This is a genomic window from Trinickia dinghuensis (genome assembly GCF_003367175.1).
GTDB lineage: Bacteria > Pseudomonadota > Gammaproteobacteria > Burkholderiales > Burkholderiaceae > Trinickia > Trinickia dinghuensis.
In genome coordinates this window covers 1-57,671 of record NZ_QRGA01000011.1, presented here as the reverse complement: position 1 = coordinate 57,671, position 57,671 = coordinate 1, and the positions used below count along the sequence as shown (strand labels likewise).

General features: G+C 64.1%; 49 protein-coding genes (1 of these 49 running past the window's edge). 33 read left to right on the top strand and 16 right to left on the bottom strand.

All coding sequences use genetic code 11. From position 1 onward, the window contains the following. The 4 genes from DWV00_RS19975 to DWV00_RS19965 all read right to left on the bottom strand — a co-directional run. Positions 1–201, bottom strand: the beginning of a protein-coding gene (locus DWV00_RS19975; protein WP_115535344.1) for an FHA domain-containing protein. Its footprint begins 546 nt before the window's first position; 201 of the gene's 747 nt are visible here — the first part of the coding sequence; its start codon is at positions 199–201; the stop codon falls past the left edge of the window. A gap of 26 nt (positions 202–227) precedes the next feature. After that, positions 228–1,730, bottom strand: coding sequence for a secretin N-terminal domain-containing protein (locus tag DWV00_RS19970; RefSeq protein WP_181885534.1), 1,503 nt, complete (start codon positions 1,728–1,730; stop codon positions 228–230). After that, complete coding sequence (locus DWV00_RS34125) at positions 1,727–1,933, bottom strand: hypothetical protein (protein WP_181885533.1); 207 nt, start codon at positions 1,931–1,933, stop codon at positions 1,727–1,729. The genes DWV00_RS19970 and DWV00_RS34125 overlap by 4 nt, the downstream gene beginning before the upstream one ends. Positions 1,934–2,008: 75 nt before the next feature. After that, positions 2,009–2,566 carry an RNA polymerase sigma factor gene (locus tag DWV00_RS19965; RefSeq protein WP_181885532.1) on the bottom strand — a complete coding sequence of 186 codons (558 nt, stop codon included), beginning with the start codon at positions 2,564–2,566 and terminating at the stop codon, positions 2,009–2,011. A gap of 258 nt (positions 2,567–2,824) precedes the next feature. Here DWV00_RS19965 and DWV00_RS19960 point away from each other — a divergent pair, with 258 nt between their 5' ends. The 12 genes from DWV00_RS19960 to DWV00_RS19905 all read left to right on the top strand — a co-directional run bounded on the left by DWV00_RS19960 (position 2,825) and on the right by DWV00_RS19905 (position 15,976). Further along, positions 2,825–3,133, top strand: a complete 309-nt coding sequence (locus DWV00_RS19960; RefSeq protein ID WP_115535341.1) for a type III secretion system major pilin HrpA — start codon at positions 2,825–2,827, stop codon at positions 3,131–3,133. Positions 3,134–3,199: 66 nt separating this feature from the next. After that, positions 3,200–3,400: a hypothetical protein gene (locus tag DWV00_RS19955; protein ID WP_115535340.1), complete on the top strand. Its 201-nt coding sequence runs from the start codon at positions 3,200–3,202 to the stop codon at positions 3,398–3,400. After that, entirely contained in the window at positions 3,397–3,813 is a 417-nt protein-coding gene (locus tag DWV00_RS19950) for a hypothetical protein (RefSeq protein WP_115535339.1), read from the top strand. The genes DWV00_RS19955 and DWV00_RS19950 overlap by 4 nt, the downstream gene beginning before the upstream one ends. 10 nt (positions 3,814–3,823) lie before the next feature. Beyond that, positions 3,824–4,630, top strand: coding sequence for a hypothetical protein (locus DWV00_RS19945; RefSeq protein WP_115535338.1), 807 nt, complete (start codon positions 3,824–3,826; stop codon positions 4,628–4,630). Continuing rightward, positions 4,614–5,246, top strand: coding sequence for a hypothetical protein (locus DWV00_RS19940; protein WP_147297942.1), 633 nt, complete (start codon positions 4,614–4,616; stop codon positions 5,244–5,246). The genes DWV00_RS19945 and DWV00_RS19940 overlap by 17 nt, the downstream gene beginning before the upstream one ends. Continuing rightward, positions 5,243–5,734: an HrpE/YscL family type III secretion apparatus protein gene (locus tag DWV00_RS19935; protein WP_181885531.1), complete on the top strand. Its 492-nt coding sequence runs from the start codon at positions 5,243–5,245 to the stop codon at positions 5,732–5,734. The genes DWV00_RS19940 and DWV00_RS19935 overlap by 4 nt, the downstream gene beginning before the upstream one ends. Before the next feature lie 224 nt (positions 5,735–5,958). After that, positions 5,959–6,615, top strand: coding sequence for a response regulator (locus DWV00_RS19930; RefSeq protein ID WP_115535335.1), 657 nt, complete (start codon positions 5,959–5,961; stop codon positions 6,613–6,615). Next, positions 6,612–9,140 carry an ATP-binding protein gene (locus DWV00_RS19925; RefSeq protein ID WP_147297941.1) on the top strand — a complete coding sequence of 843 codons (2,529 nt, stop codon included), beginning with the start codon at positions 6,612–6,614 and terminating at the stop codon, positions 9,138–9,140. Before DWV00_RS19930 ends, DWV00_RS19925 begins: the two co-directional genes overlap by 4 nt. Before the next feature lie 361 nt (positions 9,141–9,501). Further along, entirely contained in the window at positions 9,502–11,055 is a 1,554-nt protein-coding gene (locus DWV00_RS19920) for a hypothetical protein (RefSeq protein ID WP_115535333.1), read from the top strand. Positions 11,056–11,142: 87 nt separating this feature from the next. Continuing rightward, entirely contained in the window at positions 11,143–13,047 is a 1,905-nt protein-coding gene (locus DWV00_RS19915) for a hypothetical protein (RefSeq protein ID WP_115535332.1), read from the top strand. Between the two features lie 213 nt (positions 13,048–13,260). Further along, positions 13,261–15,309 (top strand): putative Ig domain-containing protein, encoded by a 2,049-nt coding sequence (locus DWV00_RS19910; protein WP_147297940.1) that lies wholly within the window; start codon positions 13,261–13,263, stop codon positions 15,307–15,309. 217 nt (positions 15,310–15,526) lie between these two features. Then, a complete protein-coding gene (locus tag DWV00_RS19905; RefSeq protein WP_115535330.1) occupies positions 15,527–15,976 on the top strand; it encodes an NUDIX hydrolase in 450 nt (149 codons plus the stop codon). 82 nt (positions 15,977–16,058) lie between these two features. On the opposite strand, the gene DWV00_RS19900 is transcribed toward DWV00_RS19905, so the two are convergent. Further along, positions 16,059–17,777, bottom strand: a complete 1,719-nt coding sequence (locus DWV00_RS19900) for a glutamine--tRNA ligase/YqeY domain fusion protein (RefSeq protein WP_115535558.1) — start codon at positions 17,775–17,777, stop codon at positions 16,059–16,061. Positions 17,778–17,924: 147 nt separating this feature from the next. On the opposite strand from DWV00_RS19900, the gene DWV00_RS19895 reads away from it, so the two are divergent. From DWV00_RS19895 to DWV00_RS19865, 7 genes are all read left to right on the top strand, one after another. Next, positions 17,925–18,485: an RBBP9/YdeN family alpha/beta hydrolase gene (locus DWV00_RS19895; RefSeq protein WP_115535329.1), complete on the top strand. Its 561-nt coding sequence runs from the start codon at positions 17,925–17,927 to the stop codon at positions 18,483–18,485. Between the two features lie 278 nt (positions 18,486–18,763). Continuing rightward, complete coding sequence (locus DWV00_RS19890; RefSeq protein WP_115535557.1) at positions 18,764–19,018, top strand: GlsB/YeaQ/YmgE family stress response membrane protein; 255 nt, start codon at positions 18,764–18,766, stop codon at positions 19,016–19,018. A 177-nt stretch (positions 19,019–19,195) separates the two neighbouring features. Next, positions 19,196–21,820, top strand: a complete 2,625-nt coding sequence (gene alaS, locus DWV00_RS19885; RefSeq protein WP_115535328.1) for an alanine--tRNA ligase — start codon at positions 19,196–19,198, stop codon at positions 21,818–21,820. 395 nt (positions 21,821–22,215) lie between these two features. After that, a complete protein-coding gene (locus DWV00_RS19880) occupies positions 22,216–24,606 on the top strand; it encodes an ATP-binding protein (protein WP_115535556.1) in 2,391 nt (796 codons plus the stop codon). Between the two features lie 61 nt (positions 24,607–24,667). Further along, entirely contained in the window at positions 24,668–25,402 is a 735-nt protein-coding gene (locus DWV00_RS19875) for a methyl-accepting chemotaxis protein (RefSeq protein ID WP_245964956.1), read from the top strand. Positions 25,403–25,415: 13 nt separating this feature from the next. Continuing rightward, complete coding sequence (locus DWV00_RS19870) at positions 25,416–25,958, top strand: hypothetical protein (protein WP_115535555.1); 543 nt, start codon at positions 25,416–25,418, stop codon at positions 25,956–25,958. Positions 25,959–26,003: 45 nt separating this feature from the next. After that, complete coding sequence (locus DWV00_RS19865; RefSeq protein WP_115535326.1) at positions 26,004–26,369, top strand: response regulator; 366 nt, start codon at positions 26,004–26,006, stop codon at positions 26,367–26,369. Positions 26,370–26,454: 85 nt separating this feature from the next. On the opposite strand, the gene DWV00_RS19860 is transcribed toward DWV00_RS19865, so the two are convergent. Next, a complete protein-coding gene (locus tag DWV00_RS19860; RefSeq protein ID WP_115535325.1) occupies positions 26,455–27,384 on the bottom strand; it encodes a LysR substrate-binding domain-containing protein in 930 nt (309 codons plus the stop codon). Positions 27,385–27,560: 176 nt separating this feature from the next. Here DWV00_RS19860 and DWV00_RS19855 point away from each other — a divergent pair, with 176 nt between their 5' ends. The 7 genes from DWV00_RS19855 to DWV00_RS19825 all read left to right on the top strand — a co-directional run bounded on the left by DWV00_RS19855 (position 27,561) and on the right by DWV00_RS19825 (position 33,813). Then, complete coding sequence (locus DWV00_RS19855; RefSeq protein WP_425452807.1) at positions 27,561–28,841, top strand: YbfB/YjiJ family MFS transporter; 1,281 nt, start codon at positions 27,561–27,563, stop codon at positions 28,839–28,841. 161 nt (positions 28,842–29,002) lie between these two features. Continuing rightward, the gene (locus tag DWV00_RS19850) at positions 29,003–29,533 is read left to right on the top strand and encodes an NUDIX domain-containing protein (protein ID WP_115535324.1); all 531 of its coding nucleotides are present in this window, start codon (positions 29,003–29,005) and stop codon (positions 29,531–29,533) included. Between the two features lie 83 nt (positions 29,534–29,616). After that, positions 29,617–30,096: an acyl-CoA thioesterase gene (locus tag DWV00_RS19845; RefSeq protein ID WP_115535323.1), complete on the top strand. Its 480-nt coding sequence runs from the start codon at positions 29,617–29,619 to the stop codon at positions 30,094–30,096. Positions 30,097–30,154: 58 nt separating this feature from the next. After that, entirely contained in the window at positions 30,155–31,036 is an 882-nt protein-coding gene (locus DWV00_RS19840; RefSeq protein ID WP_425452811.1) for a branched-chain amino acid ABC transporter permease, read from the top strand. An 85-nt stretch (positions 31,037–31,121) separates the two neighbouring features. After that, complete coding sequence (locus tag DWV00_RS19835; protein WP_425452806.1) at positions 31,122–32,303, top strand: branched-chain amino acid ABC transporter permease; 1,182 nt, start codon at positions 31,122–31,124, stop codon at positions 32,301–32,303. Then, positions 32,300–33,097 (top strand): ABC transporter ATP-binding protein, encoded by a 798-nt coding sequence (locus DWV00_RS19830; protein WP_115535320.1) that lies wholly within the window; start codon positions 32,300–32,302, stop codon positions 33,095–33,097. Before DWV00_RS19835 ends, DWV00_RS19830 begins: the two co-directional genes overlap by 4 nt. Continuing rightward, on the top strand, positions 33,094–33,813 hold the full coding sequence (locus tag DWV00_RS19825) for an ABC transporter ATP-binding protein (protein ID WP_115535319.1): 720 nt from the start codon (positions 33,094–33,096) through the stop codon (positions 33,811–33,813). Before DWV00_RS19830 ends, DWV00_RS19825 begins: the two co-directional genes overlap by 4 nt. A gap of 80 nt (positions 33,814–33,893) precedes the next feature. Here the strand turns inward: DWV00_RS19825 and iolB are convergent, their stop codons facing one another. The 7 genes from iolB to DWV00_RS19790 form a co-directional block, all read right to left on the bottom strand. Further along, entirely contained in the window at positions 33,894–34,697 is an 804-nt protein-coding gene (gene iolB, locus DWV00_RS19820) for a 5-deoxy-glucuronate isomerase (protein WP_115535318.1), read from the bottom strand. Further along, positions 34,694–35,614 (bottom strand): myo-inosose-2 dehydratase, encoded by a 921-nt coding sequence (gene iolE / locus DWV00_RS19815; RefSeq protein ID WP_115535317.1) that lies wholly within the window; start codon positions 35,612–35,614, stop codon positions 34,694–34,696. Before iolE ends, iolB begins: the two co-directional genes overlap by 4 nt. Before the next feature lie 114 nt (positions 35,615–35,728). Further along, the gene (gene iolD / locus DWV00_RS19810) at positions 35,729–37,678 is read right to left on the bottom strand and encodes a 3D-(3,5/4)-trihydroxycyclohexane-1,2-dione acylhydrolase (decyclizing) (protein ID WP_181885544.1); all 1,950 of its coding nucleotides are present in this window, start codon (positions 37,676–37,678) and stop codon (positions 35,729–35,731) included. Positions 37,679–37,704: 26 nt separating this feature from the next. Further along, positions 37,705–39,720 carry a bifunctional 5-dehydro-2-deoxygluconokinase/5-dehydro-2-deoxyphosphogluconate aldolase gene (locus tag DWV00_RS19805; protein WP_115535315.1) on the bottom strand — a complete coding sequence of 672 codons (2,016 nt, stop codon included), beginning with the start codon at positions 39,718–39,720 and terminating at the stop codon, positions 37,705–37,707. A 55-nt stretch (positions 39,721–39,775) separates the two neighbouring features. Beyond that, positions 39,776–40,597 carry an ATP-binding cassette domain-containing protein gene (locus tag DWV00_RS19800; RefSeq protein ID WP_115535314.1) on the bottom strand — a complete coding sequence of 274 codons (822 nt, stop codon included), beginning with the start codon at positions 40,595–40,597 and terminating at the stop codon, positions 39,776–39,778. 15 nt (positions 40,598–40,612) lie between these two features. Next, on the bottom strand, positions 40,613–41,773 hold the full coding sequence (locus DWV00_RS19795) for an ABC transporter permease (protein ID WP_115535313.1): 1,161 nt from the start codon (positions 41,771–41,773) through the stop codon (positions 40,613–40,615). A gap of 126 nt (positions 41,774–41,899) precedes the next feature. Next, positions 41,900–42,958, bottom strand: coding sequence for a sugar ABC transporter substrate-binding protein (locus tag DWV00_RS19790; RefSeq protein ID WP_115535312.1), 1,059 nt, complete (start codon positions 42,956–42,958; stop codon positions 41,900–41,902). Between the two features lie 273 nt (positions 42,959–43,231). Here DWV00_RS19790 and DWV00_RS19785 point away from each other — a divergent pair, with 273 nt between their 5' ends. The 4 genes from DWV00_RS19785 (at position 43,232) to DWV00_RS19770 (ending at position 46,561) form a co-directional block, all read left to right on the top strand. Next, positions 43,232–44,116 (top strand): MurR/RpiR family transcriptional regulator, encoded by an 885-nt coding sequence (locus tag DWV00_RS19785; protein WP_115535311.1) that lies wholly within the window; start codon positions 43,232–43,234, stop codon positions 44,114–44,116. Next, on the top strand, positions 44,106–45,128 hold the full coding sequence (iolG, locus tag DWV00_RS19780) for an inositol 2-dehydrogenase (protein WP_115535310.1): 1,023 nt from the start codon (positions 44,106–44,108) through the stop codon (positions 45,126–45,128). Before DWV00_RS19785 ends, iolG begins: the two co-directional genes overlap by 11 nt. Before the next feature lie 24 nt (positions 45,129–45,152). Continuing rightward, complete coding sequence (locus DWV00_RS19775; RefSeq protein WP_115535309.1) at positions 45,153–46,199, top strand: Gfo/Idh/MocA family oxidoreductase; 1,047 nt, start codon at positions 45,153–45,155, stop codon at positions 46,197–46,199. Between the two features lie 134 nt (positions 46,200–46,333). After that, positions 46,334–46,561 carry a sulfurtransferase TusA family protein gene (locus DWV00_RS19770; RefSeq protein ID WP_115535308.1) on the top strand — a complete coding sequence of 76 codons (228 nt, stop codon included), beginning with the start codon at positions 46,334–46,336 and terminating at the stop codon, positions 46,559–46,561. 90 nt (positions 46,562–46,651) lie between these two features. Here the strand turns inward: DWV00_RS19770 and galU are convergent, their stop codons facing one another. Both galU and DWV00_RS19760 read right to left on the bottom strand, forming a co-directional pair. Continuing rightward, on the bottom strand, positions 46,652–47,533 hold the full coding sequence (galU, locus tag DWV00_RS19765; RefSeq protein ID WP_115535307.1) for a UTP--glucose-1-phosphate uridylyltransferase GalU: 882 nt from the start codon (positions 47,531–47,533) through the stop codon (positions 46,652–46,654). A 54-nt stretch (positions 47,534–47,587) separates the two neighbouring features. Then, the gene (locus tag DWV00_RS19760) at positions 47,588–50,470 is read right to left on the bottom strand and encodes a valine--tRNA ligase (RefSeq protein WP_115535306.1); all 2,883 of its coding nucleotides are present in this window, start codon (positions 50,468–50,470) and stop codon (positions 47,588–47,590) included. A 216-nt stretch (positions 50,471–50,686) separates the two neighbouring features. Here DWV00_RS19760 and DWV00_RS19755 point away from each other — a divergent pair, with 216 nt between their 5' ends. Both DWV00_RS19755 and DWV00_RS19750 read left to right on the top strand, forming a co-directional pair. Then, positions 50,687–53,044: a UvrD-helicase domain-containing protein gene (locus tag DWV00_RS19755; RefSeq protein ID WP_115535305.1), complete on the top strand. Its 2,358-nt coding sequence runs from the start codon at positions 50,687–50,689 to the stop codon at positions 53,042–53,044. Positions 53,045–53,111: 67 nt separating this feature from the next. Then, positions 53,112–53,933 (top strand): 5'-methylthioadenosine/adenosylhomocysteine nucleosidase, encoded by an 822-nt coding sequence (locus DWV00_RS19750; RefSeq protein ID WP_115535304.1) that lies wholly within the window; start codon positions 53,112–53,114, stop codon positions 53,931–53,933. Positions 53,934–53,991: 58 nt separating this feature from the next. Here DWV00_RS19750 and DWV00_RS19745 read toward each other — a convergent pair whose 3' ends face one another. Then, positions 53,992–55,254: an MFS transporter gene (locus DWV00_RS19745; protein WP_115535553.1), complete on the bottom strand. Its 1,263-nt coding sequence runs from the start codon at positions 55,252–55,254 to the stop codon at positions 53,992–53,994. Positions 55,255–55,591: 337 nt separating this feature from the next. On the opposite strand from DWV00_RS19745, the gene DWV00_RS19740 reads away from it, so the two are divergent. Further along, complete coding sequence (locus DWV00_RS19740) at positions 55,592–57,268, top strand: methyl-accepting chemotaxis protein (RefSeq protein WP_115535303.1); 1,677 nt, start codon at positions 55,592–55,594, stop codon at positions 57,266–57,268. Positions 57,269–57,671: the final 403 nt, after the last annotated feature.

Below are 57,671 nucleotides of genomic sequence, written 5' to 3'. Positions count from 1 at the left end.
GCCGCTTTGCTGAATCGACCGGTACGAACGATATTGCCAAGCGCCCTCTTGCGACCGGTAGATCACACTCGCGGCAGGCGGCATGCCGGGATCGAGCAGAACGATATCGTTCTCGGATCCGCCTCCGATACGGATCGTGTCCTCTTCGAGCGGGAGTGCGGCTCCTCGGTGCAGGCCAGTCAGGATGCGAAGTTCGAGCATGGCGGTGTGATCGGTCCGGTCTGGTCCTACAACGTTTTGGCGCTGATGAAGATGGCGCGTTGTTCCGCGCGTGCCGCGGCAACGGGGTAGCTCGCGATCAAATGTGGGGGCGCGCCGCTTTCGAGCGTGATCGCGGTGTCGAGCTTGACGCTGGTCGTGTTCGACCAGGCTTGCCCCGGAAGGCCGGTCGGCTGTGCCATCAGCAACGCGACCTCGACGGCGATGGAGGGTGCGGCGCCGCTGTCCGACGGCACGATTCGGGCGGACAAATCGAGGCGGTCGCCGCGATTGCCGCTCCTGCCATTGGCTTGCTCGCCGGCTGTCGGTTCAGGCGCGTTGCCATCGTGTGCGGCTTCGCCGCCGATCGCCAGCGTGGTGCGGGCATTCATGCGGCCGATCAGCGTTTGGCGACTGAGGAGGCGAACGCGGTGCGCGGCGATCGCCGCGGCGATTCGGTCGTCGACGACAGCCGAATGCCGTGCGAATCCGGCGTATGCGCTTTCGCTCGCGATGTTCAACTCGCCGACGGCGGCGACGTCGCCCTCGACGACGAGCACGTCGAAGGAAACGAGCGACGTCGGCCGATCGAGGGCATCGACGAGTTGTTGCAGGCGGCTTCGCCAGCGGCGATCCGCCCAGACGACAACCGAATTCGTTCTGTCGTCCGCGACGATGCTGGCCTCGCTCGCTTCCGATGCGGCGCCTTTCGCGGCGCGAGGGCGAGGCACCGCGGGCGCGGGCGAGGCGCCGGGAACTCCGATCCACGGAGCAAGGGGCGGCGCCGCGGCGGGCAGCGGCGGAAAATCGGCTTGCGCGGGCAGGGTGAACGCCGGTTGCGCGGCCGGCGCTTCACGCACGAGCAACTGCCGCAGCAAGGCCGCGACCCCGGGGCGAGCCGGGGCTCCCGCTTCGGTGGGCGGCATGTCCGCGGCTTGTGCGAACCGCAGCGGAAAGATCATCGGCTCGAGTTCGGCTTGCCCGTCGCTCGAGGCGCCATGGCCGGCGAGGAAACGGCTCACCAGCGCCCGATACGCACGCGGGCCGCCCACCAGCACCGCATCTTGGCCCGAAAGTTCGCCCCAGCCGAAGCGGGCGTCGTAGAGGCCCACGGCTTCGAGCGCTGCCTGGGCGCTGTCGGCGCGCATGCCGCCGAGTGCGATGCGCTCGACAGCGGAATCGCGTGCCGCTCCGACGTACAGCGTTTGCTCGGCGACGAACCACGTAAAGTGGTGCGCGTGAGCGAGCTGCTCGAGAAATGCCCTGCCCGTTGGCGCTCGTACCCATCCGTCGAGTTTGGCCGTTTGCCAACCGCGCGCCGCATCGTTGGCGACGCGCAGCGTCAAGCCGTGATCGGCTGCGAATCGATCGAGCACCTCGACGACCGTTTGCTTGGATGCCTCGGCCGCATAGGGTGCCGCGAGGCCGGCATTCACGTCCTTGGCGGCGTGTGCATTGCCCGGCGGCATGAGGAAGGAAAGCGCTGCCAGTAGGGACAAGCGCACGCAAGCACGCTCGAACATGCCTTTCATCGGATTTCGTTGATGACCGTGCGCAGCAGCGCGAATTTCATCTGGAGATCCGTGGTGGCGCTCCAGTTGGCCAGCGATACGCCGCGTAGCGATTCGACGTAGCGCCGCCAATCGTCCGGCTGATCGGGCGACATCGTCCGGCGCAGCCGTTCGGCGTGGTGCAGCGCGTTGCGCAGTTGGGTTTCGGCGATGGGGAGCGTCATGGGAGAGTTCCGCGAATCGATGAACGAAAGAGAAAGGCGGTATACGTGGACGGGCACCGGCGCGCGCGGAGGGCATCAAAGCCCGCCTACTGGCTCGAAGTGTCGTTCGAGCTTCGAACGCAGACGCGACAGGCGTGAACGCACGGTGCCGACCGGGATGCCGAGCGTGGCCGCGACTTCGACGTAGCTGACGTTGTCGATGAACAGCAGCTCGAGCATGCGCTGCTGATCGGCCGAGAGCGACTGCGCGAACTCGAGAAAGCGCGAGAACGTCTGCTTGACGGACGCGCAGCGATCGGGTGCGCGCAGGTCGAGGAGCTCGCTTTCGTGATCGTCGATCGGTTCGATCACGAAGCGGTAATCGGACGTGCGGCTGACGTGATTGCGCACGACGTTGAGCGCGATCGCGATCAGCCATGTCTTGGGCTGCGCCGTGCCGCGATACGACGCGCGGTTTTCCCAGGCGCCGAGATACGTGGCTTGCAGGATATCCGCGGCATCCTCCGCGCTTCGAACCCGGCGGGCGATGAAGCGGTAAATCGAACGGCCGTGTGCGCGGTACCAGTCGTCGAATTGGAGCGATTGATCCGCGCAGGCAGGCGACGATGCGGGATTCGGGTGCGTCGTGATCATCTTCGGATCGAAAGGCTCTTGGCGTAGCGATTCGCACATGATTGGGGTTGCAATGCTCGATTGCGCATCTTGAGGCGGAAAATCGGACGACATAACCGTTGAACCCGTTCGGGTGGTTGCGGAACGCGTCGTGAATGGAACTGGTTGCAAGTCTCTGTTACTAACCCCGCAATTCCGGCCCGCATTGGATCGATCCCCGGAAGAGCGGAGTTCCGGAGTTCGAATATCAGGTAAGGAATCAGGTAAGGAGAGCAAATCATGACCTTCGCAGCAGTAGTTCCCATCCTTCAAACGGTAGGTGCGGTCGCACAGGTGGTCTCGTCGCTCCTGAGCGGGGCGAACGGGTCGGCCGACGGTATGGTGTCGACCGGGGACATGGGCAACAAGATGCAGGGCTATCTGAAACAGCAGCAGGAGATGCAGGTGAAGACGATGGAAATGCAGACCGCGGCCAGCATGCAAAAAATGATGGCCGACACGATGAACAGCATTTCGAACGGCGAACTCGATTCGGGATCGAAAGTGCAGAACGCCAGCGCCAAGGCGGCACAAGGCATCCAATTTTAATTTGAGCGCATAGGGAGGAAGGCGCGGCGCGTGCGGCGGCGCGCCTTCCGGCGGGAGTGACGGAAGATGACCAAAGTCTTGGAGCAATACGCCGCCTATACGGCAGCGCAAGGGCGAGCAGCGCAGTGGGCCGCGCAAGCCGGTGTCGCATTCGCGTTCGAGAAGCGCAAGATCGACGCGGAACATGCGCTGAGCCACGTCGAAGGGCACGTGAGGACGGAACTCATCAATGCCTTGCGCAACCTCGGCCAGCAGTTGCGCCCATGAATTTCACAGCGACGGAAGTGACGGCCGCAAGCCCCGCGGTTTGGAAAGCGATCGAGGGCGATTCTTTCGCGGCGGCGATGGCAGCGGCAGATGTCGAGCGTGTGTTGCCTATCGGCTCCGCGGAAGCGGAGGCACGCGCGAGGGTATCCGCGTCCGGTTTCGGGCAATCGGAGTCTGCGTTGGCGGCGCTGGCGCGGCAGCTCGACGAAGTCGGGCGTCATCGGATGGAGGCTCGGACGCTATCCGCCGGCTTGGCGGGAGCATGGGCGACGGGCGTCGACGCACCGACATTGGCGGTTTCGATGCATCGCCAGGCGCACGCCATGGCGTCCTATAACTTGAATGTCATGTGGGGCGCCAAGCTGGTCGGCGTGACGGCGGGTGCGCTTCGGCAATTGGTCTCGGCCACGTGAATTCACGAATATGAGCATCGAGGCAAGGGGGGCGGCGCGCCATGCCGCGCTGGCCGGCTTGCCGTTGATCGCCGCGGTCCTCGCGTTGTCGGGGTGCGAGCGGAAAGTCGAATTGCAATTGGCGCCCGACGCTCGCCGCGCCAGCGAGATCGCGGCGGCACTCAGCGGTCAGGGGATCGCTGTCGAGCGAAAGCCGGAGAAATCGGGGTTCATGCTTTTCGTGGCGGATTCGGATCTTCCGCAGGCGATGAACGCGTTGCGTGAGGCGGGCTTGTTGCGTGCCGTTCGTCCGAGCGTCGACGAAGCCCTCGGAAAAAGAGGGATTGCGCCTACGCCACTCGAAGAGCGCGCTCGTCATATCCATGCGATCGAACGCGAGTTGGAAGCGACGCTGATGGAGATCGACGGCGTGCTCGCTGCACGCGTGAGCGTCGTACTGCCCGAGCGTCCGGCTCTCGGGGCACCGCTCGCGCCCGCGTCCGCCTCGGTCCTCGTCAAGCATCGCGCCGATGTCGATCTGTCGGCGCTCATGCCGGGAATCGCCCGCCTCGTCAAGAACGGCGTCCCCGGGCTGGCCGAGCAAGACGACCGGCACGTTACCGTGATGTTCTTGCCCGAGCAGCGGATCGCAGCGTCGCATACTGCACCGGTGGCAGCCGAGACGGCCGGCATTGCCGCGACCGCGCCTCGATTGATACTGCTCGTCTGCGGTTCAGCAGCCATGGGTTATTTTGCGGAGCGGTTGCTGCATCTTTTCCGGCAGCGAAGCGCGAAACGAAGCGTGCGGAACGGAGGCGATGATGTCGGCGCCGGTTGAAGGCATACCGCCATTCTGGACCGAGCCGTGGCGATGGGCTGCACCGGCGTGGCATGGCCGCTATGGGGCCTCCGTCGGCGATTTCGATTCCCATGCCGAACGACTGGTCTATAGCGGATGGATTGCCTGCTTCGGCTTGCCTCGGCGGTGGCGTCCGCCCGCGGATCCGCGCTGGGTGCATGTGGTGCAGGCATCCCCGAGCTTGCTTCACGGCGTGGCGACGGCACTCGGGCATCTCGCCTTGCTGCGCGGGGGCATGCCCGTCGCGCTCGGATGCCGTCCGTCCGTCGATCCGTGGTTCGCCCTCGCGTTGAAATATCGCGCCGTCAATTGCTTACGCGTGGGGGGCGTGGTGACGCATTCCGATTCGTCTGCCCCGCGTGACGCCGGTGTCGGTGTGTTGCGCGCCATGGCGCGGCAAGGCTGGCCGGATATCGACTCGCGGGTTGCGATGCTCGTCGCGCCGGACGCATCGGATGCTTGCCATACTTGGGAAGAGCCGAAGCAAGCGCAACCGTGGGCGATCGAGTGGATCGACGTCGGTCGATGCCTTTCGCTGTGCGGCGCCATGATGCGCGGTGCGGCTTCGAATACGAGTTCGAGAGGCACCCGATGAGCTTTACGGCAAGGCGTATCTCGACGGGGGATGGCCAAGACGCGATGCCGGGCAAGGTCGTCTACCTACGCGAAGATGCCGCGCGTTTGCGCGATGCCGACGCCGCCTTCGTTACGCGAGCGGCGGCACTGGAGGAAGCGTATCGGCTCGCGCAACGATCCTTGACGGCACAATTGGAGGTGACGCTCGATCAGGTGCTCGCCGCGGCATTGGCGCGTGTCGGCGCCGAACTGCCCGCGGCTCAGCGGCTACGCATCGTTTGCGAACAACTGGCCGAAACAATTGGGCCGGTGTCCGGCGCACGTCTTCGCATCGGTACCGCTGGCGAATCGTCCTGTTCCGCTGCAGGCATCCGTTGCCCATGGCCGATCGACGTCGACGACGCGTTGGCGCCGGGGTCTTGCAGGCTCGTGACCGAATGCGGCGAATGGGGGCTCGAGTTCGACGCGCTCATCGCCTCTCTTCAAACAAGAGGCTTCATTATTTGAGAAATTTCTCGCCCGGCAATGTCCACGGTGTCCCTACAATCTCATCCTCGTCAGTCGTGGCTACGGTTTCTTAGTAAGCTCATAGGAAGCGATCCCGTCGCGTTTGTCCGGAGCGACGCGTGCGCGAGCACCGAGCGCAGCCCAAACTGCCGGGCCCGGCGCGACGATTAGCCGAAGCCGCTGCCCGGCAGTGCTTCGTCGAGCGATAGAGGCATGGAAGCGTCGTGAATAAACCATTGCAGATCATATTGGCGGAAGACCACGGCATCGTTCGCCATGGCATTCGTTTGGCTATCGAGGAAGCTCGCGTCGGGCATGTCGTTGCCGAGGCCTCGAATTCGGACGAATTGATCGCGGCCGTGAATGCGTGGGAGTGCGATGTCATCGTGACGGACTTGTCGATGCCCGGTACGCGCACGCGGGACGGCATCCCGTTGATCGATCGTCTGAATCGGATGCGTCCCGGCGTGTCGATCGTCGTCGTGACTGCGATGCGCAACGCCGCGATATTGAACAAGCTGCTCGCGAAAGGCGTGAGCGCCATCGTCGAAAAGGCGGGGGGAATCGGCGAACTGCACAGTGCGTTGGTGGCGGCGGCCCAAGGGCGCAGCTATATGAGCCCCGGCGTGGAAGCGTTGCTCGCGCGCATGAGTTTGGTCGGCGCGCGCATGGGTAAGGAGGCGGCGCTCACCGCGGCCGAGCTCGACGTCGTTCGGCTGTTCGCCCATGAAAAGTTGTCGGCGGGGCAGATCGCCGAGCGGCTCAATCGTAGTGTCAAGACGATCAGTGCGCATAAGATGCGGGCACAGCACAAGCTCGGACTCTCAACCAGTCAAGAGTTGCTCGAGTACTGGCAGACGCACGATCATTCCTCGTCGTGAAAGCAGTCTCACGCCCTCGCGCGTGGCGGGTGGCGCGTATTCTCGCGGCATGCTTGTTGATCGGCTCCACACTGGCGGCATGCCGGAGCCGCGATGGCGACCATGGTCCGCCGCGTGTCGCGTGGGATCTGCGGTTGCCGTTGTCCAAGGCCGATAACGCCTATCTTGATTCGTTGCCGGTATTGCGCGTGGGAGTCGACCCGCAATGGGCTCCGATGGCATTCGTCGATCAGCGTGGGCGGATAGACGGCATCTCAGCCGATTACCTCGATTTCCTGCAGGATACGCTGCATCTTCGCTTTCGCCTGGTGCCGACGCGCTCGTGGGGCGAAACCCTCCAACTGGCGAGCGAAGGCCGCATCGATATCGTCGTCGCCGCCTCGAGCACCGGCGAGCTGGCGCCGGGCTTCGGCCTGTCCACGCCGTACGTGCGCTACCCGCTCGTGATCGTTACGCGCGAAACGGCACCGTTCATCGCCGGGCTCGACGACCTCGAAGGCGCACAAGTGGCCGTCGTCGGCGATTCGCGCTTCGCGCGCGTGAGGACCGCGAACCTGACCGGCCTTCATAAGGTGATGGTGGACTCGGCCGAGGATGGGCTCAAGGCAGTGGCGGGAGGGCGTGCGTTCGCCTATATCGGCAATCTCGGCGTCGTCGACCGTATCGTGCGGGAACGTTACGCGGGTACGCTGCGTGTGGCGGCGCCGGTGGATCGCATCCAAGATCTATCGTTCGGCATCGCGCCGCGGTACGCGCCGCTCCTACCGCTCATCGATCGCGTGCTGGCGGCTGTTCCCGAGACCGAACGCGAGCACATCCAAAACAGCTGGCTCTCTTCGCGCTTCACGTTTGGGGTCGCGCCGCGCACGCTGTGGCTCGTCCTGTCTCCCGTCGGCACGTTGACGCTCGTTTTTCTCGGCGTGCTTGGGTTCAACACGGCGCGCTTGCGCAAGGAGGTTCGCGAGCGGCGGCGGACGGAGCACGAGCTGGTTATCGAGCAGGCCGCGCTGATCTTGGCTAAACACGACGCCGAAGCGGCGACGAGGGCACGAGAGTCGTTCATCGCGACGATCAGCCACGAGATCCGAACACCGATGAGCGGCGTCGTCGGCATGTTGCAATTGCTCGATCACGATGGGCTGGCGGCCGACGATCGCCAACTCGTCGAGATGGCCGGCAACGCGGCCGAACTGTCGCTGCGCATTCTCAACGACATTCTCGATTACGCCAAGAGCGAGAACGGCGAGTTGTCGCTCGAATCGGCGCCGATGAGCCTCGAGGAGATCGTGCGGCGCAGCGTGGCGGTCGTCGAGCCCGATATCGGACGCAAAGGGTTGCTTCTGAACGTCGATGTATCGAAGAACGTCGCGCCGAATCACGTCGGTGATGCGCAGCGGCTCGGACAGGTGTTGCTCAATCTGCTCGGCAATGCCGTCAAGTTCACCGACGCCGGTTCCGTGTCGGTGACGGCCGGCGTGCTGGCCGATCGCGCCGAGGAGCAAGTAGTCTCGATCAGCGTGGCCGATACGGGAATCGGTATTGCGCCCGAGGAGCAGGCGGGCCTGTTCACGCCGTTTTCGCAGGCGCAAAGCTTACCCGCGAGCCGATATGGTGGTACAGGGTTGGGGCTCGCGATCTGCAAGCGCTTGATCGAACAGATGGGCGGACAGATCACGCTGAGAAGCGACCTAGGGCGCGGTACGGAGGTCAAGATCGCGCTGACGCTCCGCATGGCTCGAGACGCCTTGCGCGCGCGATGCACGCATGAGCAGCACGATCAGTGCGATCTGCGAGATCCGCTCGATGTGCCGTCGACCGAAGCCGCCGCGCCCGCGACTTCGGCGCCGCGCATCTTGCTCGTCGAAGATCAATCGATCAATCGCGAGGTGTTGCGGCGCCAGCTTGCTGGTTTGAATGTGACGAATTGCGATATTGCCGTCGACGGTGCCGAAGCATTGAGCGCCTATGAGCGCAACACCTACGCGGCGGTCATCACCGACTGCACGATGCCTGGGCTCAGCGGCGTCGAACTCATGTCGTGCATTCGGCAGCGTGAGCGCGGCTCCAACCGGCACACTGTGCTCATCGCGGTGACGGCCGATGCCACGCAACGTCAACGCAACGCTTGCTTGGATGCGGGCGCCGACGAGTTCTGTATCAAACCGTTGGCGCTTGAGCGACTGCGCGAACTGCTGGATCGCTACGGCCTAGTCGACGTACCGTTTCCGGCACTGGAAAAAACCGATGTTCCGGTCGAGGAGCATGACGCGCTTCGGCTGGAACTGCGTTGGACACTCACAAGCGAAATGAAGGCGCTCCTTGGCTTGTCGCTTACCGAGGACCGCGAACAGGCTCGTGACATCGCGCATTCGATAGCCGGTACCGCTGCATGGTTCCAGCTTCGCGACGTGGCCGAGGAAGCGACCCGGCTCGAGCGTAGTCTCGAGGCGGGCGAGGTGCGGGAGGAGGCGCTGCCGGCGCTGAAATCGGCGATCGAGCGCGCAGTCGGCGGCACGGCTTTCTAAGCGATGGAGATTTCGCGGTCGTAATCCAAAATTGACGGCGCATTTTCAGATCATGGGACTCCCGATAAATACTCGGAGGGTTACGCCATGGGGCGGAGATTCAATGCTGCGCTTCTCTTGAGTTCGGATTTACGCTTGCCTATCATTCGAATGGGTTGGGGCGAGAAAAGATCAAACGATTTATTTTAAATTTGCCGTGACTTTGAAAATTGTCGACCGAGGGCCGCCGGATTTCGCGCGAGTATTTCGGTTTAAAAATAGGCGAAAAATACGTATTTCGATTTTGCATCGCGTGTTTCGGTGCTTGTGGCTCCATTGAGTAAATCAATTTTATTATGACTTTGATAGAGCGAGGAATTAAATGTCCAGCGAACAACGGCAATTGGCGGCGGGCAGCGTTACGTTCGATCCGCCGGATGGAGCGCAAATCCCGGAGGGCGTGGTAAGAAACTGTACGATCACCACCACCGATCCGGTCGAGCAGAATGCGAAAATCATATTGAAGCAAGCTACACCCGATCCTCGTTTCAGGATCAACGGCTTGGCGCAAGCAGAAGTGACCCTCAGCAAGGGACGTGGGGCGTTCACAGTATCGCGTACTTATCCGGCTTCAGTGGAGATTCGGCCGGATACGACGCACGAGATTGTCGCGCAGTATGAAGGGGCGAATATCGGGAACGTGACGTACACCATGATCGTGCGCGATGCGTTGACGATCGTGCCGCCCACGCAGCCGGAATTCGCGGTTTTTGCCGGAGATAATCTATCGATGCAGTTGCACGGTATCGACGGGGAAGATCAACCTGTCGGCGGGCTGAAAATTCGAATGCAGTGCTACCAGAGCAACGTGCAATTCTTTGATGCAAACGGCGACGAGATCACGGGCACGATGTACGATCCTGGTGGCCAGCGCGCTTTGTACGGCGATTACGTGACGGATAACACAAACGGCTTGGATTTGGGGATCGCGGGAGGCGAGCTTGGCGCGAAAAATACAGGTATTTTCGATATCGCGTACGACGTAATCGGGTTCAACAACCCGAAAAATTTCACGTTGGTGGTAGCCGATGATCAGATCATGGGGGGTAGCTTGTCTGCTCCGATTTTATCGGCTGCGTCTCCTTCGCTTAATCTTGGGGGCGCCGCGACGACATTCGTGCGGCTCCTGAAAGCACCGATTGGCGTGCGTCCCGATGCGAAAGTCGTGTTCATCGTGAACGGCCTCCCCGTCAGCCCGTATTCCTTGACGGTGCAAGAGGCCGTGGAGATGGGCTACGAGCTACCCAAGCTGTGGTTCACCAAGGAGTCGATCGAAGGTGTCGATCCGAAGAATAAAGCGCAGATTTATTACATGATTCAATCGGAAAGTTCCGATATCACCGAAACACGCAGTGGCGTGAAGAAATTCGACACGTTCGGCACGGTTGTGAATGCACCCGATCCGAATCTTGGCCCGCGGAAATTGCCGATGCCGACGCTTGGCAATGTGAACACCGTCAATTCATCCGTGATCCAAGGGGGTGTTTTGCCGGTGGAAATTGATTTCACTGACGGCGGAGTCAGCGCGGGGAGCGATGGTTTTATCACGCTCTATGCGAATGGCTATTTATCAAACACTAGCACAATACTCGATCATGCTGAAACTATTACGCAGTCTTTTAAAACGAAGGCGGGTAAGAATGTGATCGACGTTGATGCCGGTAAGTTGTGGGGGTTCACGGATTCGGCAACTTTCAAGCCCAGTAATTTGAAAATGGATTACTACGTTACTCCAGGCGCGCCGCCAGCCGAGGCGGCGCAAGGCGATGTGTCAAAGGACGACGAGTTTTGGAAGCAGCGCGACGCGAGCAAACAATATTCAAAATTCGATCCGAACGGATGGACCTTGGCGACGCCGCTGCCTCCTACTCCGTGAGTTTGTGTGATGGGAAATCGCGCTTCTCGCCGTAAAGAAGCGGTCTGCTCTAGGTGGGAATCAAGGCCCAAGCTAACTGGACGCATCATGGCGATCGTATTGGAAACAAAGGTTCTATGGGCGCGCTACTATCGCGAGGGCTATGTCGTGGCGAAGTGGGAGACGATGACATCGCCCGGCGGCTTTTGGTTGTGGATCAGGCCGCCGAATGAGGATTGGCCGAATCCGCCCGGGTGGGTTCAGTGGATGGAAGATAGTCAGGCACGCGTCGGGAGCTTTCCCTTCAAATGCGTCGTCGGTCATGAATACGTGTTTAGCGTGTGGCCGCAAGGGGGCCTATCCGGCCCGGAGTCACCGCGTATTCCGGTCGAGGGAGGTTCTACCGGCGGGATCGTAGGCATCGAGCCGCCGTTTGGCTCAACCGTGCTCGATTCAGCCGGCACCCCTAACTTGCCCGAGGGCTACCGGCTGGAATTCGTCGAGCGCATGCCCTATACGCCACTCTTTCTTGGGGCGGGCTTCAACGTCATCAAAGCGCAATTGCTTGATCCCGACGGTCGGCCGCTCCCCAAGCGGCAGATCGGATGGGGCGCGTTTCCCGGAGGCTTTCCGGGATTGCGATGGGAGACGGACGAGCCGACCATCACGAACGAGGACGGAATCGCGGCCAACCGTGTCTATATTCCTTCTTCGAACCTCACGGGGCCGGGCGGCACCTTCACCATTTCGGTCTGGGTCCAGCCGCCGGCGAGCGGGGTACCTGACCACCACGTGAGCACGGTGTTTCCGATTCGCCGCGCTCGCGTGTATTGCAGCTTCGCGAGAAATTGGTCTCATGCGTGGCGGGCCGGGGACAGGCTCTCCCTCCACGTCCCTCCGAAGGCGCCTTGCGCCGACCAACTCGTCGCCGCAACCGTCTCGGTGATCGACGATACGAACGAGCCGGTGCGGGGGTTGCGCATGTCGTGGCGCACGACCCCGAATCCCACCTCGGGGGCGTGGAAGCCTATCGGGGGCGGTGCGGGGCAGCCTATCGATGGGGGGCCGTCGCGGTGGTTGGACTGGCAGGCGTTGCCCTTCTACGAGAGCGGATTTCCGGCCGTCACCGACGATCATGGCCAGTCGACGGTTTGGTTCGCCAACGACGCTGCGCAGATCACCGGTGTGGCGCCGACCGTCAACGGCGAGGAGTATCCGAATTTCATGGTCTTTACCGACGTCGACCTCGGCACCGGCACCGACCCCGCGGTGAAATTGCCGCTGGATAAGGACGGTAACGTGGAAGTCGGCACGGACCCGGTGCCCGTTACGTTGCCGGGGAACATCGCTGCCTTCAGCGATGCCGCCATCTGGCTCAACGGCAACATCGTGTCGATGCTCCACTTGGCCGCGAATCCGGCGCCGGCCGTCGCGCCCGTGCCGCCCGAATACTTCAAGCTGAGCGACGAGAAGGACAACGCAATCGGCTATGTCAAAAGCGATCGGTATGGCAACGGCGTGGATTCCAAGCTCTCATGGTTCAGGGCGACCGGACAGTCGCGGGGGGCACGCACGTTCGAGGGCGGTACGCTGGGTGCGCCGCGCTTGCAAGCCGGCGACGCGGCTACCGTGGACGATTCGCTCGTTGCGGGCGGTCTCGCGTTGAATCTGCCTGCGTTCGAGTGGCGCGAGCTGAACGACGAGATGCAGCTTTACATCTATCTCGAAGGTTATGAGCCCGGTACGGATACCAAGAAGTACGGCACCTTCGAAGCGACCTATCCTGCTCGAGACGCTGGCGGCAGCAACGGATTCGTCGTCGTCGTCGATGAATCCGCGCTGCGGGGCTATTGCGCGTCGTCGACCGGCGAGAAAGGGCGCTTCATTGCGCAATACAGCATATCCAAGCCGCGGAGTCAGGGAGACAAGCAGTATTCCGTGATTTTATCGCGCGACCTCGATACCACCGCGGTCGATCTTCCAGCCTGGCGCGCGCACGGCCCGGGGGCTTGAGCGCGGTCGTGGCATCAATGCGGTGAAGTGCGCGACGCCCGTCGGACCGGGTGTCCTCTCTGGTTCCAGTCGCAAAAGAAATAAGAATTTTCGCGTCGCGCATCGCGAGCCCGCGGTCGACGATATCGGATGTTCGGCGATGGGAACGGCGCGTCGCATTCGCACGTCACGCGTCGGCGCCTCTTGACGCTGGCACCTCACGAGGAAAACATCATGCTTCGAAGATTTGCGTGCTTATTATTAGCGGTGCTGATGGCCGCTTTGGTGGCCGGTTGCCACGGCGGGGGCGGGGGCGGTGGCGGCGGTGGCGCGATTGGCGACCCGAGCTCGGATTTGCCGAGCGGGTTGCAGTACGAACGGCAGAACGTCGGCTACACGGTGGGTCAAGAGATCGAGCCGAATCATCCGACCAGCACCGGTGCCGCGATTACGCACTACGCCGTATCGCCGCCGCTGCCCGCCGGTTTGTCGCTGGCGACCGACACCGGCATCATCACGGGCACGCCGACCGCCGCGAGTCTCCAGACCACCTACACGGTGACGGGTTCGAACGCGTATGGGTCGACCGAAACGCCCGTGACGATCACGGTGACTTCGGCGGACGTGCAAGAGAAGCCGGTCAGTCTCAACTACGACGTGCAGAACGCCGATTATCAGGCCGGCGTGGAGATACCCCCGAATTCGCCGCATCCTATGGGCGGGGATATCTCGGAGTATTCGGTCAATCCGTCACTGCCCGCCGGCTTGACGATGTCGACGACTACGGGTGTCATCAGCGGCACGCCCGACGCGGCCGATGCGCAGACGACCGGCACCTTCGTCGTCACCGGGTCGAACAGCGCCGGCTCGGCTCAGGAGAATTTGCAGATCGCGATCGAGCCTGCGAACGTACCCCCTCCGTCCCTCCCGCCGCCTGAGAATCTCCATTACAGCGCGTCGTGGGCAGCGTACGCGAAGGGCGAGGCGATCGCGCTCAACGTGGCATATCACGACGGTGGCGAGATCGTCGGCTATGCCGTATCGCCACCGTTGCCGGCAGGCATGAGCCTCGATTCCACTACCGGTGACATCTCCGGTGTGCCGACCGCGACAAGCCCCTCGACGCAATACACGATAACGGGCGAAGGGGTAGCCGGCAGCGGTGCCGCGGCAACGACGATCACGCTCGAGGTGGTGCCGCCGGGGACGTGGGTGCCGACGGCAGAACCCATGCACGAAGTTCGCTATGGCGCGATTCAGGTCACGCTGCCGGACGGCCGCGTGCTCGTCGCGGGCGGGCAAAATGCTCAGGGCCAAGTGCTTGCGAGCGCGGAGCTCTACGATCCCAACACGGGTGAATGGACCGAGGCCGCCCCGATGACATCGGCTCGCTACGGAGCCATGGGCATCTTGCTGCCGAGCGGCGACGTGCTCGTGGCCGGTGGCAGCGGCGCCGGCGGCGTGCTGACGTCGGCGGAGATCTTCGATCCGAGCAATCCGAACAGCCTTGCCGCCTGGCAGAGCACCGGCCCGATGACCAGCGCGCACAACGGAAGCAGTCTCGCGATGATGGCGGGTGGCAATGTGGTCGTGGCCGGCGGTTCGAGCAGCACGGCGGCCGTCCGCACGGTCGAGGTTTACAACGTGGGCACGGGTACGTGGACGCTGTCCAAGGCACTCAATACGGCGGCGACGGGCGTATCGTTGTTGTCGATGCAAGGGGGTGCGCAAATAGTCGTTGCGGGCGGTCTGGATAGTCTTTCCAGGGCGGTCGCCTTCGGACAGGTATCGTCCGCACCGGCCTTGTCTTCCTGGTCGAATCGGAACGTGGCCGGTCCGGCGCGCGCGCAGTATGGCTCGATCGCCATGAACGACAATTCCGCCTTGATTTTCGGCGGGGTCAACGGGCCGGCGCAGACTGCGGTCGACCTGTATGACGCTTCGACGTCGTCGTTCACCGGCGCAACGCCGCTCTCGACCCCGCGCGCCGCACCGCTTGTCGCTCCGCTGGACGCCACGCACGTGCTTGTCGCGGGCGGCACGGCCGGCCTTGCGGGCGGTGTGGGCATCAAGACCGCCGAGGTGTATGGGTTCGATCCGAGCCAGGCTCCTGCGTCGTCGACCGCCGACACCGCGACCTCGCCGATGAGCAGCGTACGGATCGGCGGCGGTATCTCCACGCTGAAGGACGGCCATGTTCTGGTCTCGGGCGGATGGGACAATACCCCGACCGCGCCGAGCGTGCCGAGCTATTGGAGCACCTCGGAACTTTACATCCCGTGACGGGTTGGCATCGAAACGCGGCGACGCTATGGCTTGCCCCATGCGTCGCGGCGTTCGTGCGCCCGTGCCGATCGATGGGGGACGATGCCGTCTCATCCGTGACCCCGCGCTTGCCCTTATCATTCGGGAGTGAAACGATCGAGGGAGGGGGCGTGCGATTCGAAATGAGGTTGAACGGGCGAGCTAGCGCGAGCCATGCCGAGCGCAGGCAGTCCCGATGAGCGCGCGTACCGTTTCGTGTGGCGTGGTGTTGCTCGATCGCGATGGCCGCGTGTTGCTCGCTCATGCGACCGAGACTTCGCATTGGGATATACCGAAGGGACAGGGCGACCCCGGCGAGACGCCGATCGACGCCGCGTTGCGTGAGCTGCGCGAGGAGACGGGGGTCGTGCTCGCACCCGAGCGGCTTCGGGATCTAGGCCGTTTTGCCTATCGGCCTGAGAAGGACCTGCATTTGTTCGCGGTGCGGGTGCGCGACGGCGAAGTCGATCACTCGCGCTGTGTGTGCACGTCGATGTTTCCGAGCCGCAGGACCGGTGCTCCGATTCCCGAGATGGATGCGTTTCGCTGGGTCGAGCCTGGCGAGGTCGGGCGCTTTGCGAGCCATAGCCTTGCGCGACTGTTCGCGACGACGCTTTCGCTTGCCGAGTTGCACCGGACGCTTTGAATGAAAATGGGCCGGCTCGAGAGGCCGGCCCACCGCGCCGATGCTCAGGGGCAAGATCGGCGCTGCGCGCCGAGCCGGCGCTTCAGGCGGCCGGTTTTCCCCAGCTGTCGCGCAGTCCGACGATACGGTTGAAAACCGGCCGGCCCGGCTTCGAATCGTAGCGGTCGGCAACGAAGTAGCCGTGGCGCTCGAACTGGCAGCGGTCTTCAGGCTGCAGCGCTTCGGCGCCCGGTTCCAGGTACGCTTGAACGACGCGCTTCGAATCGGGATTGAGCGCTTCGAGGAAGTTGCGGCCGCCCGCATCGGGCTGCTCTTCCTTGAACAGGCGGTCGTACAGGCGCACCTCGGCCGGCACGGCATGCTTCGCGCTGACCCAGTGAATGTTGCCCTTCACCTTGTAGCTGTTCGCGCCTTCGGTGCCCGATTTGCTGTCGGGGAAATAATTGCAATGGACGGCGACGATGTTGCCTTGCTCGTCCTTCTCCGCGCCCGTGCATTCGATCACGTAGCCGTAGCGCAGCCGCACCTTGTTGCCGGGGAAGAGCCGGAAATAGCCCTTGGTCGGCGTTTCCATGAAGTCATCGCGCTCGATCCACAACTCGCGCGTGATCGGGAAATTGCGCAGGCCGCGCTCCGGATGATGCGGGTGGACCGGCGCCGTGCAGGGATCGGACAGATCGGCCGGGAAGTTGTCGATCACGAGCTTGAGCGGGTCGAGCACGGCGGCCGTGCGCGGCGCTTTTTCGTCGAGATCGTCGCGCAGCGCGCCTTCGAACACGCTCATGTCGATCCAGGAATCGACCTTCGTTACGCCGATGCGGTCGCAGAACAGCTTGATCCCCTCGGGCGTGAAGCCGCGCCGGCGCACGCCCACGATCGTCGGCATGCGCGGATCGTCCCAGCCTTCCACGTGGCCTTCCGTCACGAGCTGCAGCAGCTTGCGCTTGCTCGTGATCGCGTAGGTCAGGTTCAGCCGCGAAAACTCGATTTGCTGCGGCAGCGGACGCGTGAAGACGCCGGCATCGGCCAGCTCGTTCAGCACCCAGTCGTACAGCGGCCGGTGATCCTCGAATTCGAGCGTGCACAGCGAATGCGTGATGTTTTCGATCGCGTCCGAGATGCAGTGCGCGTAGTCGTACATCGGGTAGACGCACCACGTATCGCCCGTGCGGTAGTGATGCGCGAAGCGGATCCGGTAGAGCACCGGGTCGCGCATCGTCATGTTCGGCGAAGCCATGTTGATCTTCGCGCGCAGGACGTGTTCGCCTTCCTTGAATTCGCCCGCTTTCATGCGGCGGAACAAACCGAGGTTTTCCTCGGGCGATCGCTCGCGGTAGGGCGAGTTCTTGCCCGGCTCCGTCAGCGCGCCGCGGTTCGCGCGCATCTCGTCGGCCGTTTGGCTGTCCACGTAGGCCTTGCCGCGCTCGATCAGCAGCTCGGCGTACTCATAAAGCTTGCCGTAGTAGTCGCTCGCGAAATACTGGTGCGAGCTGCCGTCCTGCTCCCAATCGAAGCCGAGCCAGCGCACGGCATCGACGATCGAATCGGCGTACTCCATGCTTTCTTTTTCCGGATTCGTATCGTCGAAGCGCAGGTGGCAGACACCGCCGTAGTCGCGTGCCACGCCGAAGTTCAGGCAGATGCTCTTCGCATGGCCGATGTGCAGATAACCGTTCGGCTCCGGGGGAAAGCGCGTTTCGACGCGGCTGCCCCATTTGCCGTTACGGTTGTCTTCATCGATGATGTTGCGGATGAAATTGGACGGCGGAGCCGCCGCGGCATCGTTGCGTTCGTTGTTCATGCGGAAGTCGGAAATCGGCGGAAAGTACACGGGGCGCGCCCGCGGCAATCGATCATTCTACCTAAACCTTATACTACGCGCGGAACCCTCGAACCGTTCGCCTACCGCGCAAACGGCTTTATGCGATCTCATTACACGCGACGCTCCATGAGCCAGCTGACTCAAACGAAGACCTACGTGCTGCCCGGATACGGCAACTCGGGCCCCGGCCACTGGCAAACGCGATGGGAAGCGCTCGATGCTTCCTTCGTCCGGGTTGCCATGCCCGATTGGGACCGCCCCGTGCGCGAAGCGTGGTGCGAAACGCTCGACCGCACGGTCGTTTCCGAGCTGACGGGACCGCTGCGCTTTGCCGCGCATAGTCTCGGGTGTCTGACGCTCGCGCACTGGGCGCTGCGCATCGCCGGCGCCGCACAGATCGACAAGATCGCCGGGGCGCTGCTCGTCGCGCCGCCCGACCCGAGCGGCCCCGGATTTCCGCGCGATGCGGCCGGCTACGGCGACCTCGCGCTCGCTCCGCTGCCGTTTCCGTCGATCGTCGTCGCGAGCAGCGACGATCCCTACGGCTCGCTCGCTTTCGCCGAGCGCTGCGCGCGCGCCTGGGGCAGCCGCTTGGTCGAGATCGGGCCGCGCGGCCACATCAACGCCGACAGCGGGCTCGGGGACTGGGAAGAAGGCCGGCGCCACCTCGCGTCCTTTCTTGATTGACCCGATCGTCTTGCTTGACGCGATCGGATTCGGCCGCGCAAGCTGCACGAACGATTGCGGGAGCACCCGCAAGTGCAAGTACCTGCAAGGACCCCCAGGTACCACTATGCGCCGCCAAGGCAGCAAACAATTGTCACTGTCTGTTGCAGGACATGCGAAACGGGGCGCGACCAGCTAGACTGGATGCGCAGCATCGCGTTCGCCGGCGGCGCGTTGCGTATGGGGTGCCCAGCGCCGCCGGTGCCAAGAAGAAACCCGAACTCAGCGGAGAAATCACAATGCACCATGGTCTCATTGTCTGGTTGATCATCGGGGCCCTGGCGGGCTGGCTCGCCGGCGTCATCATGAAGGGCGGCGGCTTCGGCCTGATCGTCGACATCATCGTCGGGATCGTCGGTGCGTTCGTCGGCGGCTGGCTGGCCGGCGTGCTGCACATCTCGATCGGCGGCGGATTCATCAGCTCGCTGATCGTCGCCGTCATCGGCGCGGTGGTCTTGCTGTTCGTCATCCGCCTCGTCAAGCGGGCGGTTTGACCATGTAGGATCCGGGCCCGCCTCGTCGGGCGGGCCCGTGCCGCGGCCCGTCAAAGCGGTGGCTAGGGCGATCGGGCGACAATTCCGTATAATGAGCCGTTTAGGGGAAAACGGCCCGGCGCCATGAGCCGTAAGGCGCCGCCGGTTTCCAATCGAGACCGTCCGCCTCCGTTTTCTATGAAAGCCGCCGAAATCCGCGAGAAATTCCTCAAGTTCTTCGAATCGAAGGGCCACACGATCGTCCGCTCGTCCAGCCTCGTGCCCGGCAACGATCCGACGCTGCTCTTCACCAATTCGGGAATGGTGCAGTTCAAAGACGTGTTCCTCGGCGCCGAGTCGCGTCCGTATTCGCGCGCCACGACGGCCCAGCGCAGCGTGCGCGCCGGCGGCAAGCACAACGACCTCGAAAACGTCGGCTACACCGCCCGGCATCACACGTTCTTCGAGATGCTCGGCAACTTCTCGTTCGGCGATTATTTCAAGCGCGACGCGATCCACTACGCGTGGGCGTTGCTCACGGACGTCTACAAGCTGCCGAAGGAAAAGCTCTGGGTCACCGTCTACCAGGAAGACGACGAAGCCTACGACCTCTGGGCCAAGGAAGTCGGCGTGCCGACCGAGCGCATCATCCGCATCGGCGACAACAAAGGCGCGCGCTACGCGTCGGATAACTTCTGGCAGATGGCCGATACGGGTCCCTGCGGTCCGTGCTCGGAAATCTTCTACGATCACGGCCCCGACGTCTGGGGCGGCCCCCCGGGCTCGCCCGAGGAAGACGGCGACCGCTACATCGAGATCTGGAATCTCGTGTTCATGCAGTTCAACCGCGACACCCAAGGCAACATGACGCCGCTGCCCAAGCCCTGCGTCGATACGGGCATGGGGTTGGAGCGTATCGCGGCCGTGCTGCAGCACGTGCACAGCAACTACGAGATCGATCTGTTCCAGGCGCTGATCGCCGCGGCCGGCCGTGAAACGGGCGTGAGCGATCTCGCGAACAACTCGCTGAAGGTGATTGCCGATCACATCCGTGCTTGCTCGTTCCTGATCGTCGACGGCGTCATCCCCGGCAACGAAGGCCGCGGCTACGTGCTGCGCCGGATCGTGCGCCGCGCGATTCGCCACGGCTACAAGCTCGGCTGCAAGCATTCGTTCTTCCACAAGCTCGTGGGCGATCTGGTGGCGCAAATGGGCGCAGCCTATCCCGAGCTTGCCGACGCGCAAGCGCGCGTGACCGACGTGCTGCGTCAAGAAGAAGAGCGTTTCTTCGAAACGATCGAACACGGCATGTCGATTCTCGACGGCGCGCTGGCCGAACTCGACGCCAAGGGCGGCAAGGTCCTGTCCGGCGACATCGCGTTCAAGCTGCACGATACCTACGGCTTCCCGCTCGACCTCACGGCCGACGTCTGCCGCGAGCGCGAGATGACGGTCGACGAACCGGCATTCGACGAGGCGATGTCGCGTCAGCGCGAGCAAGCGCGTGCGGCGGGCAAGTTCAAGGCGGCTCAGGGCCTCGACTACTCGGGCGCGAAAACCACGTTCCACGGCTACGAAGAGTCGATCTTCGACGATGCGAAGGTCGTCGCGCTTTATGTCGAAGGCACGGCAGTCAACGAAGTGAAACACGGTCAAGACGCGGTCGTCGTTTTGGATCACACGCCGTTCTATGCCGAGTCGGGCGGGCAGGTCGGCGACGTGGGCGTGCTCGCGAACGCGAGCGTGCGCTTCGCCGTGGCCGATACGCTGAAGGTGCAGGCCGATGTCATCGGCCATCACGGCACGCTCGAGCAAGGCACGCTCAAGGTGGGCGACGTGCTCAAGGCCGAGATCGACGCGGTCCGCCGTGCCCGCACGGCGCGCAATCACTCGGCAACACACTTGATGCACAAGGCGCTGCGCGAAGTGCTCGGCGGCCACGTGCAGCAGAAGGGCTCGCTCGTCGACGACGAAAAGACGCGCTTCGACTTCGCGCACAACGCGCCGATGACGGATGAGCAAGTGCGCCGCGTCGAGGACATCGTCAATGCCGAGGTGCTGGCGAATGCGCCCGGCGTCGTGCGTGTGATGCCGTTCGACGAAGCCGTGAAGGGCGGCGCGATGGCGCTGTTTGGCGAGAAGTACGGCGACGAAGTGCGCGTGCTCGATCTCGGTTTCTCGCGCGAACTTTGCGGTGGCACGCACGTGCATCGCACGGGCGATATCGGCTTGTTCAAGATCGTCGCCGAAACGGGCGTGGCCGCCGGTATTCGCCGCGTCGAGGCGATCACGGGCGATAACGCCGTACGCTACGTGCAAGGGCTCGAGAGCCGCGTCAATGCGGTGGCATCCGCGCTGAAGGCGCAGCCGTCGGAACTCACGCAACGTGTCGCGCAAGTGCAGGATCAGGTCAAGTCGCTCGAGAAGGAGTTGGCCGCGCTCAAGTCGAAGCTCGCGTCGAGCCAAGGCGACGAACTCGCGGCGCAGGCGGTCGACGTGGCCGGCGTGCAGGTGCTGGCGGCCACGCTCGAAGGCGCCGATGCGAAGACGCTGCGCGAGACCGTCGACAAACTCAAGGACAAGCTCAAGCATGCGGCGATCGTGCTGGCCGCGGTCGAAGGCGGCAAGGTCAGCTTGATCGCCGGCGTCACGGCCGATGCGAGCAAGAAGGTCAAGGCGGGCGAACTCGTCAACTTCGTCGCGCAGCAGGTGGGCGGCAAGGGCGGCGGCCGGCCCGACATGGCGCAAGCCGGCGGCACCGAACCGGCGAAGCTGCCTGCCGCGCTCGCGGGCGTGAAGGCGTGGGTGCAAGCCCAACTGTAAGGTATAAGACAGTAGGTCAGTAAGTTAGGGCCTACTTACGAGCGTTTTCTGCGCGGCATAGCGCCACGTACGCGCTGATCCACGCTTAAGTCTCATTGGCTTCATCGAAGGCCGCTTGCAAGATAATTGCAAGCGGCCTTGTTCATTTTGCGCACGCCGTTTTATCGCTTGCGTGCACGATTTCCGAACACGTTCAAAAGGTGCCGGAACGCGCGCTGTATCGTTTGCGTCGGCGCATCTTCTTCGTTCTCCTATCGATCGTGTCGGTCATCACTTCGTCACGAGCTTGCCTCGATAATCCCCCCGCCAGGACCGAAGTAACAGTTCACTACAAAGCAATGGTTCGCCGCGCGGCGCTAGAACCGCGCGCGACACTTCTCGCATCGGGGTTCCACATGACGATTCGTCATCGCATCACGCTGTTGGTGCTGCTCATGTTCGTTGCGCTCGCGGCGATCGGCGGCTACGCAACCTACCAAGCACGCCGCAGCGCCGGTCAAGTACGCCAAGTCACACAGGGCGTCGTGCCGAGCGCGCTCGCATCGAGCGATCTCGTTTCCGAAGTCAAAGACGTTCAGCTCGCGACGATGACGCTCGTCTACGCGCCCGATGCCAACATGGTCTCGCAGGCGCAAGCGCAGTTGAAGACGAAGGAAGACGCGCTGCGCCAGGCGCTCGACGTGCAGGCCAAGGCCGCGGCAAGCCACGCTCAGAAGGGCTTGGTCGCGCAGGCGCGCGAGAGCCTCTCGAATTACTTCTCGGCGATCGACCAAACCGAACAGATGAAGGCCTCGGGCAAGGACGCGCTCGCGCAGGCGTTCTTGTTCGCGGACGTCGGCGAATACCGCAACGAGCTTGAAGGGATCGTCGAGACGATGCGGATCGAGAAGAACCGCCAGAAGGACGACGCGATCGGCGCGCTCAACGGCATGCTCGCCACGACGACGACCGCGATCGGCGGAGCGACCGCGGCGGCCATTCTGCTCTTGACCGTCATCGGCGTGCTGCTCTATCGCCAGATCACGCGGCCGCTCACGCAGATGCAATCGGAGATGAGCGAGATCGCGTCGAGCCAGGATTTCACGCGGCGCGTGCCCGTCGCGCGCATGGACGAAATCGGCCGCTCGATCGTCGCGTTCAACGACATGATCGAGAAGATCGAGCAAAGCTCGATGCAGCTCAAGCAAAAAACGGCCGATATTCAAGCGATGCTGCAGAACATGCAGCAGGGCATCATGACCGTCGTCGACGAAGGTCTCGTGCACGGCGAATACTCGGCCTACCTGGAAGCCATCTTCGAGACGGAAGACATCGCGGGGCGCGACGTCATGTCGCTCGTATTCGGCGAGACGAGTCTCGATGGCGATACGCTTTCGCAAGTCGAAGCCGCGATTCACGCCTGCATCGGCGAGGACGCCATCAACTTCTCGTTCAACGAACACCTGCTCGTCAACGAAGTCGTGAAGACCATGCGGGACGGGCGCGCGAAGACGCTCGATCTGAGCTGGTCGGCGATCACCGACGAAACCGATACGATCATGCGCCTCATGCTCTGCGTGCGCGACGTGACGGAGCTGCGCCGCCTGACGGCCGAATCGACCCAGCAAAAGCGGCAGCTCGAGATGATCGGCGAGATCCTGGCCGTCAGCCAAGAGAAGTTCCATCAATTCGTGGAGAGCGCGAAGGGCTTCATCCACGAGAACGAACGCATCATCGGCCAGCACGACGTCCACACGGACGAATCGGCGCTCGCCGAGCTGTTCCGCAACATGCACACGATAAAAGGCAATGCGCGCACGTACGGCCTGCGTCATTTGACGAGCATCGTGCACGAGGCCGAGCAGCGCTACGACGAGCTGCGGCGCTTGGGTGCAGGTGAAGCCTGGGACCGCGAAGCGTCGATTGCCGAACTCGCGCGCGTGAAGGAGGCGGTCGAGCACTACGCCACGATCAACGAGGTCAACCTGGGCCGCAAGGGGCCGGCCGGCAGCGTCCATCGCACGCAGAGCGGCCGGTACATGGTGGTCGATCGTTCGCATATCGACGAAAGCCTGGATCTCGTCGAATCGGTGCGCGACGGCGACGTGGCGGGGCTCGTCGCGATGCGCGACGCCGTGCGCCGCACGCTGCGCCTGCTCGATACGGAAAGCTTCGGCGAGGCGCTCTCGGGCCCGATCGAATCGCTGCCTTCGCTGGCCAAGGAACTCGGCAAGCCGGCGCCGATGGTCACGATCGACGACAACGGCTACCGCCTGCGCCGTCACGCGGGCGCCGCGCTGCGCGACGTGTTCATGCACTTGCTGCGCAACAGCGTCGACCACGGGATCGAGCCGGCGGACGAGCGCTCGGCGGCGGGCAAGCGCGAAGCGGGGACGATCGAATTCGAAGTGGGCGTCGATGCGGGGGCGCTGCAACTGACGCTCAGCGACGACGGCCGCGGGCTCGCATTGGCACGCATTCGCGGCATTGCCACGGAGCGCGGCTGGGTGGCGCCGGGCGAGGAGATCGCCGATGAAGCCGTGGCCGCCTTCATCTTCCGCGCCGGCTTCTCCACGGCGAAGGCGGTGACGGAAGTATCGGGGCGCGGCGTCGGGATGGATGCCGTCAAGGAGATGCTCGAGCGCGAGCACGGCCGCATCGAATTGCGCTTCACCGACGATCGCCGCGGTGCCGATTTCCGGCGCTTCCAGACGATCGTGCATCTGCCGGAATCGTGGGCCGTCGATAGTCTCGGCGCGCCGGTCGGCAATGACACGAAGTCGGCGCGAGACGACGCGCTCGCCTGAGTGGCCGCGCGTGGCGGAAGTCGAACGAGCAAAAGCTTAGTGGGTTGAATCGAGGAAAGCTGTGGTACTAACGTATTGGATGTCGGCAGCGGCGGCAACGGCCGTCGTGGCGGCCGCGGCGCTGGCCGCGACGATTGCGCACAAGCGCGCGAGCGCCCAAGCGGCGCGCAGGCACGACGAGGCGATCGCTCGTCTAACCGACGCGCACGACGAAGAGCAGGCGCATCGCGCGGCCGAGGCCGCGGCGCATGAGACGCGCATCGGCGAATTGACGGCCGAGACCGAGCGGCTCACTGAAGCGCTCGCCGGCGAATCGGGCAGCCTGGGCGAAGTGCGCGATACCCTGCGCACGGTGCAGGCGCGTCACGAAGATCTGCTCGCGCACGCGAAGAAAATCGAGGGCGAAGCGGCCCGGCTCAAGCAGTTCTCGGTAACGTTCGAGCGCTGGCACGAGCAGATGATTTCGCTGATGGCGCAAAACCACGACATGCACAGCAAGAACCACGAGCTGGCGCGTATCGTCAATCACGTGCTGATGGTGTCGCTCAATGCGTCGATCGAAGCGGCGCGCGCGGGGGCCGCGGGCCGCGGTTTCTCGATCGTAGCCGGCGAAGTGCGCGCACTCGCGACGCGTTCGCAAGAGCTTTCCAAGAGCTATCGCGACAGCCTGGATCGCAACGATCTCGTCACCACGGCGACGTTCCAGGACATCCAAGCTGGCGGCAAGATGATCACGGCGGCGCTTGGGAGCGTCGAGGCGCTCGCGCATCAGTTCCAAGCGAAGCTGGGGTCTTGAGTTGGAATCCGACGTGATCACCCACGCAGCCCAGGACAGCCTCGAGCGCATTTTCTTCCAAGCGGCACGCACACGCTTGACCGTCGATGCGGCGCACGCCTGCGACATCGCGCCGGTGGCGGCGCCGGGCGAAACGGGATCGGGCCCGAGCACGGAAGTGCTCGTGCTGACGATCGCCTCGATCGATTTTCGGATCGTGCTGCTGCTGCAGTTCGCCGACGACGAAGGCACCCGCGCCTACTACTCGGCGGCCGGCGCCGATCGCACGCTGCGCGAGGCGGCGATGGAAATCGGCAACCTGTGCTGCGGCGCCATCAACCAGCAGCTCGTCGAGCATTTTCCCGACCTCGGCATGTCGACGCCTTACGCGTTGCCGAGCGACTGCATGGGCTATCTCGACGAGTTGAAGCCGGCGTACATCGCTGCTTACGACGTCACGATCGAGTACGCCGCGCGGCTGCGCGCGACGCTGTGCGTCTGCGCGAGCGCACCGCTCGATTTCGTCGCGCAGGTGGCCGACGTGCACGAAAGCGCCGGCGAGCTTGAGCTTTTCTAAATTTCTTTCGATATCGAAAGACTAGAACCAGAGGTAGAGATCAACATGGCAAAGATTCTGGTAGTGGACGATTCGAGCACGGTGCGTGACGAAGTGGCCGGGTTTCTGCGCAAGAACGGGCTCGACGTCGATACGGCCGTCGACGGCAAGGACGGGCTCGCCAAAGTCAAGACGAACCCCGGCGTGAAGCTCGTCATCAGCGACGTCAACATGCCGAACATGGACGGGTTGACGATGGCCGAGAAGATCCGCGGCGAACTCTCGAACAGCGCCGTCAACATCATCATGTTGACGACGGAAAGCAGCCCGGCGATGAAAGAGCGGGGCAAGGCCGCCGGCGTCAAGGGCTGGATCGTCAAGCCCTTCAAGGGCGATGCCGTGCTCGAAACGTTCAGGAAGCTGGCAGGCTGAGGCAGTAGACAGTCTGCTTAGGCTGTAGCGATGCATCCCATGACAGCGGGCTGATCGCGCTCGCGTCGTTCGACGTCGCCCCCGATCAACCCGCGACGAGCGGAACATCGCGCTGCTGCTCAGCGTCGTTCAAAGTCGATCCACGCGCATGGGCCAACAGCGCCTCGCGCAATGCGTCGAGCGCGGCCGAGTCGTGCCCGCGACGCCAGATCAATAGCGTCGGCACGGCACCGAGCGGCCCGAGCGGGTGGATCGCGACGTCTTGCGCGCCACCCGGCAGCAGATCCAACACCGAACGCGGCGCCACGGCAACGCCGGCACCCGCCGCCACGCAGGCGATGATCGCGTGGTACGAACCGAGTTCGAGCGTGCGCGCCGGCCGTAGGCCGTGCTCCGCGTACCACCGCTCCACATAGCTTCGATAGGCGCAGCCGCGCTCGAAAGCGATCAGCGTGGAGAGCGCGACGTCGTTCGCCGCGCGAATGGCGCGATGGCCGCGCGGCGTCACCATCACCAACTCCTCGTCGAACACCTGAACCGATTCGAAATCGGCGGTCAGCACCGACGCGTCCGGCGGCGTGGCAATGAGCGCCGCGTCGATTTCGAATTCGCGCACGCGGTCGATCAGGCGGCCCGTCGTGCCCGTGCTCAGCTCGAGTTCGACTTCGGGCCAGCGCTGATGGTAGCCGGCGAGCACGCGCGGCAAACGCGTCGCCGCCGCGCTTTCCATCGCGCCTAGGGCGAGCCGGCCGCGTGGGCGACCTTCGCGCAGCGCATGGCGCGCTTCGTCGGCCAGCGCCAGCAGCCGCTCCGCGTACGGCAGCAGGGTTCGTCCCGCGGGCGTCAGCACGAGCCGGCGCCCCTCGCGAACGAACAGTTCGGCGCCGAGCTGCTGCTCGAGCTGCTTGATGCGCATCGTCACGTTCGACTGGACGCGATTGAGCTTCGTGGCGGCGCGCGTGACCCCGTTTTCCCGCACCACGGCCCGAAAAATCGTCAGAGCAGCCAAATCCATGATTCTCTCCGGAGGATGGATTTCATCAATATTATTCATTTTTCATGATTCGTGCAGCGCGCTAGCATCACGTCTGAAGAAGCGTTCAAATGTTCAAACGTATTCGCGTTGGGGCGCTCGGGCCTTGGGTGGCGGCGCGGCGCATGCTGGGCTGGTTATCGGTAACGGGATCTTCCATGGCTAACTCCGATTCGATGGGCGATGCCGCGTTGCGGCGTGGCGGACAGGCGGCCGGCGCCGGCCGCGTTGCCCTTGCGTGCATGGTTGCGCTCGCCGTGGCGCTCGGCGTCGGGCGTTTCGCGTTCACGCCGCTGTTGCCGCTCATGCTGCATGCCGGCGCGCTCGATCTGCGCGCGGGCGGCCTGCTCGCGTCGGCCAACTACGCGGGGTACTTCATCGGGGCGCTCACTTGCGCGTTTGTGCCGGTCGAACATGCTCGAATGGTGCGTGCGGGGCTCGTGTCCACGGTCGTTCTGACGCTCCTGATGGGCGTCACGCATCGCTTTCCGGTTTGGGTGGCCGTCCGGTTCGTGGCGGGCGTCGTCAGTGCCTGGACGTTCGTGTTCGCGTCCCAATGGGGGCTCGCATGGCTCTCGAGGCTCGGCGCGCCGGCCTGGGGCGGCGTGATCTACACGGGGCCCGGCGTCGGCATCGTCGTGACCGGGCTGATTGTCAGCGCGACGGCAAGCCAGGGGGCGCCGTTCGGCTGGATCTTGTTCGGTATCTTGTGCGCCGTGGCGACGGTTTGCGTGTGGAGGACGATTGCGCCGCCGGGCCGGGGAGCGGGCAGGGCGGGCGCGGCGTCCGCTTCCGTCTCCCGTGCCGCCGCGGCGACGCGGCCGGCAAGCGCTCGGCCCCATGCGGGCATGAGCACCGCCATGCCGATGAGCGACAGCGAGCGCCGGATGCAATCGATCTGGCTCGTCGTCCTCTACGGCATGCCCGGGTTCGGTTACATCATCACGGCAACGTTCTTGCCCGTCATCGCCCGCCATGCGCTGCCGGGATCGAACTGGCCCGATCTGTTTTGGCCGATGTTCGGCGCGGCGTTGATTCCAGGCTCGATGTTCGCTGCGCGGCTGCCCATGCGCTGGGACAACCGGATGCTGCTTGCCGGGTGTTATGTCGTTCAGGCCATCGGCATCGCGCTCGGCATCGTGCTGCCGACGGCCGAAGGCTTTGCGATCGGCAGCGTGCTGATCGGATTGCCGTTCACGGCCATCACGTTGTTCGCGATGCGCGAGGCGCGGCGGTTGCACGGCGAGCACGCCGCCGGGCTCATGGGTTATGCGACGGCCGCGTACGGCGTTGGGCAGATCGCGGGGCCGCTCGTGGCGGCGCCCATTGCCGCGCGCGTCGGATCGTTTGCGCCGGCGCTTTGGCTCGCAGCCCTTGTGCTGATCGTCGGCGCGGCCGGGCTCATTGTGCTTGCGATCAAATCGCGTCGTGGCGAATGACCTTTGTGACCCATAACGCCGTGGTTCGGTGACGCGGGAATCGACCGGCGCTTCGCCTCGTGCGGGCGAGCACTAGACGCATGCAAAGCCGCTAAAATGGGCGCGTTTTGCGTTGCGCCTTCGGGCGCCGCCTGCCGGTACCTATCTCACGATCACGACCTATGAGCGACTATCGATTTTGTCCGCGCTGCGCGACCTCGCTGATCGAGCGCGCCGATGCCGATGCGGACGGCGGCCGTCTGCGCCATGTCTGCCCCGACGACGATTGCGGCTACGTCCATTGGAACAATCCGCTGCCCGTCGTGGCGGCCATCGTCGAGTACGAAGGCAAGATCTTGCTTGCGCGCAACGCCGCGTGGGCCGAGGGCGTGTTCGCGCTGATCACGGGTTTTCTCGAAGCAGGGGAGACACCCGAGGAAGGCATCGCGCGCGAGGTGCTCGAAGAAACGTCGCTGCAAGTGCGCGAGACCGAACTCATCGGTGTTTATGAGTTCATCCGCAAGAACGAACTCATCATTGCCTATCACGTGAAGGCCGAAGGGACGGTGGCGCTGTCGCCGGAATTGCTCGAGTATCGGCTCGTGGAGCCGGCGAAGCTGCGTCCGTGGAAGGCCGGGACGGGCCAGGCGCTCGGGGAGTGGATGCGGCGCAAAGGGCTGCCGTTCGAGTTCGTCGAGAGGCCGGGGCAGTAAGCAGCCCTCGTCGTGCGGGCTGTCCGCCGACTCGATCGTCATTTCGATACTTCATTGCCGTCTGCCTCCCCTACGATCGCACCATGAACAAACCGATCCCTGCCGCGCGCGACGGCTATCGTCATTTTCTTCCGATCCCCACGCGCTGGATGGACAACGACGTTTATGGCCACGTTAATAACGTCGTCTATTACAGCTACTTCGACACGGTCGTCAACGAATACCTGATTCGCACCGGCGTGCTCGACGTCGAACACGGTGCAACGATCGGCCTCGTGATCGAGACGCAGTGCAACTACTTTGCGCCGCTCGCGTTTCCCGAACGCGTCGAAGCGGGACTGCGCGTGGCGCGGATCGGGTCGTCGAGCGTGCGTTACGAAGTGGGCTTGTTCAAGGAAGGCGAGCCGCAAGCCGCCGCGCAGGGCCATTTCGTGCATGTCTACGTCGATCGGGCGACGCGTCGTCCGGTGAGTACGCTGCCCGAGCCGCTGCGAAGCGCCCTCGAACGGCTCGTCGTCGAGGCAGGCGGCTCTAGCACCGGCACCGGCGAGGAGCGCGCCTGACGTGCAGGCATTCGCCGTCGCCACGCTGAACGGTATTAGCTACGGGCTGCTGCTGTTCATGCTGTCAGCCGGGCTCACGCTGATCTTCAGCATGCTCGGCGTGCTCAACTTCGCGCATGCGAGCTTCTACATGCTCGGCGCGTATCTAGGCTATAGCATTGCCACGCATGAAGGATTCATGGCGGCGCTCGTTTTCGCGCCGCTCGTCATGGGCTTTGCGGGTGCCGCAATCGAACGGACGCTGCTGCGTCGCGCGCGTGCGAACGGGCCGCTTCACGAGTTGCTGCTGACGTTCGGGCTCGCCTATCTGCTCGCCGAACTCGTCAAGCTCGCATGGGGTCTCGGCAGTTTGTCGGTGGCGTTGCCGTCCATGCTGGACGGTCCGCTGGTCACGTTCGGCGATGCCGCTTTCTCGCGTTACCGCGCGTTCATGATGGCGGTTTCCATTGCAACGCTCGCCGCGCTGTACCTGCTGCTCCGCACGTCGCGTACGGGTCTTATCCTGCGCGCGGCGCTCACGCATGCGCGCGCTGTCGAGGCGCTCGGCCATGACGTTGCGCGCATCGGCACGCTGGTGTTCGCGGTTGGGACGGCGCTAGCAGCCCTTGCGGGAGTCATCGGCGCGCCCCTCGCCGTCGTCGAGCCGGGCATGGCGGAGGCCGTCGGTTCGGTGGTGTTCGTCGTCGTCATCGTCGGGGGGCTCGGGTCGCTCGGCGGTGCCTTTGCGGCTTCGCTGCTGATCGGATGCGTGCAAACCTGGGCGGTCGGCAGCACTGCCTCGCTCGGGTCGCTCACGCAATGGGCCGGCGTGCGGCTGTCGCCAGTTTGGGCCACGCTTTCGGTCTCGCAGGTCGCGCCGCTGCTGCCTTACGTGCTGCTCGTCGCGATGTTGGCTTCTCGTCCGAGAGGGTTGTTCGGAAGGCGCGAAGACGATGCGTAGATCGATGACCGAATCCGCGCGAGATCAACAGAGCACGCGTTTGCCAGGGGCTCGTTCGATCGGACGAGCGGCGCCATGGATCGCCGTGGCTATCTTGCTCGCGGCACCTGCGTTCGTCGTCCATGAAAGCTGGCTTTTCGCCTACCTCGCTCAAGCCGCCGCGATGATCGTCTTCGCGCTTTCCTACAACTTGCTGCTCGGCGAGACCGGATTGCTTTCGTTCGGCCACGCCGCCTATGCGGGCCTAGGGGCGTTCGTCGCCGCGCATCTGTTCAATCGCGGCGGCATCGCGCTGCCGTGGCTGCCGCTCGTGGGCGGAGCTGGCGGCGCGGCGTTCGGCCTGCTGTTCGGCGCGATTGCCACGCGGCGCGCCGGTACGGCGTTCGCCATGATCACGCTCGGTATCGGCGAGTTGGTCGCCGCGGCCGTTTGGACGCTGCCCGAAGGATTCGGCGGTGCTGCAGGGGTGGCGATCGATCGTGGCTCCGGTCCGGTTTGGGGCAGCCTGACGTTCGGGACCGAGCGCCAAGCCTATGCGCTCATTGCAGTCTGGACGGCGCTGTCGATCGTCGCGATGTTCGGGCTGACGCGCACGCCGCTCGCGCGGATCGCCAACGCCGTGCGCGACAACGCCACACGCGTGGCGTCGCTTGGCATCGATCCCCGTCGCGTTCGACTTGCGATGTTCGTCTTCGCGGCATTTTTCGCGGGAGTGGCCGGTACGCTGACGTTGATCGACGTCGAACTCGCTTCATCGGGGAGCGCGGCCATGACGCGCTCCGGTGCCGTGCTGATCGCAACGGTGATCGGCGGCACGTCGACGTTCTTCGGTCCGTTGATCGGGGCGCTCGTGCTGACCGCGCTCAGTGTCGCGCTGGCGAGTGTCGCGCGCGCATGGCCCGTGTATTTGGGGTTGCTCTTCATCGGCGTCGTCTTGCGTTTGCCCGAAGGGATCGCCGGTTGGTGGTTAGGGCATCGGGCACGCGTCGAACGCTACGGTTCTCGTGGGATTGCGGTGGGCTATGGGCTCGGCGTCGTCGCCGCGGTGGCCTGGCTGACCGCGCTCGTCATTGCCGTCGAGTCGCTCTATGCGCGGAGGTTCGCGGCCGATGCCGGGGGCTTTTGGCAGATCGGGCAGTTCACGTTCGATCTCGGGGCTGCGGCGACATGGTCGACGCTTGCCGTTCTGGCCGCCATCGGCGCGGGTGCGTGCTTAGGAATCCGCTCGAGTCTGCGTGCCGCGGTGAAGCACGGAGGCGCGCGATGAAGACGGCCACTGCGCTGAAGGTCGAAGGTGTCGCGCGCCGCTTCGGCGCAACACGCATCCTGAACGGCGTCGATCTCTCGGTTGCATCCGGCGAACGTCATGCGGTGATCGGCCCTAACGGCGCCGGGAAGTCGACGTTGTTCAATGTGATCGGCGGAGCGCTGCGGCCCGATGCAGGCAAGGTTTGGCTCGAGGGAGCAGACGTGACGGGGCGCAGCGCTCACAGGCTCGCGCGGGCCGGCCTCGGTCGCAGCTTTCAGACGACGCGCGTGTTTTCGCGCCTGACCGTCTTCGAAAACCTGCGGTGCGCGGTCTGGTGCGGTGTCGCCGCGGCGCGCAAAGGCTCGCGTGTGTTGGAGCCGCTTTCCAAATGCGCGCTCTGGTGGCGGCACTCGCGCGAGGTCGACGAACGCGCCCGGCGCGTGCTCGTCGATCTCGATCTGGAACATGCGGCATTCGTACTCGCCGGCGCGCTCGAATACGGCGCGCAGCGCCGGCTCGACCTCGGCATCGCGTTGGCGAGCGGCGCGCGCACGCTGTTGCTCGACGAGCCGACGGCCGGCATGAACCGCGACGAAGCTGCGCGTGTGCTGGCGTGGTTGCGCGGAGCGAGCGTCGGCAAAACTTTGCTCGTCATCGAGCACGACATGGACGCCGTCTTCGCGCTCGCCGACCGCGTGTCGGTGCTGGTTCAAGGCCGCGTCATCGCGACAGGGACGCCAGCCGAAATCCGCGCCGACGAACGCGTGCGCGAAGCCTATCTCGGCGTGCCGCTCGGCAAGGAGGCGCCATGACGACGACGGCCTTGCTCGATGCCCGCTCGGTCTGCGCCTGGTATGGCGATGCACAGGTGCTGCATGGCGCGGATCTGCGTATCGGCGAGGGCGAGATCGTCTTGTTGTGCGGACGTAACGGGTCGGGGCGCTCGACACTCGCGAAGGCGCTAGCCGGTCTAGTGCGTCGCACGGGATCGATTCGGTTCGAGGGCGAGGAGTTCATCGCCCGGCCCACGTTCGAGATCGCCCGGTCCGGCATCGGCTATGTCGCCGAGCAGCGCGAGGTCTTTCCGACGCTGTCGGTCGAAGACAATCTGCGGCTCGGTATCAAGCCGGGGCAAAGCCGGAGTGCGAGAGCGCGGATGGCCGACGCATTTGCGCGGTTTCCGACGCTCGCGCAGCGCCGCGCGGCGCCTGCGGGGGCACTCTCGGGCGGCGAGCAGCAAATGCTGGTGCTGGCGCGCGCACTGATGGGAGAGCCGCGCCTGCTCATCGTCGACGAGCCCACCGAAGGGCTCGCGCCGCAAGCCGTCGAAGCGGTGCGTCAATGCCTGTCGAGCCTGCGCGAACGGGGCGGGGCGGTGTTGCTGATCGAGCAGCGATTGACGATGGCGGGCGCGGTGGCCGATCGCGTGGCCGTCATGGGGCACGGGCGTATCGTGTACGACGGCGCCGTCGATACGCTCGATCCGCGGATCGTCGACGAATGGATCGCACTGGGCGGCGGACGCTGAACCGCGTTCGCGCCTATCGGTTCGACGCGGCTTGCGTCCGAGGCTGCTTCAGCCTATCGAAGCTTCAACCCTTCAACCCTTCAACCCGCATCCCGCTTTGCGATCCAATCGTGCGCGGGATCGTTCTTGAAGTGCCATACGCGCTGCGGGCCCGCCATCACGTTCAAGTAGTACGAGTCGTAGCCGTACGGCACGACGACCGGGTGATACCCGCGCGGCACCATGACGACATCGTGATCCTCGACGGCCAGCGATTCGTCGAGGTCGCGCGCGTCGGTGTAGACGCGCTGGAACGCGAAGCCTTGCGACGGATTGAGCCGGTGGTAGTACGTCTCTTCGAGCGCGCTTTCGTGCGGAATATGGTCGGCGTCGTGCTTGTGCGGCGGATAGCTCGACGAATGGCCGCTCGGCGTGCGCACCTCGACGACGAGCAGCGATTCGGCCGGCTCAGTTTGGGGAAGAATGTCGCAGACGTAGCGCGTGTTCGCGCCCTTACCGCGCACGGAACGTTTCATCTGCGACGGCTCGATGAGCCGCGTCGGATGGCGGCCCGTGGCCGGTGCGCTCGCGATGCCGAGTTCGGTATCGCGCTCGGCGCGCACGGTCGTGATCACGTGCGGCGGGACATAGAGCGCATACGGCGCGGTGTCCTCGAAGACGCTGTCGCGCGCCCCGACGCTCGTGTAGCGCTCGCCGCCGGCCTCGATCGTGACGGCGCCTGTAAGCACGACGATGCACGACTCGCGCGCGTCTTCGTGAAGATGGAGCACCTCGTCCTTGGCAAGGCGGTATGCGGCGAAGCCGACATAGCGCCAATCCGCCGTCTCGGGCGTCACGCGCGCGATCGTCATGCCCTCGCGCTGGGCTTTTACTAGCAGGCTCATGCTGGTTCCTTGGTGCCCGCCGGGGCGTTCACCGCGTCCACGAGCGAGCGCAGTGTCCGATACCCGAGTTGCGCATACTGGTAGCTCGGCGCGACGGCCGGATCCTGCTCGGCTTCGACGACGAGCCAGCCGCGATAGCCGTGCCGCTTCAGGCCCGCGATCACCGCGGCGAAATCGACCGCACCGTCGCCCGGCACCGTGAACGCGCCGTTGATGACGGCTTCGAGAAAGCTCCAATCGCGATTGCGCGCGAGCTTGACGACGTCGGGCCGCACATCCTTGCAATGCACGTGGCAGATGCGCGACGCGTAGGCTTCGAGCGTCGCGAGCGGATCGCCGCCCGCGAACGTGATGTGCCCGGTGTCGAGCAGCAGGCCCATCGCGTCGCTTGTGCGCTTCATCAGATTGTCGACGTCGGCGGGCGTTTCGACGTAGGCGCCCATATGATGGTGATAGGCCACGCGCACGCCGTGCGAAAGCGTGTAGCGCGAGAAGCGATCGACGCGCTCGGCGTAGGTGTCCCATTGCGCTTCGGTGAAGAAGCGCGGGCGCTGATAGAGCGGTACGGGCGAGCCTTGGACTGTCTGCGCGACTTCGCCATAGACCATCACGTTCGCGCCGTTTTTCGCGAGCAGCTCCAGATGCGGGCCGACAGCCTCGATCTCCTCCTCGGCGCTGCGTTCGGCCAAGCGCCCCGAGTACCAGCCCGAGACGAGTGCAAGGTCGTATTGCCCGAGCAGCGCTTTGAGCGCTGCCGGCTCGCGCGGGAATTTGTTGCCGAGCTCGAACCCTTCGTAGCCGATCTCGCGGCCTTCGGTCAGCGCGACGGAGAGCGGCGTTTCACCGCCGAGCGAGGGCAAGTCGTCGTTCATCCACGAGAGCGGGTTGACGCCGATGCGCACTTGAAAATCGGTCATGCTGCGTTCCTTTGTTCGCCTGATGTTGCGATTCGATGTCGATATAGATGTCTGTCAGTCGACGTATTTCGATGTGCCGGTATGCGGGTGTACGGATAGGCTCATGCGCCGATATCAGCCGCTTTGGCCGTCGTCGCCCGCGTTGTGTCCGCCGCGCTCGGCGATCCGCGCCTCATAGGCGGCGCGCGCGTTGCGCACGGCTTCGCGCGTCGATACCTCGGGCACGGCCACTTCCCACCACCAGCCGCCGTCGTCGGTCGTGCGCGCCGGATCGGTATCGATGACGATCACCGACGTGCGATCGGCCGCGCGCGCGCGCACGAGCGCCGCTTCGAATGCGCCGATGTCGGCCGCGTGTTCGGCGTGCGCGCCGAGCGAGCGGGCATGCGCGGCGAAATCGATGCTCGGCGCGCCGAGCGGGCCTTGCAGGCAATCGTCGAGCAGGTTGTTGAACGGCGCGCCGCCGCAGGCCTGCTGCAGCCGGTTGATACAGCCATAGCCGCGGTTGTCGAGCACGACGACGATGAGCTTGGCCCCGAGCATGACCGAGGTCGCGATTTCGCTGTTCATCATCAAGTAGCTGCCGTCGCCGACGAACACGATGACTTCGCGCTCGGGCCGCGCCAGTTTGGCGCCGAGCCCGCCGGCGATTTCATACCCCATGCAGGAGTAGCCATACTCGACGTGATAGCCGCCGGGGCGGCCCGCCCGCCAGAGCTTGTGCAGTTCGGCCGGCAGCGTGCCCGCCGCGCAGACGGCGATGTCGCCTTGCGCGGAGTGCGCGCTCGAACGCTGCACGGCGCCGATGACGTCGGCGTCGTAGGGCAGGGCGCCCGGCTCGAGCGATGCATGCGTGCGCGATTGAACCGTCTCTCGCCACGCGCCGCACAGCGCGCGGGCGCGTTCGGTCCAGGCGGGGCTTGCCTGCCAGCCGCAGAGCCGCTCGCTGAGTGTGGCGAGCGTGGCACGCGCATCGCCGAGCACCGTCGTCGCGCGATGCTTGAGCGCATCGAATGCGTTGGCGTTGATTCCAACGACGCGCGCTTGCGCGAACAAGGTGTTGGAGCCCGTGGTGAAGTCTTGCAGCCGCGTACCGACGGCGATCACGCAGTCGGCCTCGTGCGCCAGCGCGTTCGCCGCGCTTGCGCCGGTGACGCCTACGGCGCCGGCATTGAGCGGGTGATCCCAGGCGAGCGCGCCTTTGCCGGCTTGCGTTTCACCGATGGCGATCCCGTGCCGCTCGGCGAACGCGCGCAGCGCGTCGGCGCCGCCGCGGCTATATAGCACGCCGCCGCCGGCGACGATGACGGGCCGCGACGCCTGCCGCAGCGCCTCGAGCGCGGCCTCGAGTTCTTCTTCGCCGGGCGTCGGCGCATGAAACCGCACAATGCGGGGCTCGAAGAATGCGCGCGGATAGTCGTAGGCCATCGTCTGCACGTCTTGCGGCAGCGCGAGCGTGACGGGACCGGCCAGCGCCGCGTCGGTCAGCACGCGGATGGCGCGCGGCAATGCGCTGAGCAATTGCGCCGGATGCACGATCCGATCGAAATAGCGCGAGACGGGTTTGAGCGTGTCGTTGGCGGATACGCCGCCGTCCTGGAAGTCTTCCACCTGCTGCAGGACCGGATCGGGCGCGCGTGAAACGAAAATGTCGCCCGGCAAGAACAGCACGGGCAGGCGATTGACGTGGGCGAGCGCCGCGGCGGTGACGAGGTTCGTCGCACCCGGGCCGATCGACGTCGTCACGGCCATCATGCGGCGCCTGAAGTGCGCCTTGGCGTACGCGATCGCGCTATGCGCCATCGCCTGCTCGTTGTGGGCGCGATAGGTGGGCAGCGCGTCGCGATGCTGATAGAGCGCCTCGCCGAGCCCCGCGACGTTGCCGTGGCCGAAGATCGCGAACACGCCGCCGAACAAGGGCACCGTCGATACGCCGTCCTCGTCCACGACGCGTTGCGCGCTCAGGTAGCGCACGAGCGCTTGGGCGGCCGTCAGCCGAATCGTCGATGCTGCCGTTTCACCCGCGGTGCTTACGTTGGCTGCATCGCCGGCCGCGCGGCTCATCGTCGTTTCCTCGATTCTCACGTTCATTACGCCGCCTCCCGCCGCGCAGCATGGCTCGACGTAGCGTTACCTGCCTCGCCACGTGCCTCGCGCCACGCGTGGATCAAGGTTTCGAACGTCGCCCTGACACTCGCAATCAGCGTGTCGTCGTCGATCTCGCCGGCCAGCCAAGCGCGGCTCGGCTCGTGGAAAATCGTGCGGCCGACCGTGAAGCCTTTGCACGTGTGTGACGCAGCGGCTGCGCGGAAACCTTCGGTGAGCACGTCCACGCCGGCCGACAGGCCCAGCAGCACGACGCCGCGGCAGTACGGATCGCGCTCTGCGATGAGCGCATCGATCGCTTGCCACTGCTCGGCCGCGAGCGGCGCGAGCTTCCACCACTCGGGCTGAATGCCGAGGTTGTAGAGCCGCTTGAGCGCGCGAAACACCGTATCGGGCGCGGAGGGCAGCGTATCGCGCTTGGGCGGGATCACTTCGAGCAGCAGTTCGTGTCCGCTCGCCTGCACGGCATCGTAGAGCGCGCGCAGTTGCGCTTCCTGCTCCACGCGTTCTTCGATGGGCGCATCGGGGTGATACTGCACGAGGCATTTGACGACGTGCTCGCGCGGCCAGGCGACGAGCGCCGTGCCGACCGAGCGGCCATGCTGGAACACGAGCGGCAGCGAACCCGGCAGCTCGACGGGCCGCCCGATCCACCAGCCGCGGCCCGTCGCGGCATTGAGCGCGTCTTGGCCGTAGCGATCGTCGATGAGCACGCCGATGCGCCCTTGCAGCGACAGCGCTTGCTCCGTTTGCGCGACGGCGTCGACGAACAGCCGCTTCAATTGTTCGATGCGCGTCTCGCTCGCTCCGGTTTGCTGGATCAATTCGAAGAATTGATTGCGATGGTCGAACGCGAACCCGAGCACTTCGTCGTGGGCCGTGCGCTTGACGCTCACGCGATGCAGCCGTGCCAGTTTAGTATCGAGATCGGGGCGGCGCATGCTGGCCGGATCGCGGGCCAGCGCTTCGCGCACATAGCCGAGTTCGGCCGGCGTCGGCATGGCCGGTGCGCAGCCGTGGCGCGACACGACGAGCGCGCCGCACAGATTGGCCGTCTGCGCGCAGCGCTCGAGCGGCGCATCGCGCAGCCACTCGGAGAGAAAGCCCGAAGCGAACGCATCGCCGGCGCCGAGCACATTCAACACATCCACCTGCATGCCGTGCTCGGTGGGGGCGTCGTCGATCGAGGCCGGCACCTTGCCCTCGATGATCGTGCAGCCGAGCGGGCCGCGCTTGACGACGAGCGTGGCCGGCGTGACGGCCCGCACCATGGCTAGGGCGTCGACGAGTTCATGCTTGCCCCCGGCGATGCGGAATTCCTCCTCCGTGCCGATGACGAGATCGAACAGCGGCAAGATGCGCTGGATATGCGCGGTGACGCTTTCGTTCGCGATGAAGCGGGTCTCTCCGTCCGCCTTCCCCGTGAGCCCCCACAAGACGGGCCGATAGTCGATGTCGAGCACGGTGCGCACCTGATTGCGGCGTGCGTACTCGAGCGCGCGCCGGCTCGCGCGGTTCACGCGTTCGGTCGAGAAGTGCGTGCCGGTAATGAGCAGCGCCTTGCTCGACGCGACGAATGCTTCGTCGAAGTCGCTTTCGTCGATCGCCATGTCCGCACAGTTCTCCCGATGGAAGATCAGCGGAAACGTATCGCGATCCTTGATGCCGAGCAGCACGAGCGCCGTGAGACGTTCGGCGTCGGTGCGCGCATGACTGATGTCGCAGCCTTCGCGCTCGAGCGTTTCGGTCAGAAAGCGGCCCATGTGATCGTTGCCGACGCGCGAGAGCATGGCCGAGGCGAGCCCGAGCCGCGCGCAGCCGAACGCGATATTGGCCGACGAGCCGCCGAGATACTTGGCGAAGCTCGTGACGTCCTCCAAGCGGGCGCCGATTTGCTGCGCGTAGAGATCGGCGGCGAGCCGGCCGAGGCAAATGATGTCGCGCGTGCGGCCGGGAGCGAAGCGGCTGGCAGTCATGTTCGAGGTAGGAGAGGCGGCCATTAAAGAAGTCCTTCAGTGAGCTGAGCCCAGCGTGAGCGTCGTGTGTCGTGTCGCGTTAGATCGTTGCGCCGTCGAGCTCGGCAATCATCTTCTGCATCTCAGCGCCGCCGGCCATCATGTCGAGCACGGCTTCCTTGCTGATGGTGTCTTTCGTGAACGTGCCCATCGAGCGGCCCCGGTTGAGCAGCGTGAACGAATCGCCGATCGGGTAGGCGTGATGCACGTTGTGGGTGATGAAGATGACGGAGATGCCGCGTTCGCGCGCCTTGTGAATCAGCTTGAGTACGTTGAAGCTTTGCTTGACGCCGAGCGCGGCCGTCGGTTCGTCGAGGATCAGCACGCGCGCGCCGAAATGGATCGCGCGCGCGATCGCCAGGCATTGGCGTTCGCCGCCCGACATCGTGCCGATCGGCTGGTGCGGATCGCGCACGAAGATGCCCATTTCGGCGAGCTTCTCGCGCGCCGTCGTCGCGGCCGTCTCGATGTCCATGACGTTGATGAGCCCGAACAGCTTCTTGTTCGGTTCCCGGCCCATGAAGAAATTGCGCGCGACGGAAAGCAGCGGCACCAGCGCGAGGTCCTGGTAGACCGTGGCGATGCCGAGGTCGAGCGCATCCTTCGGCGAATTGAACTGCACGGGTTTGCCGTCGACGAGGTACTGGCCTTCGCTCGGCTGATGCACGCCGGCGAGCGTCTTGATCAGCGTCGATTTGCCGGCGCCGTTGTCGCCGAGCAGGCAGTGCACTTCGCCGCGCCGCAGCCGCAGCGTGACGTCCTTGAGTGCGATCACGCTGCCGAAAAAGCGGCTGACGCTCTCCAGAGCCAGGATGCAGTCGGCGCTTTGATCTTGGGTAGAGGTAGTGGTGGCGGAAGTCATCGTTTTCTCCGTCGATCAGCGCGACTGCGCGACACGGCTGCGCACGTAGTGGTTGAAGAGCACGGCGAACAGCAGCATCAGGCCGAGGAACACGCGGAACCAGTCGGAATCGATGCTCGTGTACGTGATGCCGATCTGCACGACGCCGAAGATCAGCGAGCCGAAGCAGGCGCCGACCACGGAGCCGTAGCCGCCCGTGAGCAGCGTGCCGCCGATGACGGCCGCGATGATCGCCTCGAATTCCTTTTGCAGACCGCGGTCGGCGGCGGCCGAGCCGATGTCGCACACCTGCAGCACGGCGAACAGGCACGAGCAGAACGCGGTGAGCACGAACAGGCGGATCTTCACGCGCCGCACGGGCACGCCGACGTTCTTCGCGGCGTTCGCATCGCCGCCGACCGCGAAGATCCAGTTGCCGAAGCGCGTCTTGGCGAGCGTGAATGCGCACACGGCGGCCAGCGCGATCCACCAGACGATGACTTTCGGCACGCCCGGCACGAGCGGCTCGCCGGAGTCGAGCAGCTTGATGAGGCCCATGTGGCCGAGCCAGCGGAACAGATCATGAAACGCCACGCCTTGAAACAGGGCGTGGGCCAATGCGCTTTTGGCCGCGACGTCGCCCACGCCCGAGATGATCGTGCGGTCGGCGAACATGACCGAAAGGGCCAGCGACAAGCCGCGCAGGATGAACATGAACGCGAGCGTGACGATGAACGAGGGTAGCCGCGTGCGCATGACGAGGTAGCCGTTGAGCGCGCCGAGCAGCATCGAGCCCACGAACGCGAAGACGATCGCCAGTTCGATGGGCCAGTGGAAATACATCGTCGGCAGTGCGACCATCATGCCCGCGAAGCCGATCATCGAACCGATCGACAGATCGAATTCGCCGGCGATCATCAGCAGGCAGGCGCCGACGGAGATCAGACCGAGATAGGCCGCGACTTGCGACCAGTTCATGATGCCGTCGAGATTGAACATGCCGGAGTTGCCGGCACTGATCGCGAAGACGAGGAACACCATGATGGTGCCCGCGAGCGAGGCAAACTCGGGGCGGGAAAGAAACTGTTTGAGCCGCGATTCGCGGCGCACGCGCTCATCGGCCGAGGTTGCCGCTTCGGGCGAATTCGACTGCTCGTGCTTACGCAAATTGGGATGCAGGTGATCGGCGACGCCCATCGAATGTCTCCTTGGGGCGCGGTCCGAACCGTGAGGGAAAGACGGTTCGAACCGCGCTGTCATGCTGGATAGCTGGATTGCAAAAGCCGCTGTTCAGGGTGCGGGCGATGGGCGCCCGCACGGTCATCAGCGGTACTGCCCCGCGTACTTCACGACTTTGTCGACGTTGGCTTTCGTGATGAAGCCCGGGCCGGAAAGGATCGTGTCCGGCTGATAGACAGGTTGGAGCCCGTAGGTTTTGAGGCGAGCCTGGAACTTCGGATTGCTTTGCAGTGCCTTTTCGATCTTCAGGGGATCGGTCGTGTGATCCTGCTTCACGATCGCGAGCACGGCGACCGCCAGATAGCCTTGCAGATAGGGCTGCTGATCGATCGCGAATTTCATCGTGCCGTCTTTGATGGCCGCCGCGATGTCGCTGTCGAAGTCGAACGTCGCGAACCAGATCTTGCCGGCCTTGCCCATGTCCTTCAGCGCCTTGATCGTCGGATCGGCGGAGAGCGGCCCGAGCGCGAGCACGCCGCCGGTATCCGGATGGTTGCGCAGATAGGCTTCGACCTTCGCCTTCACGCCGTTCGGATCCTGGCCGGCATCGAGCGTGGACGACTTGAAGTCGACGCCCAGCGCTTCGGCAAAGCCGCGGCAGCGCTCGAACGAAGCCGGATTCGTCGCATAGTGGTTCACGCACAGGAACGACTTGACGCCCGCCGCCTTGGCCTTTTCGCCGGCGGCATGGCCCGCGACGTACTCGGGCTGGCCGATGTGCATGATCGCGCCGAGCTGCTTGCTCTGCTCCTGCGTGCCCGAGTTGATCGTCACGAGCGGGATCTTCTTGTCGGTGACTTTCTGGATCGAGCTCTTGAGCACGTCGAAATCGGCGATCGTCGTGGCGACGCCGTCATAGTTGTGCGCCGCCGCCTGTTCGATCAGGCGCGCCATGTCCGACAAATCGCCGTTCGGCGGATTGCGGTAGTCGGTCTGGACGTTGAAGTCCTCGTCCGCCTGCTTGATTGCATTCTTGATCGTGTTCCACCAGGAGTCGGAATCGGGCGCGTGGCTGATCAGCACGAAATGGGCGTCGGCCGCGTGCGCCGACTGAACCGCGAACGGACCGAACGCGAGGGCGAGCGCGGAAGTGAGCGTCGCGGCGAACGTCTTCAGGGCGGCCTTGCGGGTGCAAAGTCTCATTTGTCTCCACCTATTCGAAGTTATGTCTGTGTCGTTGGGAGCGACGCTCGGACCGGCATGCGCCACTCACGAAACAGAGTAGGCGAAGTCGATCGCGATTGCAAAGAAAATTTCATTGAGAAGAAAAATGGAAAATTAATTCCATTTTGCTTCGAGCGTGCCTATAATTCGCATCGTCGGGACGCGTGCGTTCCTCGCCGGCCGAGCGGCCGGGGAGGCGAGGTCTTACGGGGCTTTAGACGCCGGTCACCGTTCCATAAAAGGACAAGAGTCATGCAGGAAGACACCACCGACGAGCTACCGAACGTCGACGAGCTCATGCAGCGCGTCGCCGACGCGTACGACTCGCTGCCGCGGCAATTGAAGAGCGTGGCTTCGTATCTCGAGCAGCACCGTTCGAGCGTGATGGTGGACCGCACGAGCGACATTGCCGCCAGTTGCGGCGTGCATCCGTCGGCCGTCGTGCGGTTCGCGCAGCGCTTCGGGTTCTCGGGGTTCTCGGATCTGCAGGAGGTCTTCAAGCAGGCCTACGCGGGCCAGAACCCGTCGGGGCAGACCTACAAGCAGCGCATTCGCAAGCTCATCGACGACAAGCCGGGGCGCCTGTCGGGCGGCAACGTCGCGCGCGAGTTCGTCGCCGCCTGCCGCAACGGCCTCGACGAGCTGGAGGCGACGCTCGACGACGAGCAATTCGAAGCCGCCGTCTCGATGCTCCAGCATGCGGAGAACATCTACGTCATCGGCGTGCGGCGCTCGTTCGCGGTCGCGAGCTACATCGTCTACGCGCTGCAGCACACGGCCAAGCGTGTTCACCTGATCTCGGGCTTCGGCGGCATGTTCCGCGAGCAGATCCGCAGCGTGAAGAAGGGCGACGTCGTGATCGCCATCAGCTTCGAGCCGTACGGGCGCGAGACCCAGTACTGCCTGCGCATCGCTCACCATCACCAGGCGCAGACGCTCGTCATCACCGACAGCCTTCTGTCGCCGCTCGCGCGCTATGCGAGCGCGCAGTTGTACGTCAAAGAGGGCAGCGCGTTCGCGTTTCGCGCGCTGACCAGCACGATTTGCCTGTGCCAGGCGCTGTTCGTGGCGCTTGCGTACCGGCTCGAGTTGAACGTTGAAGAAGCGAAAGACACTGGAGGATACGATGACTTTTAGCAGCAAAAGCGGCAGCGGTTCGATCGATGTGGCGGTATTCGGTGCGGGCCGCATCGGCCGCATCCACGCGGGGAACCTCGCTCGCCATCCCGGCGCGAAGATCAAGTACGTGATCGACGTCAACCGCGCCGCGGCGGCCGAGCTGGCGGCGCAATACGGCGCGACGGTGGTCGAGGCCGAAGCGGCGCTTGCCGACGCATCGGTCGGTGCGAGCGTGATCTGCTCGAGCACCGACACGCATGCCGATCTCATCGAACGTTCCGCTGCCGCCGGCAAGCACATCTTCTGCGAAAAGCCCGTCGATCTCGAACTGGAGCGCGCGCGGGCATGCGCACGCGCCGTCGAACAAGCCGGTGTTGTCTGCATGATCGGCTTTCAGCGCCGCTTCGATCCGACGTTCGCCGCCGTCAAAGCCCGCATCGAAGCAGGCGAGATCGGCACGCCGGAGATGCTCGTCGTGACGAGCCGCGATCCCGGCGCACCGCCCGTCGAATACATCCGGCGCTCGGGCGGCATCTTCAAGGACATGTTGATTCACGACTTCGACATCTTCCGCTGGATCCTCGACGACGAGGCGCTGACGGTGCATGCGAACGGAAGTTGTTTGACCGATCCGGCGATTTTCGATGCGGGCGATGTGGACTCGACGGCCGTGACGATCCGGACGAAGCGCGGCCGCCTGTGCCAGATCAACACGACGCGCCGCGCCGCCTACGGCTACGACCAGCGTTTCGAAGTGCTCGGCAGCGGCGGCATGCTGCAAGCGGGCAACGTGCGGCCGACCGAAGTCGTCGCCTACACGGCGAATGCGGTGTCGAGCGACGTGCCCGAAGCGTTTTTCCTCGAACGCTATCGCGCCGCCTATGCGAACGAGATCGCGCATTTCTTCGATGCCGTGACGCAAGGCGCACGGGTGCGCACGACGATTGCCGACGGCGTGAAGGCGCTGGAGCTTGCGGAAGCGGCGACGCGCTCGTGGCGCGAAGGGCGCGTCATCAACATCGGCGAGTAGGTAAGGAGCGAGACAGTGACGACGATGGCAAAGCGCGGGCCGGTCAGGATCGGCATCGCGGGATTGGGCCGCCTAGGCAAGCGGCACGCGACGAACTTGGCGTACCGCGTGCCGGGCGCGGTGTTGGCGGCGGCATGCAGCCCCGTCGACGAAGAACGCGAATGGGCGCGCGACACGCTGCCCGAGCCGCGGCTTTATTCGGACTACGAAGCATTGCTCGCCGACCGCGAGCTCGACGCGGTGTGGCTCGTTACGCCTTCCTCGCTACATGCCGAGCAAATCGTGGCGGCGCTGCGGGCGGGCAAGCATGTTTTCTGCGAGAAGCCGCTGTCGCTCGATGTAGCCGAATGCGAGCGCGTGCTCGGCGTGGCGCGCGAATATCCGCATCTGGAGGCGACGATCGGCTTCATGCGCCGCTTCGATCCGAGCTACCGCGATGCCTACGAGAAGGCGGCGGCCGGCACGATCGGCCGCCCGTTCATGGTGCGCTCGCAGACGACCGACCAGAACGATCCCGATGGCTTCTTCGTGCGCTTTGCGCCGACATCGGGCGGCATCTTTCTCGATTGCACCGTGCACGATATCGACGTCGCGCGCTGGTTCTTCGGCGGTGCGCGTGCGACGCGGGCGTTCGCGACGGGCACGATCGCACTGCATGAAGGGCTGCGCGAGTTCGGCGACGTCGACAACGGCGTGGGCGTCGTCGAGTTCGAAGGCGGGAGGCTGGCGGTGTTCTATGCCTCGCGCACGATGGCGCACGGCAACGATACGCAAAGCGAGGTGATCGGCACGGGCGGCGCCCTTGCCATCGGCCACAATCCGCGCAAGAGCCGCGTCGAGATTTACGAAGCGGGCGGCGTGCGCAGCGAAAGCACGCCGACGTTCTTCGACCGGTTCGAGGATGCGTTCCTGCATGAGGCACAGGCGTTCGTGCAGGCGGTGGCGGCGCGGATGGCGGGAAGAGCGCCGGACGGCGCGGCTGGGGCCACGCTCGCCGATGCGCTCGAAGCGACGCGGATCGGCAAGGCGCTGCGCGAGGCCTGTGCCAGCGGGCTGCCCGTCGTACTCTAGGGGCGCTCTCACGGTGACGATGCCCCTGGGGTAAAATTTGTTTTTTTGCGTCATTAGGCTAGGCTAGGCGCGGCGCGGTCGAACGCGCTTCGCCGCAACGCCAGCCGGACGCGTCACCGGAAGGCCGATTGTCGATGGAAATTCATAAGGAAGTCGATGCACGCGGGCTGAATTGTCCGCTGCCGATTTTGCGAGCAAAGAAAGCGTTGGCGGATATGCAGAGCGGCCAGATTTTGAAAGTGCTGGCGACGGACCCGGGCTCGCAGCGGGACTTCGCGGCATTTGCCAAGCAAACGGGCAATGAGATCGTCGAAAGCTCGACGCAAGACAAGACGTTCGTTTTTCTGATGCGTCGCCGCTGAAACGCCGAATCGGCCAGTACGGCCCGCACAAAAGATAAGGGCTACCGGTATGACGCCGGTAGCCCTTATTGTTTGGCCGGTCAGCGACGCTCAGCTATCCATCACCTGCGCCCGCGTACGCAGATAGTGATCGAACTGCTCGGACACTTCCGGGTGGCGCAGCGCGAACTCGACGGTCGCCTTCAGGTAGCCGAGCTTGCTGCCGCAATCGAAGCGCGTGCCGTGGTACTTGTAGGCGAGCACTTGCTCGTCGCCGAGCAGCGACTGAATGCCGTCGGTGAGTTGAATCTCGCCGCCGGTGCCCGGCTTCAGTGCGCGCAGATGATCGAAGATGCGCGGCTTGAGCACATAGCGGCCGACGACGCCGAGATTGGACGGCGCGACTTCGGGCGCCGGCTTTTCGACGATGCCCGACATCTTGATGATGGCGTCTTCCCATTCCTTGCCGTCGACGATGCCGTACGAGCGCGTGTCTTGCGGCGGAATCTCTTCCACTCCGATCACCGAGCTGTGATAGTGATCGAAGACGTCGATCATCTGCTTCATGACCGGCGGCTCTGCGTAGAGCAAGTCGTCCGCGAGGATGACGGCGAACGGGTTGTCGCCCACGAGCTTCTCGGCGCAGAGCACCGCGTGACCCAGCCCGAGCGCTTCGGCCTGGCGCACGTAGAAGCAATCGACGTGGCTCGGCTTGATGCTGCGCACGAGTTCGAGCAGCTTTTCCTTGCCGCGCGCCTCGAGCTCGGATTCGATTTCGTACGACTTGTCGAAGTGATCCTCGATCGCACGCTTGCTGCGGCCCGTCACGAAGATCATCTCGGTGATGCCGGCAGCCATCGCTTCTTCGACGGCGTACTGGATCAGAGGCTTATCGACGATCGGCAGCATCTCCTTGGGGCTAGCTTTGGTGGCAGGAAGAAAACGCGTGCCGAGCCCTGCAACGGGAAAGACGGCCTTGGTGACTTTTAGCATGGCATTACCCTATTTGTACTGGTGGGGACCACGTGCCCAATCCGACGCAAACGGTCAAGCCGGCAGACGCGCGAGTTGCGCGCTGAGCTTGGCAATGGTGTCTCGATATTGTGACAGCCTTTTCTGCTCTTGCTCTACCACGGCAACCGGTGCTTTTGCGACAAAAGCCTCGTTTCCGAGCTTCGCCGAGCATTTCGCGATCTCCGCATCGAGCCGAGCAATTTCCTTGCCTAGGCGCTCCCGCTCGGCCGCTACGTCGATTTCGACCAGTAGCGCGAGCTTGTCGCCGCCGACGATCGAGATCGGCGCGCCTTGTGATTGCGCGTCGAGCGTTGCTTCATCGGCCATGATGCGCACTTCGGACAAACGCGCCAGCGCTTGTGCGTAAAGTGCGAACGTCTGCCATTGGCCTGCGTCGCCGTGCACAAGCAAAGGGACCTTCGTTGCGGGCGATAGGTTCATTTCGCCGCGTAAGTTTCTGCAACAATCGATCGCTGCCTTCAGGTTTATTGCCCAACGCTCGGCATTTTCGTCGATTTTTTTCTCTTCGGCGCGCGGGTAAGGTTGCACCATGATCGAGGCTTCGCCGCTTGCCGCACCGGCAGGATAGGCGTCGGTCAGGGGCGCCACCTTCTGCCAGAGCGCTTCCGTGATGAACGGAATGATCGGGTGAGCGAGCCGCAGCACCGTTTCGAGCACACGCAACAGCGTGCGGCGCGTGGCGCGCTGCTGCTCGGGCGTGCCGTTTTGAATCTGCACTTTGGCGAGTTCGAGGTACCAGTCGCAGTACTCGTCCCACACGAACTTGTAGATGGCGTTCGCGACGTTATCGAAGCGGTAGTCGGCAAAGCCCTTTTCGACTTCGATCTCGACACGCTGCAGCAGCGAGACGATCCAGCGGTCCGCTTGCGAAAAATCGGTGTAGCCGCCGGGGCCGCAATCGCCCGGGGCGCGCGCGCCGGGCTTCGAGAAGCCGCAATCGTGTCCTTCGCAATTCATCAGCACGAAGCGCGTCGCATTCCACAGCTTGTTGCAGAAATTGCGATAACCCTCGCAGCGCGCAAGGTCGAAGTTGACGTTGCGCCCGAGCGTGGCCATCGACGCCATCGTGAAGCGCAGCGCGTCGGTGCCGAACGAGGCAATGCCTTCAGGGAATTCTTTTCGAGTTTTTTTCTCGATCGACGCGGCCTGCTTCGGATTCATGAGGCCCGTCGTGCGCTTGGCGACGAGCGCTTCCAAATCGATGCCGTCGACGATGTCGATGGGGTCGAGCGTGTTGCCCTTGCTCTTCGACATCTTCTGGCCTTCGTGATCGCGGACGAGCCCGTGCACGTAGACGGTCTTGAACGGCACCTTCCCCGTGAAGTGCGTCGTCATCATGATCATCCGCGCGACCCAGAAGAAGATGATGTCGAAGCCCGTCACGAGCACCGAGGAGGGCAGGAATGCAGCCAATTCCTTCGTCTCGTTCGGCCAGCCGAGCGAGGAGAACGGTACGAGCGCGGACGAGAACCAGGTGTCGAGCACGTCGTCGTCGCGTTTGAGCGAACCCGTGTAGCCGCGCGCCTGCGCGTGCTCGCGCGCTTCGGATTCGGTGCGTGCGACGAAGATCTCGCCTTTCTCGCCATACCAGGCGGGGATTTGATGGCCCCACCAGAGCTGCCGCGAAATACACCAGTCCTGGATGTTCTCGAGCCACTGGTTGTAGGTCGTCGTCCAGTTCTCGGGGACGAACGCGATCTCGCCGGTGCGCACGACGTCGAGCGCGACTTGCGCGATCGACTTGCCCGGATTGAACGTGCCTTCCGGCGCCGGCTTGCTCATCGCGACGAACCATTGGTCGGTCAAGAGCGGCTCGAGCACGACGTTCGTGCGATCGCCGCGCGGCACCATCAGCTTGTGGTCCTTGACCGATTCGAGCAGACCTTGTGCGTCGAGATCGGCGACGACTTGCTTGCGCGCCTCGAAGCGGTCGAGGCCGCGATAGGCCGCGGGGGCGTTGTCGTTGATCTTCGCTTCGAGCGTCAGAATTTCGATCTGCGGCAGACCGTGGCGCTGGCCCACTTGATAGTCGTTGAAGTCGTGCGCGGGCGTGACCTTGACGACGCCCGTGCCGAATTCGCGATCAACATAATCGTCGGCGATGACGGGGATTTCGCGGTCGCAGAGCGGCAGCTTGACCGTCTTGCCGATCAGATGCGCGTAGCGCTCGTCTTCAGGGTGGACCATCACGGCGACGTCGCCGAGCATCGTTTCCGGACGCGTCGTGGCGACCGTCAGATGGCCGCTGCCGTCGGCGAGCGGATAGCGGATGTGCCAGAGGTGGCCGTTCTCTTCCTCGCTCGCGACTTCGAGGTCGGACACGGCCGTCATCAAGACCGGGTCCCAGTTGACGAGCCGTTTGCCGCGATAGATCAGGCCTTGCTCGTAGAGCCGGACGAACACTTCGCTGACGACTTTCGACATCTTCTCGTCCATCGTGAAGTATTCGCGCGACCAGTCGATCGATGCGCCGAGGCGGCGCACCTGGTTCGTGATCGTCGAGCCCGATTTCTCCTTCCATTCCCATACGCGCTCGACGAATTTTTCGCGGCCGAGATCATGGCGCGACACGCCTTGCTGATCGAGCTGGCGTTCGACGACGATTTGCGTGGCGATGCCGGCGTGATCGGTGCCGGGCAGCCACAGCGTGTTGTCGCCGAGCATGCGGTGATAGCGCGTGAGGCCGTCCATGATCGTCTGGTTGAACGCGTGCCCCATGTGCAGCGTGCCCGTGACGTTCGGCGGCGGCAGCTGGATCGAGAAGTTGGGACGGGGGGCGCCGGCCGCATCCGGCGTGAAGGCCGGTTGCGCGTAGCCGCGTTTTTCCCATTCGGGGCCCCATTGGGCCTCGATCGTCTGGGGCTCGAAACTCTTCGCCAGCGTGGTGTCGGTCATGGTTGGAAATCCGCCGAAAAATGCCTGAAGTGAGATGAATATCCGGTCAAGAACCTGCGGGGAGCCTCAGCCGGCTCGGGTTTGCAGGTCCGAAACCCTCAATTATAAGGGGACGGCCGATGGACGCGGCGCACCGCCTTATAATGATGGGCTCGCAACGCGTTGCCGCCCGCGGCATTGCACGCTCCTTCCGCTTGCTGAAGAAACGCTCCCTCCATGCCAGAACTGCTCGCCAACCTGAACCCCGAACAATACGCGGCCGTCACGCTGCCGAACGAACCGGCGCTGATCTTGGCGGGCGCGGGCAGCGGCAAGACGCGCGTGCTGATCACGCGTATCGCGTGGCTGATTCAGCAAGGATTCGCGTCGCCGCCCACGGTGCTGGCCGTCACCTTCACGAACAAGGCGGCACGCGAGATGATGAGCCGGCTTTCGGCGCTGCTGCCGATCGATACGCGCGGCATGTGGATCGGCACGTTCCACGGGCTGTGCAACCGCATGCTGCGCGCGCATCACCGCGATGCGGGCCTGCCCGCGACGTTCCAGATTCTCGATACGGCCGATCAGCTCTCGTCGATCAAGCGCCTGATGAAGGGCCTGAATGTCGACGATGAAAAATATCCGCCGAAGAACCTGCAGTACTTCATCAACAACGCGAAGGAGCAAGGGCTGCGCCCCGATCAGGTCGACGCGAGCGACAGCTTCAACCTGAAATTCGTCGAACTCTACCGCGCGTACGAGCAGCAGTGCCAGCGCGAGGGTGTCGTCGATTTTCCCGAGTTGCTGCTGCGCTGCTACGAACTGCTTGCGCATAACGCACCGTTGCGCGCCCATTACCAAGCCCGCTTCCGGCAGATTCTCGTCGATGAGTTCCAAGACACGAACAAGCTGCAGTACGCGTGGCTGAAGCTGCTGGCGGGGCAGAGCAATGCGATTTTCGCCGTCGGCGACGACGACCAATCGATCTACGCGTTCCGCGGCGCGAACGTCGGCAACATGCTCGACTTCGAGCGCGAGTTCAACGTCCGCAACCTGATCAAGCTCGAGCAGAACTATCGGTCGCACGGGTACATCCTCGATACGGCCAATGCCCTGATCGCGCACAATTCGCGCCGCTTGGGCAAGAACCTGCGCACGGACGCGGGGCACGGCGAGCCCGTGCGCGTGTATGAAGCGGCCACGGACATGCAGGAGGCCGGCTGGATCGTCGAGGAAATCCGCGCGCTGATCAACAACGGCGGCCTCGCGCGCAGCGAGATCGCGGTGCTCTATCGCAGCAACGCCCAGTCGCGCACGATCGAGCACACGCTCGTGAATGCGGGCATCGCTTATCGCGTCTACGGCGGCTTGCGCTTTTTCGAGCGGCAGGAAGTCAAGCACGCGCTCGCTTACCTGCGCTTGATCGACAACCCGAACGACGACACGGCTTTCGCGCGCGTCGTGAACTTTCCGACGCGCGGCATCGGCGCGCGCTCGATCGAACAGTTGGCCGACGCGGCGCGCCTGTACGGCTGCTCGATGGCGGCCGCTATTCCGTACGTGACGGGCAAGGCCGGCACGAGCCTGGGCTCGTTCGCGAATCTGATCGCGAAGATACGCGCGGAAACCGAGCGGATGAGCTTGCCCGAGACGGTCGAGTACGTCGTGCGCGTCAGCGGCTTGTCGGAGTTCTATCAGAACGAACGCGAAGGGCAGGATCGTCTCGAGAACTTGCAGGAACTCGTCAACGCCGCGACGGCATTCGTCAGCGAAGAGGGCTATGGGCTCGATACGCCCGCGCGCTCGATTCGCCTGAATCCCGGTGCGACGGCGGCGCCCGAGCTGGGTTCTTCCGCGGACGAGGGCGACACGGTGGTGCTCGAAGCCGCCAGCCTGACCGATCCGGCGCAAAACCCCGACACGATGACGCCGCTCGCGGGCTTCTTGTCGCACGCATCGCTCGAAGCCGGCGAGAACCAGGCGCAGGCGGGGCAGGAGGCCGTGCAACTGATGACGGTTCATGCGGCGAAGGGGCTCGAGTTCACAGCCGTCTTCATCACGGGGCTCGAAGAGGGGTTGTTCCCGCACGAGAACAGCGCGACGGAAGCCGACGGGCTCGAGGAGGAGCGGCGGCTGATGTATGTCGCGATCACGCGCGCCAAGGAGCGGCTCTATCTGTCGTTCGCGCAAAGCCGGATGCTGCACGGACAGACGCGCTACAACGTGCGTTCGCGGTTCTTCGACGAGTTGCCCGAGACGACGCTCAAATGGCTGACGCCGAAGGTCGAGGCGGGATCGCGCTGGGGCGGCCGCTCCGACAACGCCGGCTGGGGCCGCGACTGGTTTGCCCGGCCCGATCGTGGCGGCCCGGCGGCGAACTTCGAAGCGGCGCCGCTGCCGGCGTTCGCCAACGAGCAGCGCGCGGCCGATACCGGCTTCCGCGTCGGCCAGCAAGTCTTTCACACGAAGTTCGGCGAGGGTGCGATCACTGCGCTTGAAGGCAGCGGCGCCGATGCGCGTGCGCAAGTGCGGTTCAAGCGGCACGGCGAGAAGTGGCTCGCGTTGTCCGTCGCGAAGCTGCAAGTGGTGGAATGACACCTACGACCTGCGGCCTATGGTCCGTGGCCCGGGTCTACTTTTGATTTGATTCGAGCGAAATTCGATGAGTATGTACAGCGAGAAGACCGGCAGTGGTGAGCACGGAGCCGTGCGCCGGCTGGGCGTATTGGCGGCGCTGCCGCAAGAACTCGGCGATCTCGTCGATGCGATGCGTGCCGAAGGCGAAATGCGCACGGTCACGCTCGGCCGGCGCGATTACCACGTGGGCACGGCCCATGGCGTGCCATGCGTCGTCACCTTGGCGCGTGTCGGCAAGGTAGCCGCCGCGGCCACCGCGAGTGCGCTGATTCACGTGTTCGGCGTGGATGCGATGGTGTTCACGGGTGTGGCCGGCGGTGTCGGCCATGGCGTGCGGGTCGGGGACATCGTCGTGGCTGATTCGCTGATGCAGCACGATATGGATGCCTCGCCGCTGTTTCCGCGCTACGAAGTGCCGCTGCTCGAACGCGCGAGTTTTCCGACGCATCAGCCGCTGGCCGATGGGCTTGTCGCGGCTTGCGAACGGTTCGTCGCGGAGGACGGACCGGCGCTCGGCGAGCGCTTCGGATTCAAAGCGCCGCGCGTGCATCGGGGATTGATCATCAGCGGCGATCGCTTCGTCTCGAGTGCGAGCGAAGTGCGCGCGCTGTCCGAGGCATTGCCCGAGGCGATGGCGGTGGAGATGGAAGGGGCGGCGATGGCGCAAGTCTGCTACGAGCACGACGTGCCGTGCGCGATCGTACGCACGATTTCCGATACGGCCGACGATCACGCGACGGCGTCGTTCACTAACTTCTTGACCGATATCGCCGGCGCGTATTCGTCGGGGGTGTTGCTGCGGTTTTTGAGGGCTTACGCGGCTACTGCGGGAGCGGGCGTTAAGTAGTAGATTTTCGGAGGGCGGACGAACCCCGCGCGACACGCGGGGCCGTCGATGCCCACGATCAAGCGCGCGCCGGGCGCTTGCTTTCGAGGTTGGGCAGGAACATCGTCAGGATGCCGATCAGCGGCAAGAACGAGCAGACCTTGTAGACGAAGCCGATGCTCGTCGCGTCGGCCAAATTCCCGAGCACGGCCGCGCCCACGCCGCCGAGGCCGAAGGCGAAGCCGAAGAACAGGCCCGCGACCATCCCCACGTTGCCCGGAATCAGCTCCTGCGCGTAGACGATGATGGCCGAGAATGCCGAGGCCAGCACGACGCCGATGACCACCGTCAGCACGCCCGTCCAGAACAGATTCGCGTAGGGCAGCATCAGCGTGAACGGCGCCACGCCGAGAATCGACACCCAGATCACATACTTGCGGCCGATGCGATCGCCGATCGGGCCGCCGATGATCGTGCCCGCGGCCACGGCGGCGAGGAACACGAACAGGTGAATCTGCGCTGCCTGCACCGACAGATGGAACTTGTCGATCAGATAGAACGTGAAGTAGCTGTTCAGGCTCGCGAGATAGAAGTACTTCGAGAACACGAGCAGCACGAGCACGCCGATGGCGAACATCACGCGCGACTTCGACAGCGACGGATGCACCGCGTGCGTACGGGCCTTTTTCTTCGTAGCCGGGTGGCGGGCATACCAGCGGCCGATGTTCGCGAGCACGACGATCGCGACGAGTGCGGCCACCGAAAACCAGGCAATGCTGCGCTGGCCGTGCGGAATGACGATGAGCGCGGCGAACAGCGGCCCGAGCGACGAACCCGCATTGCCGCCCACTTGGAACAGCGACTGCGCGAGCCCGTAGCGCCCGCCCGAAGCCATGCGCGCGACGCGCGACGATTCCGGATGGAAGACCGACGAGCCGCAGCCCACGAGCGCCGCGGCGACGAGCAGCACGCCGAAGTTCGGCGCGATCGACATCAAGATGAGCCCCGTCAGCGTGAAGCCCATCCCGACGGGCAGCGAGTACGGCTGCGGACGCTTGTCGGTATAAAGCCCGACGAGCGGCTGCAGCAGCGAGGCCGTGATCTGGTACGTCAGCGTGATCAGGCCGATCTGCGCGAACGACAGCGAAAAATTCTGCTTCAGCATCGGATAGATCGCGAGGATCAGCGACTGAATCATGTCGTTGAGCAGATGCGAGAAGCTGATCGCGCCGAGCACCGAATAGACGGTGCGCGACACGGTACCTGCCGGCGCGGGGGCTGAACCCGGTATGGCCGATGCCGGATCCCCGGCAAGGGTATTTTTCTGAATACTCGTTTGCATCGTGGGCACTTTGGAGAAAGGAAAAAGCAGCACGCGCGGCGGGTGGGGCAGCGCGGAAATCGATTCGTCAGGTTCGACCGTAAGCTTAGTGTAGTGTGTCTCTTAGGGAATAACCGGACAAAGTTTGTCGCGAATCAGACATAGCTTTCGTCTCGCTGCCTTTTTGTCGGGGTATAAAGCGCGACGGCGCGCCATCAGCCGCCGCATGCCACCGGGTTTACATAGGTCGTTGCGCACTAAAGAAGTGCAGTTGCGATGCCGTTGACCCGAGGAGGTACTCACAGGATTGCGCTGCCCTACCCACGGTGGCGAGCGACATAAAAGAAGGGGGTTTCGTATGAAGGCAGTTTCGCTTGGCAAGCGTCCCGGGGCAGGTTTCGTTCCGGACGGCACGGGGGCCGGCGGCAGGTCGAACAAACGCGCGGCGAAGTCGAAGCTGCATGCGTTGTCGGTCAAAGCGTCGCTGCGTCTCGCGTTTGCCATCGTGCTCATCGGCACGCTCTTGATCGGCGTGTTCTCGCTCACGCAGATCGACCGGTTGAATGGATCCACGAAGTCGATTTACGAGCAGGGCCACGTTGCCAGCCGCGCCGCCGAGGAAGTGCGCGCGGACGTGCTGCGCGCGAGCCGTGCGCAGAAGATGCTGCTGACGGCGACGACGGCCAAGGAGCGCGACGAACTGGGCAACGACATCGAGAAGGGACTGTCTTCGATCAACGGCGAGCTGCAGACGCTTCAGCAATACACCGAAGCCTCCGACGCCGAAGGCATTACCGAGCAGAAGAAGTTCACCGCGGCCGTGAACGCCTGGGCCGGCCATTTGCGTACGTTCGTGACGCTGGTGAAGGCGCAATCGCTCGATCTGTCGCAGATGAACTGGCAGGTCGGCATGCAGGACGTGTCGCTGCTCGTCGAGACGGGCAAGCTCGAAAAGCTCGTCGACCAGCTCGTCGAGCGCCGCGGCACCGAGGCCAAGGCCACGATCGAAAAATCGGCGTTCATCTTCAAGTCGTCGTTCGTGATGATCGCGGCGATGACGGTCGCGCTGATCATCGTGGCGTTCGTCGTCAGCGAATGGGTCGTGCGGCGCCTCACGCGCCAGCTCGGCGGCGAGCCGGCCTATGCCAAGGAGATCGCGAGCCACATCGCGTCCGGCGATTTGTCGAACCATATCCGGATCGCCAAGAAGGACAATTCGAGCATGCTCTTCGCGCTGACGGAGATGCAGACTGGGCTGGCCACTACCGTCGGCGACATTGCGGCGAGTGCCGAGGCGATTTCTTCGGCTGCCGGCGAAATCTCGATGGGCAATCTCGATCTGTCGCAGCGTACGGAACAGCAGGCTGTCTCGCTCGAGCGTACGGCGACGAGCATGGAGCAGCTCACGTCGACCGTGAAGCAGAACGCGGATAACGCCAAGCAGGCGAGCACGCTGGCCAACAACGCGTCGGAAATCGCGTCGACTTGCGGCAACGTCGTTTCGCGCGTCGTCACGACGATGGGCGAAATCAACGACAGCGCCAAGAGCATCGGCGACATCATCGGCGTGATCGACGGCATCGCGTTCCAGACGAATATTCTGGCGCTGAACGCGGCGGTGGAAGCGGCGCGCGCGGGCGAGCAGGGCCGCGGCTTCGCGGTGGTGGCGGGCGAAGTGCGCTCGCTGGCGCAGCGTAGCGCGGCGGCGGCTAAGGAAATCAAGACGCTTATTAGTACGTCGCTTGATCGCGTGGCGAATGGCTCTAGCCTCGCTACCGATGCGGGGCAGACGATGGATGAGGTGGTCAAGGCCGTTCGGCGGGTGACCGACATCATGGGCGAGATTTCGGCTGCTTCGTCGGAGCAAAGCGCCGGGATCGAGGAAGTGAATCGCGCCGTTACGCAGATGGATGCCGGTACGCAGCAGAATGCCGCGCTTGTTGAAGAAGCGACGGCAGCCGCGAAATCGCTTGATGATCAGGCGCAGGCGCTTAAGCAGCTTGTGGGGCACTTTAAGTTGCATGCTGCGCATTGAGCTAGCTGATCGCGAAGCGAAGAAGACTTAGAAAAGCGGGCCGCACTTTCGAGTGCGGCCCGCTTTGTTTTGGGGGACCGGTAGCTATTCCTTCATGCGTTAGCGAGCTATATCGCGCCCAACGGTCACCAAAGCCAGGATTCACTAAGCTCGGCGACGCCTTCTGTCGCCCTTTCGCCGCAAGCAGCGTTGCCGCATGTGCTTGCGCTATTGAGCGTTTCTTTGTGCCGGACGCGGGCATTAACAACATCGCCCCGTTGATGTCAGCTCTAGTAGCATAACCGCACAGCGATTGTGCGGTAATAGTTGCGGAGATATTAAAATGAGTTGGGAATTTTTACTCATTTTCGGTGATGAATACTAATAGTGCTTAAGCTTGTTTTGCCGGAAAGAGGATTCTGTG

Excerpts from the sequence above, each read along its gene's own strand:
- DWV00_RS19825 (WP_115535319.1), top strand. The coding sequence starts at position 33,094 with ATGACGACGACGGCCTTGCTCGATGCCCGCTCGGTCTGCGCCTGGTAT.
- DWV00_RS19935 (WP_181885531.1), top strand. The coding sequence starts at position 5,243 with ATGAGCTTTACGGCAAGGCGTATCTCGACGGGGGATGGCCAAGACGCG.
- DWV00_RS19790 (WP_115535312.1), bottom strand. The coding sequence starts at position 42,958 with ATGAGACTTTGCACCCGCAAGGCCGCCCTGAAGACGTTCGCCGCGACG.
- DWV00_RS19785 (WP_115535311.1), top strand. The coding sequence starts at position 43,232 with ATGCAGGAAGACACCACCGACGAGCTACCGAACGTCGACGAGCTCATG.
- iolB (WP_115535318.1), bottom strand. The coding sequence starts at position 34,697 with ATGAGCCTGCTAGTAAAAGCCCAGCGCGAGGGCATGACGATCGCGCGC.
- galU (WP_115535307.1), bottom strand. The coding sequence starts at position 47,533 with ATGCTAAAAGTCACCAAGGCCGTCTTTCCCGTTGCAGGGCTCGGCACG.
- DWV00_RS19860 (WP_115535325.1), bottom strand. The coding sequence starts at position 27,384 with ATGGATTTGGCTGCTCTGACGATTTTTCGGGCCGTGGTGCGGGAAAAC.
- DWV00_RS19940 (WP_147297942.1), top strand. The coding sequence starts at position 4,614 with ATGTCGGCGCCGGTTGAAGGCATACCGCCATTCTGGACCGAGCCGTGG.
- DWV00_RS19910 (WP_147297940.1), top strand. The coding sequence starts at position 13,261 with ATGCTTCGAAGATTTGCGTGCTTATTATTAGCGGTGCTGATGGCCGCT.
- DWV00_RS19770 (WP_115535308.1), top strand. The coding sequence starts at position 46,334 with ATGGAAATTCATAAGGAAGTCGATGCACGCGGGCTGAATTGTCCGCTG.
- DWV00_RS19955 (WP_115535340.1), top strand. The coding sequence starts at position 3,200 with ATGACCAAAGTCTTGGAGCAATACGCCGCCTATACGGCAGCGCAAGGG.
- DWV00_RS19760 (WP_115535306.1), bottom strand. The coding sequence starts at position 50,470 with ATGACCGACACCACGCTGGCGAAGAGTTTCGAGCCCCAGACGATCGAG.
- DWV00_RS19855 (WP_425452807.1), top strand. The coding sequence starts at position 27,561 with ATGGCTAACTCCGATTCGATGGGCGATGCCGCGTTGCGGCGTGGCGGA.
- DWV00_RS19960 (WP_115535341.1), top strand. The coding sequence starts at position 2,825 with ATGACCTTCGCAGCAGTAGTTCCCATCCTTCAAACGGTAGGTGCGGTC.
- DWV00_RS19750 (WP_115535304.1), top strand. The coding sequence starts at position 53,112 with ATGAGTATGTACAGCGAGAAGACCGGCAGTGGTGAGCACGGAGCCGTG.
- DWV00_RS19915 (WP_115535332.1), top strand. The coding sequence starts at position 11,143 with ATGGCGATCGTATTGGAAACAAAGGTTCTATGGGCGCGCTACTATCGC.
- DWV00_RS19830 (WP_115535320.1), top strand. The coding sequence starts at position 32,300 with ATGAAGACGGCCACTGCGCTGAAGGTCGAAGGTGTCGCGCGCCGCTTC.
- DWV00_RS19965 (WP_181885532.1), bottom strand. The coding sequence starts at position 2,566 with ATGATCACGACGCACCCGAATCCCGCATCGTCGCCTGCCTGCGCGGAT.
- iolD (WP_181885544.1), bottom strand. The coding sequence starts at position 37,678 with ATGAGCCGCGCGGCCGGCGATGCAGCCAACGTAAGCACCGCGGGTGAA.
- DWV00_RS19920 (WP_115535333.1), top strand. The coding sequence starts at position 9,502 with ATGTCCAGCGAACAACGGCAATTGGCGGCGGGCAGCGTTACGTTCGAT.
- DWV00_RS19880 (WP_115535556.1), top strand. The coding sequence starts at position 22,216 with ATGACGATTCGTCATCGCATCACGCTGTTGGTGCTGCTCATGTTCGTT.
- alaS (WP_115535328.1), top strand. The coding sequence starts at position 19,196 with ATGAAAGCCGCCGAAATCCGCGAGAAATTCCTCAAGTTCTTCGAATCG.
- DWV00_RS19865 (WP_115535326.1), top strand. The coding sequence starts at position 26,004 with ATGGCAAAGATTCTGGTAGTGGACGATTCGAGCACGGTGCGTGACGAA.
- DWV00_RS19845 (WP_115535323.1), top strand. The coding sequence starts at position 29,617 with ATGAACAAACCGATCCCTGCCGCGCGCGACGGCTATCGTCATTTTCTT.
- DWV00_RS19840 (WP_425452811.1), top strand. The coding sequence starts at position 30,155 with ATGCTGTCAGCCGGGCTCACGCTGATCTTCAGCATGCTCGGCGTGCTC.
- DWV00_RS19895 (WP_115535329.1), top strand. The coding sequence starts at position 17,925 with ATGAGCCAGCTGACTCAAACGAAGACCTACGTGCTGCCCGGATACGGC.
- DWV00_RS19905 (WP_115535330.1), top strand. The coding sequence starts at position 15,527 with ATGAGCGCGCGTACCGTTTCGTGTGGCGTGGTGTTGCTCGATCGCGAT.
- DWV00_RS34125 (WP_181885533.1), bottom strand. The coding sequence starts at position 1,933 with ATGACGCTCCCCATCGCCGAAACCCAACTGCGCAACGCGCTGCACCAC.
- iolE (WP_115535317.1), bottom strand. The coding sequence starts at position 35,614 with ATGACCGATTTTCAAGTGCGCATCGGCGTCAACCCGCTCTCGTGGATG.
- DWV00_RS19775 (WP_115535309.1), top strand. The coding sequence starts at position 45,153 with ATGGCAAAGCGCGGGCCGGTCAGGATCGGCATCGCGGGATTGGGCCGC.
- DWV00_RS19805 (WP_115535315.1), bottom strand. The coding sequence starts at position 39,720 with ATGGCCGCCTCTCCTACCTCGAACATGACTGCCAGCCGCTTCGCTCCC.
- DWV00_RS19890 (WP_115535557.1), top strand. The coding sequence starts at position 18,764 with ATGCACCATGGTCTCATTGTCTGGTTGATCATCGGGGCCCTGGCGGGC.
- DWV00_RS19745 (WP_115535553.1), bottom strand. The coding sequence starts at position 55,254 with ATGCAAACGAGTATTCAGAAAAATACCCTTGCCGGGGATCCGGCATCG.
- DWV00_RS19740 (WP_115535303.1), top strand. The coding sequence starts at position 55,592 with ATGAAGGCAGTTTCGCTTGGCAAGCGTCCCGGGGCAGGTTTCGTTCCG.
- DWV00_RS19945 (WP_115535338.1), top strand. The coding sequence starts at position 3,824 with ATGAGCATCGAGGCAAGGGGGGCGGCGCGCCATGCCGCGCTGGCCGGC.
- DWV00_RS19950 (WP_115535339.1), top strand. The coding sequence starts at position 3,397 with ATGAATTTCACAGCGACGGAAGTGACGGCCGCAAGCCCCGCGGTTTGG.
- DWV00_RS19900 (WP_115535558.1), bottom strand. The coding sequence starts at position 17,777 with ATGAACAACGAACGCAACGATGCCGCGGCGGCTCCGCCGTCCAATTTC.
- iolG (WP_115535310.1), top strand. The coding sequence starts at position 44,106 with ATGACTTTTAGCAGCAAAAGCGGCAGCGGTTCGATCGATGTGGCGGTA.
- DWV00_RS19800 (WP_115535314.1), bottom strand. The coding sequence starts at position 40,597 with ATGACTTCCGCCACCACTACCTCTACCCAAGATCAAAGCGCCGACTGC.
- DWV00_RS19795 (WP_115535313.1), bottom strand. The coding sequence starts at position 41,773 with ATGGGCGTCGCCGATCACCTGCATCCCAATTTGCGTAAGCACGAGCAG.
- DWV00_RS19755 (WP_115535305.1), top strand. The coding sequence starts at position 50,687 with ATGCCAGAACTGCTCGCCAACCTGAACCCCGAACAATACGCGGCCGTC.
- DWV00_RS19970 (WP_181885534.1), bottom strand. The coding sequence starts at position 1,730 with ATGAAAGGCATGTTCGAGCGTGCTTGCGTGCGCTTGTCCCTACTGGCA.
- DWV00_RS19850 (WP_115535324.1), top strand. The coding sequence starts at position 29,003 with ATGAGCGACTATCGATTTTGTCCGCGCTGCGCGACCTCGCTGATCGAG.